This window comes from Klebsiella sp. Q2, assembly GCF_009900705.1.
In the GTDB taxonomy this organism is placed as follows: Bacteria; Pseudomonadota; Gammaproteobacteria; order Enterobacterales; family Enterobacteriaceae; genus Klebsiella; species Klebsiella quasipneumoniae.
The window spans coordinates 733,621-791,291 of the sequence record NZ_JAAABE010000001.1; the positions used below are offsets into that span (position 1 = coordinate 733,621).

The window sequence follows — 57,671 nt, forward strand, 5'->3', positions numbered from 1 at the left end:
GCCAGGAGAGCGGCAGCAGCAGGCGCCACAGCGGCGACTCACCGGACCAGATGCGCGCGATCATTCGCCGAATTGCATCTTATGCAGCTGGGCGTATACGCCTTTATGCTCCAGCAGGTCGTGGTGCGTTCCGCGCTCCACGATCCGCCCGTCTTCAACCACCACAATCTCATCAGCCTGCTCAATGGTTGACAAACGGTGGGCAATAACCAGCGAGGTGCGGTTTTTCTGCAGCTCATCCAGCGCCGCCTGAATCGCACGCTCGGACTCGGTATCCAGCGCCGAGGTGGCTTCATCGAGGATCAGGATCGGGCTGTTACGCAGTAGCGCACGGGCAATAGCAATACGCTGGCGCTGGCCGCCGGACAGCATCACGCCATTTTCGCCGATGATGGTATCCAGGCCATTGTCCATCTTGTTGATGAAGTCCATGGCGTAGGCCATTCGCGCAGCCTCTTCAATCTGCTCGCGGCTGTACTCTTCAGTACGGGCATAGGCGATGTTATTGGCGACGGTATCATTGAACAGGTGCACGTTCTGTGAAACCAGCGCTACCTGGTCGCGCAGCGAGCTCAGCTTGTACTCGCGCAAGTCATGGCCATCCAGCAGGATCTGCCCATCGTCGACATCGTAGAAGCGCGTGATCAGGCTGGCGATGGTCGATTTACCCGAACCGGAGCGTCCCACCAGCGCCACAGTTTTCCCTTCCGGGATATCGAGATTGATATTGCGCAGCGCGGCCACTTCGCGACCCGGATAGGTAAAGGTGACGTTCTCGAACTTGAGATTGCCTTTCGCCCGCTCAATGACGCGGGTACCTTCGTCTTTCTCCTGCTCGGAATCGAGGATCGCAAACAGCGTCTGGCATGCCGCCATCCCGCGCTGGAACTGGGCATTGACGTTGGTCAGAGACTTCAGCGGACGCATCAGCGCAATCATGGAGGAGAAGACCACGGTAATGGTCCCAGCGGTCAGGGTGTCCATCACGCTCGGGAAGCTGGCGGCATACAGGACAAAGGCCAGCGCCAGGGAGGCGATAAGCTGAATGATCGGGTCGGAGATAGACGAGGCGGAAACCATTTTCATCCCCTGCAGGCGCATTTTATTGCTGACCTTATCAAAACGTTTGGTTTCCACTTCCTGGCCGCCAAACATCAGCACCTCTTTGTGCCCTTTCAGCATCTGCTCAGCGCTGGTGGTGACCTGCCCCATCGTGTTCTGCATATTCTTACTGATATTGCGAAAACGCTTGGAGACCACGCGGATTGCTACCGACACGATCGGCGCCAGTACAATTAGGATCAACGACAGCTGCCAGCTGTAATAGAACATCATCACGAACAGGCCGATAATCGATGCCCCTTCGCGGACCACGGTGATCAGCGCGCTGGAAGAGGAGGAAGCGACCTGTTCAGAATCATAGGTGATACGTGACAGCAGCGTCCCGGTAGACTGCTTGTCAAAGAAAGCCACCGGCATGCCCATCATGTGGCCGAACAGGCGACGACGCATGGTCATTACCACTTTGCCGGAAACCCAGGAGATACAATAGCTCGAGATGTAGCTGGTGATCCCACGCAGCACCATCAGCCCGATAACCACCAGCGGCATCCATAGCAGCACTGAGCGATCCGTTTTACCAAAACCATCATCCAATAACGGTTTAAGAAGCGATAACATGAAGGTGTCACTGCCCGCGTTAAGCACTAACGCCACCGCCGCTACGATTAGCCCGGCTTTAAACGGTGCAATAATCGGCCAAAGTCGGCGGAAGGTCTGCCACGTGGAGAGATCTTTATCGTTCTGCATTCAATAAACCAGCTTGTGTTGAAATAGCCGCATATTCTACCCGTTATCGGCGGGCGCGCCAAACCACTGATGATACCAACGAGGTAAAACTTGATCCCGTAAGCTATGGATTTGCCACCCTTCTGCAGAAAAAACCACCGTTATCTGCCCCTGCTGCGGCGTGGCGAACCAGCGATACCCCCGCTGGCGATAGCGCTGAACGACCTTGTGCGAGGGCATCCGCCACGCATTGTAGCGCGAAGCGGAAACCAGCGCGGCCGCGCCATCCACCCGCCGGACCAGCAGTTCGCTGGAGGAGGTGTTGCTGCCGTGATGGGGAACCTGAATAAGTGTAGACGCCAGATGCTGCCAGTAGCGGCTGATCATCGCCTGCTCCGCCTGACGTTCGATATCGCCGGTCAGCAGGATGCTGGAGCGACCGTCATCGATTCGCACCACGCAGGAGTGATTGTTTCCCTTTGCCGCGCTGCCCGGCAGCGGCCACAGCGCCTGGAAAGTGAGTCCCTGCCACTGCCAGCGTTCGCCGCGATGGCACGGCAGATGACGCGCCCAGCCTAAAGGGCTGCGCACCCACGCCTGCGGCCAAGCCTGCAGCACAGATTCGAGGCCGCCGCGATGGTCAAGATGCTCGTGGCTCAGCATAATCCCCTGCAGCTGCAGATGGTGCCAGCGCAGCCAAGGGATAATCACCTGTCGACCGCTGTCGCCCTGCGGCCATGCCGGCCCGGTATCGTACAATAACGCCTTGCCGTGACGTTCGATCACCATCGCCAGCCCCTGCCCGACATCCAGCATCGTTACCCGCCATTGGTCCGCGGGCGGTTGCCGGCTGAATGGCCGCGCCAGCAAAAACAGCACACTCAGACACAGCGCTGGAGTATACCGCCAGCTCTGAAAACGCCAGCCCATCACCAGCAGCCACGGCAGGCTACTGATCCAGAGCCAACGGGCATCCAGCGTCAGCCAGCCGTCCGGTAAACGTCGTAACCCCCAGAACAACACCGCCAGCACGCGATCGGCTGCCAGCCAGATCAGCGACGCCACCACCTCCGGTCCAGTGAGATGCAGGAGCATTCCGGCGAGAATGAGCGGCACCGCCAGCAGGGTCACTAACGGTACCGCCAGCAAATTAGCGGCCATCGACGTCAGGCTTATGCCATGGAAGAGCAGCAGCTGCAGCGGCATCAGCAGCAGCGTCACGCCAGCCTGCAAATGCACGAGGGCGAACAGCGCTTTCCACGGCCAGCGCCAGCGACTGTCAGGCAGCGGTAACCACTGGAACCAGAAGATCAGCCCCGCCACCGCGAAGGCGGATAGCCACAGGCTTTGCGACAACACCGCCAGCGGATCGGCAACCAGAATCGCCCCCAGACAGCAGAGCCACATCTGCCACGCCGTCCAGCGTTGACCCGACAAACGTAAAGCACAACAGACTGCAAGCCCTACGCAAGTGCGCAGGGCCGGTGGCTGCATACCGGTCAGCCAGGCATAGCCGACTGCGCCCGCCAGCCCAGCCAGCAGCGGTAGCCGCCAGCCGATCCAGCGCCCCGGGAAAAGGGACTGTAAACCGCGCAGCAGGAGCACGATCAGGGAAGCCGCAAGAGCAATATGCAAACCGGAGATAGCCATCAGGTGGGAGGTGCCTGTGTTCTGCATCAGGACTTTGATCTCCGCCGGCAGCACCAGCCGCTCCCCCATCCCCAGGCCCAGCATCACCGGATGCCAGGGATAAGTCTGCAATCGCCGGGTCAGCGACGCCAGGTAGCGGGCGCGCAGACTGCAGCGGGTATCCAACGCGGAAGCGGCGACGATCCCCCCGCTCAGCGGCCGATGCTGGGCCAGCGCATAGCGCTGGCTGTCGAAGCCTCCGTCATTGAGCTGCCCATGCACCGGCCGCAGGCGCAGCGTCATCATCCAGCGCTGCCCCGCACAGACGGGGGCTGGTGCAAGTTCCCCGTATAACGTCACGCCAACCGGGGGGAACAGGAAGCGGTCCGCCAGGCGCACAATCTGTCCGCGGTGCAGAGTCTGGCCATCCGTCTCGTGGAGGAACACTTCCGCCTGCCGGGCGGCGCCGGTGAGGTGCTGCGTTGGCCACAGCGCCTGATATGCGCTCAATACTCCCCAGACCATCAGCAGAAGCGTCATCGCCACAACGGCGATGACCGTCCCGCGCAGACGGGTCAGCAACAGCGCCAGTACGCCGGCGAACGCCAGAATGCCCGGGCCCGGCAACGCGGGTAGCCAGAGTAGCGGCAGTATCGCGATGATGGCGCATCCGGCAAGCCATGGTAGACGCATAAACACCTCCCTGTGAGCGGGCAGTGTTACGCAAAGCGAAGCTGACGTCCTCGGGCAGAATTCAGGCGCGCGTGCAGCGTTCCAGACAATCGTCACGCTAGCAGTCAGGCGCTTTTTTTTTGCGAAGCGGGACGTAAATGGCGGGCACAAAAAAAGCACCCGAAGGTGCTTTTATCGTCAGGCCGGTTGCACGTCGTGCAACTCACCCTTCATAAATATTGGCGCGGTCACGTAATTCTTTCCCGGGCTTAAAGTGCGGAACGTACTTACCTTCCAGTTCGACTTTATCACCAGTTTTCGGGTTACGTCCGGTGCGAGGTGCACGATAGTGCAGAGAGAAGCTGCCGAAACCGCGGATTTCAATGCGCTCACCTTGAGCAAGCGTTGAGGCCATATGTTCCAGCATTTCTTTAACAGCATCTTCCACCGCTTTCGCCGGAATGTGAGATTGCTGGCTGGCAAGTCTTTCAATCAATTCTGACTTGGTCATTATTCCTCCGGTTTCCTTCAAGGCAAAAATTAGCTAACAGCTTAAACAAGGGCGGCCGTAGCCGCCCTTTGTGCTTGATTACAGGACGAATCCTGCAATCTGTCAAGTAAACTCGTCACTATTCAGGTTGTTATTACCTGAATGACAAAGATTACTCGCCTTTCGCTGCTTTGAACGCTTCAGCCATGGCGTTGTTGGAGAAGTTCGCGTCTTCCTGCTTGTTCACGGTAGCGATAGCGTCTTTTTCTTCCGCTTCGTCTTTCGCACGTACAGACAGGCTCACTACGCGGTTCTTACGATCCACGCCAGTGAATTTCGCTTCAACTTCGTCGCCAACGCTCAGAACCAGAGTTGCGTCTTCAACGCGGTCACGGGATGCTTCAGAAGCACGCAGGTAACCTTCTACGCCGTCAGCCAGTTCTACGGTTGCGCCTTTCGCGTCAACTGCAGTGACTTTACCAACAACGATAGCGCCTTTCTTGTTCAGAGCAACGTAGTTGTTGAACGGATCTTCCGCCAGCTGTTTAACGCCCAGGGAGATACGCTCACGCTCTGCGTCAACCTGCAGAACAACTGCTGCGATTTCGTCGCCTTTTTTGTATTCACGAACTGCTTCTTCGCCTGCAACGTTCCAGGAGATGTCAGACAGGTGAACCAGGCCGTCGATGCCGCCGTCCAGGCCGATGAAGATACCGAAGTCAGTGATAGACTTGATTTTACCTTCAACACGGTCGCCCTTGTTGTGGGTTTCCGCGAACTGCTGCCATGGGTTAGATTTGCACTGCTTCAGACCCAGGGAGATACGACGACGTTCTTCGTCGATATCCAGAACCATCACTTCCACTACGTCGCCAACGTTAACAACTTTGGACGGGTGGATGTTTTTGTTGGTCCAATCCATTTCGGAAACGTGAACCAGGCCTTCAACGCCTTCTTCGATTTCAACGAAGCAGCCGTAGTCGGTCAGGTTGGTCACGCGACCGGTCAGTTTGGTACCTTCCGGATAACGTTTAGCGATAGCTACCCACGGATCTTCGCCCAGCTGTTTCAGGCCCAGGGATACACGGGTACGCTCGCGGTCGAACTTCAGCACTTTAACAGTGATTTCGTCGCCAACGTTTACGATTTCGCTCGGATGCTTAACGCGTTTCCAGGCCATATCGGTGATGTGCAGCAGGCCGTCAACGCCGCCCAGATCAACGAATGCACCGTAGTCAGTGAGGTTCTTAACGATACCTTTGACTTCCATGCCTTCCTGCAGGTTTTCCAGCAGCTGATCGCGCTCTGCGCTGTTTTCGGATTCGATAACGGCACGACGAGAAACAACAACGTTGTTACGCTTCTGGTCCAGCTTGATGACTTTGAACTCAAGCTCTTTGCCTTCCAGGTGCAGCGTGTCGCGCACCGGACGAACGTCTACCAGGGAACCCGGCAGGAACGCACGAATACCGTTCAGCTCAACAGTGAAGCCACCTTTAACTTTGCCGTTGATAACACCGGTAACAGTTTCAGCGTCTTCGTAAGCTTTTTCCAGCGTGATCCAAGCTTCGTGACGTTTAGCTTTCTCACGGGACAGCAGAGTTTCACCGAAGCCGTCTTCTACTGCATCCAGAGCAACGTCAACTTCGTCACCAACCTGGATTTCCAGCTCGCCCTGGGCGTTTTTGAACTGCTCAGCCGGGATGGCGGACTCAGATTTCAGACCGGCGTCAACCAGTACTACGTCTTTGTCGATAGCAACAACAACACCACGAACGATGGAACCCGGGCGGGTTTCGATTTCTTTTAAGGATTCTTCAAACAGTTGAGCAAAAGATTCAGTCATGTTTAATCTTCAGGTTAATATTAACGTCCACCTGGCTCCGTGCCGGATGGGGTTGTTTCACATACCCGCTGACCATCCATTGCCGCGGGGTACTGCTATAATTCGGAGGCTTCGGCGCGTTACCGGTTAAGGCTTACGCAACGGCCAATTTTTCGCGCGCATATTGTAGCGCTTTTTCAATCACTTGCTCAATGTTTAGTTCGGTTGAATCGAGAACTAATGCATCGGCAGCCGGGACAAGCGGCGCCACGGCGCGATTTCTATCGCGATCGTCACGCTCTTTTATCTCGGACAAAAGACGTTCAAAGTTAACATCAAAGCCCTTTTCCTGCAACTGCCGCATGCGGCGATGCGCTCGCTCATCGGCCGAGGCATCGAGGAAAATTTTCACCGGCGCGTCCGGGAAAACCACCGTGCCCATATCGCGCCCGTCGGCGATAAGCCCCGGCAGTTCACGGAAGGCGCGCTGGCGGCGCAGCAGCGCTTCGCGAACGCGAGGGAAAGCCGCCACCTTCGAGGCGGCGTTCGCGACCTCCTGGGTGCGAATTTCGCCGCTGACATCTTCCCCTTCCAGCACCACTTCCAGGTTGCCGTCAGTAGAAATAAAGCGCACGTCAAGATGGGCAGCCAGGGGCACCAGCGCCTCTTCGGACTCCACGTCAACATGATGATGCAGCGCCGCCAGCGCCAGAACGCGGTAGATCGCGCCTGAATCTAACAGATGCCAGCCCAGCGCTTCCGCCATTGCCTTGCACAACGTACCTTTACCCGCACCGCCAGGCCCATCAATGGTGATTACCGGAATATTCGCCGTCATCTTTTTCTCCTTCAGCAAGGCGCATGGAATATAAACGCCGCGCATTATACGCATCAATACGCCGGAAAGTGAGCATTGCTTGTAAATTACGGACTACAGGAAATGAAAAGCAGAAGTTTTGCGCAATTATAGCGGGCTGACAGGACATCAGCCCGCGGGATGACAAAGTTTTACTCAGGCGAGGGTACTGATCCGCGCCAGTTGCTCAAAATAGTCGGGGAACGTTTTCGCCGTACATTTGGGATCAAGGATAGTCACCGGCGTATCAGACAGCGCCACCAGCGAGAAGCACATCGCCATCCGGTGGTCGTTATAGGTGCCGATTTCAGCAAACTTCAGCGCCGCCGGCGGGGTGATGCGAATATAATCTTCACCCTCTTCCACCTCGGCGCCTACTTTACGCAGTTCTGTCGCCATGGCGAACAGACGGTCCGTCTCCTTGACCCGCCAGTTGTAGATATTGCGCAGCGTGGTAGTGCCTTGCGCGAACAGCGCGGCGGTGGCGATGGTCATCGCGGCGTCCGGAATATGGTTCATATCCATATCGATAGCCTTGAGCTCGCCACGGGTGCAGGCGATGAAATCGTCGCCCCAGGTGACGGTGGCACCCATTTTTTCCAGTACGTCGGCGAAACGAATGTCGCCCTGTACGCTGCCGCGGCCGATACCGGTAACCTTCACCGTGCCGCCCTTAATGGCGCCAGCGGCGAGGAAATACGAGGCCGATGAAGCATCTCCTTCCACCAGGTAATCCCCCGGTGACTGATACTGTTGCTTGCCGCGCACCACAAAGCGCTGATAAGACTGGTTGTCCACCTCAACCCCGAAGGTTTTCATCAGGTGCAGGGTGATGTCGATATAGGGTTTCGACACCAGATCGCCCTTAATGGAGATAACGGTATCCTGCGGCGCCAGCGGCGCGGCCATCAGCAGTGCGGTCAGGAACTGGCTGGAGACGCTGCCGTCAACGTCGACGTTGCCCCCCTGGAACCCCCCGCGCAGGCGCAGCGGCGGATAATTTTCCTGCTCCAGATAGTCGATCTGAGCGCCGCCCTGACGCAGGGAATCCACCAGATGGCCAATCGGGCGCTCTTTCATTCGCGGCTCGCCGGTCAGCACGATATCGTTGCTGCCAAGGCACAGAGCTGCCGCCAGCGGGCGCATCGCGGTACCGGCGTTGCCGAGGAACAGCTCCAGCGCCGCTGCGGCATGCAGCGGGCCGCCGTTGCCGGTCACTTCACAGCGGGTACGGTCAGCAGACAGGGTGTATTGAACCCCCAGCGCACTCAGGGCATTCAGCATATGGCGCACATCGTCGCTGTCCAGCAGGTTGGTCAGCACCGTCGTGCCGCGAGCCAGGGCGGCCAGCAGCAGCGCGCGGTTGGAGACGCTTTTCGAACCAGGCAGGTTCACGGTGCCCTCTACGCGTGCGATGGGTTGTAACGTCAGGGATTCCATCAAACTTCACTCTCAAAAAAACAGAATAAAAACCCCGCAGACAGGCCGCGGGGAGGAAGAAAGAAACGGGCGATTAACCGTGGCGGCGTTCGAAGTCCAGCATAAAGTCGGTTAACGCCTTCACGCCGTCCAGCGGCATCGCGTTGTAGATGGAGGCACGCATGCCGCCCACCACCCGGTGGCCCTTCAGCGCGTGCAGCCCGGCGGCAAACGACTCTTCAAGGAACAGTTTATCCAGCGCGCTGTCCGCCAGCTGGAACGGCACGTTCATGCGGGAGCGGTTGGCTTGCGCCACATCGTTACGATAGAAGCCGCTGTTATCGATCACGCCATACAGCAGTTCGGCTTTCTGCTGGTTGATCTTGTCCATCGCGGCGACGCCGCCCTGCTGTTTCAGCCACTTAAACACCAGACCGGCCAGATACCAGGCGAACGTCGGCGGCGTGTTAAACATCGAGTCATTCTCGCTTAACACGGTGTAGTCGAGGATTGACGGGCAGGCCACGCTGGCTTTACCCAGCAGATCTTCACGCACGATAACCAGCGTCAACCCTGCCGGGCCGATATTCTTCTGCGCGCCAGCGTAGATCACGCCGTAGCGGTTGACGTCAATTTCGCGAGACAGAATAGTGGAGGAGAAATCGGCGGTCACGATGACGTCGTCGCCGAAGTTCGGCGTATCGTCAATCGCGATACCGTCAATGGTTTCGTTCGGGCAGTAGTGCAGATACGCCGCGCCCGGCGTCAGCTGCCACTCGCTCATTGGCTTGACCGCGCGCTTGCCGTCGACGGTGATTTTCGCGTCGATGACGTTAGGCGTGCAGTATTTCTTCGCCTCTTTGACCGCGCTGGCCGCCCAGTAGCCGGCGTCCACATAGTCAGCGACGTTTTTATCGCCGAGGATGTTCAGCGGGATCCCGGCGAACTGGCCGCGGCCGCCGCCATGGCAGAACAACACTTTATAGTTGGAAGGGATGTTCAGCAGAGAACGGAAGTCCTGTTCTGCCTCTTCTGCCACCTGGATGAATTCCTTACCACGGTGACTGATTTCCATGACCGACGTACCCAGACCGTGCCAGTCGCACAGTTCCTGCTGAGCCAGTTTGAGTACTTCCGCCGGCAGCATTGCCGGGCCCGAACTGAAGTTATAGACCTGAGCCATTTCCCCTCACCACGTTGCTATGTTGTTTTGCCCGCGAACCGCCGCGGGCATAAGTTATTCCTGTGGCTATCGGTTTTATCATTCAGTGACACGGTCCGCAATGGCTAAAACTCGCCGACGGCAAAACGCGGCAGCCGTCACACAACAGAATCTATCGGCTTGACGTAATAAAACCGACATATTTGCTGTCAGGTGAGCCGTTTCGCCCGGCTGGCCTTCGACCATTCTGCATTTGCGCAGCGGGGACATATTCGCTTTTCTCCCGCCTGCATCGCCATCACGATGCTGCAGCGTACGCAGGCGTAGATCCCTTCCTGAGGAATAGTGGTATAGCGCGTGGTGCAGTGCGTCGGGAGGATCGACAACCCGGCCCTCACCTCGTCATCGGGATAATAAAACACGCTGATCTGGCCGTTGGTTTCAAGGATCGCCAGCCGCACCTGGCCGAGCTGCTCGACGCTGTTGACCCGCAGCTCCATAAAAAATTCAAATTCGGTCATATTTTCCGCATGCAGTTTCTCCCAGGCCAGCTGCCCCTCCTCCACCACCACGATGGGCTTGCCCTCCAGCAGATCCTCCAGCTTTTCGCTATGTCCCATCAGCCACATGATGCCGCGATAAAGCAGCGCCAGCGTGACGAAGACCACCAGCACCGGCAACAGCGGGACATCGTCATAAAACGCCACGTCCCCCGCCGCCGAACCGAGGGTCAAAATAATCAGCACCTCAAACAGCGACATCTGCCGCACGCCGCGCCGTCCGGTAATTTTGAGGAAAATAAAGACCAGAACGAAGGTGTAGAGGCTGCGCAGCGCCACCTCGCCGAGAAATTCCACCGGCACTTTATCGAGCGCCATCCGCTGCCAGTCAAAGGCTTTCATTATCATCTCCCTGAGCATTAAAAGATGTCTCTAAGCATAGCCAGATGATGGAGATAGCACCTGTCAGATAAAAGCCGTATCATTGCGCGCTTTCCGTACGACAAAAGTGATCGCCATGACCCAAACGTTTATTCCCGGCAAAGATGCCGCCCTGGAAGATTCCATCGCTCGCTTCCAGCAAAAATTGCTCGACCTCGGATTTGATATCGAAGAGGCCTCGTGGCTGAACCCGGTGCCGCACGTGTGGTCCGTTCACATTCGCGATAAGGAATGCGCGCTGTGCTTTACTAATGGTAAAGGCGCCACCAAAAAGGCAGCCCTCGCCTCCGCGCTGGGCGAATATTTCGAGCGCCTGTCCACCAACTATTTTTTCGCTGACTTCTGGTTAGGCGACACTATCGCTAATGGCCCGTTCGTTCACTACCCGAACGAAAAGTGGTTCCCGCTGACCGAAGACGACGAGGTCCCGGAAGGCCTGCTGGATGCTCGTCTGCGCGCGTTCTACGATCCGGACGATCAGCTGACGGCCAGCATGCTGGTGGATCTGCAATCCGGTAATGATGAGCGCGGCGTGTGCGGCCTGCCCTTTACCCGCCAGTCCGACGGCGAAACGGTCTATATTCCTATGAATATCGTCGGCAACCTGTATGTCTCCAACGGCATGTCCGCCGGCAACACCCGTAATGAAGCTCGCGTGCAGGGCCTGTCCGAAGTCTTTGAGCGCCACATCAAAAATCGCATCATCGCCGAAAGCATCAGCCTGCCGGAGATCCCGGCGGAGGTCATGGCGCGCTATCCGGGCGTCGTGGAGTCGATCGCCAAACTGGAAGCCGAAGGTTTCCCGATCTTTGCCTATGATGGCTCGCTGGGCGGCAAGTATCCGGTTATCTGCGTCGTGCTGTTTAACCCGGCAAACGGCACCTGCTTCGCCTCTTTCGGCGCCCACCCGGACTTCGGCGTGGCGCTGGAGCGTACGGTCACCGAACTGCTGCAGGGCCGTAGCCTGAAAGATCTCGACGTCTTCACGCCGCCGACCTTCGACGATGAAGAGGTCGCCGAGCACGCTAACCTCGAAACCCACTTTATCGACTCCAGCGGCCTGATTTCCTGGGATATGTTCAAGCAGGATGCCGACTATCCGTTCGTGGACTGGAGCTTCTCCGGCACCACAGAAGAAGAGTTCGCCACCCTGATGGCCATCTTCAAGGCCGAAGATAAAGAAGTGTATATCGCCGACTACGAGCACCTGGGCGTTTACGCCTGCCGTATCATCGTCCCGGGGATGTCGGATATTTACCCAGCGGAAGATCTTTGGCTGGCGAACAACAGCATGGGCGCTCATCTGCGAGACACCATTCTGTCCCTGCCGGGCAGCGAGTGGGAAAAAGAAGATTACCTGGCGCTGATCGAGCAGATGGACGATGAGGGTCTGGATGATTTCACCCGCGTTCGCGAACTGCTGGGCCTCGCCACCGGCAAAGACAACGGCTGGTATACCCTGCGCGTCGGTGAGCTGAAAGCCATGCTGGCCCTGGCCGGCGGCGATCTGGAGCAGGCGCTGATCTGGACCGAGTGGACCATGGAATTCAACGCTTCGGTCTTCAGCGCCGAACGTGCTAACTACTATCGCTGCCTGCAGACCCTGCTGCTGCTGAGCCAGGAAGAGGAGCGTCAGCCGCTGCAATACCTGAACGCCTTCATCCGTATGTACGGCGCCGAGGCGGTCGAAGCCGCCAGCGCGGCGCTGAGCGGGGAAGCGCCGTTCTATGGCCTCCAGGCTGTCGACAGCGATCTGCAGGCCTTCCCGGCCCATCAGTCGCTACTGAAGGCTTATGAAAAACTGCAGCGGGCGAAGGCGGCGTTCTGGGCAAAATAAGCCCTAAGCGCGCCATCGTGGTTGCCAACAACGGAGCCCAATGTGGCTCCGTTGATTTCACCTGACGAGGTGGCCACTATAGTTTGTAGTTGTAAAGTTAATTAATAGTAAATAACGCGCTTATAACATTTACCATTCGTTAATTTTAAATAAAATACTCCATATTAATTAACTCAAGAAATGGCGTGAAAACGAAAAAATTCAACATAATTTATAAATTTTAAAATTTATTTTCCTCATAATATTCAATCAGTTAATTCAATAAATCACAAAAACCACACACTAAAAAGGCATATAGTTCCGGTGAGATATGATCTATATCAATTTCCCTTCTATAATGCTTTGTTAGTATCTCACCGCCAACTTATATAAAGAGAGAGTTAGTGTGAAAGCTGACAACCCTTTTGATCTTTTGCTCCCTGCCGCGATGGCGAAAGTCGCCGAAGAAGCAGGTGTCTATAAAGCAACGAAGCATCCGATGAAGACCTTTTATCTGGCGATCACCGCTGGCGTTTTCATCTCCATCGCTTTCGTATTCTATATCACCGCGACCACCGGCACTGCCGCGATGCCTTATGGGATTGCCAAGCTTATCGGTGGGGTCTGTTTTTCCCTGGGTCTGATTCTGTGCGTTATCTGCGGCGCTGACCTCTTTACCTCTACGGTATTGATCGTGGTGGCGAAAGCCAGCGGTCGAATTACCTGGGGGCAACTGGCAAAAAACTGGCTCAACGTCTATTTTGGTAACCTGGTGGGCGCACTGCTGTTTGTGCTGCTGATGTGGTTATCAGGCGAATATATGACTGCCAACGGCGGTTGGGGGCTCAATGTCCTGCAGACCGCTGACCACAAAATGCACCATACTTTTGTGGAGGCCGTGAGCCTGGGTATCCTCGCTAACCTGATGGTTTGTCTCGCCGTATGGATGAGCTATTCCGGTCGTAGCCTGATGGATAAAGCGATGATCATGGTCCTGCCGGTAGCGATGTTCGTTGCCAGCGGCTTTGAGCACAGCATCGCCAACATGTTTATGATCCCGATGGGTATCGTAATCCGCAACTTTGCAAGCCCGGAATTCTGGACCGCAATCGGTTCGACTCCGGAAAGTTTCTCTCACTTGACCGTTATGAACTTCATCACTGATAACCTGATTCCGGTAACTATCGGGAACATTATCGGCGGGGGTCTGCTGGTCGGGTTGACATACTGGGTCATTTACCTGCGTGGCAACGACCATCACTAAGGGTTGTTTCAGGCAGTAAATAAAAAATCCACTTAAGAAGGTAGGTGTTACATGTCCGAGCTTAATGAAAAGTTAGCCACAGCCTGGGAAGGTTTTGCGAAAGGTGACTGGCAGAATGAAGTCAACGTCCGTGACTTTATTCAGAAAAACTACACCCCATATGAAGGCGACGAATCCTTCCTGGCTGGCGCGACTGAAGCGACCACCAAGCTGTGGGACACCGTAATGGAAGGTGTAAAACAGGAAAACCGCACTCACGCGCCTGTTGATTTTGACACTGCCCTGGCTTCCACCATCACCTCTCACGACGCAGGCTATATCGAGAAAGGTCTGGAAAAAATCGTTGGTCTGCAGACCGAAGCGCCGCTGAAACGTGCGATCATCCCGTTTGGTGGTATTAAAATGGTTGAAGGTTCCTGCAAAGCGTACAATCGCGAACTGGACCCGATGCTGAAAAAAATCTTCACCGAGTACCGTAAAACTCACAACCAGGGCGTTTTCGACGTCTATACTCCGGACATCCTGCGCTGCCGTAAATCCGGCGTACTGACCGGTCTGCCGGATGCTTACGGCCGTGGTCGTATCATCGGTGACTACCGTCGCGTTGCGCTGTACGGTATCGACTTCCTGATGAAAGACAAATTCGCCCAGTTCAACTCTCTGCAAGCGAAACTGGAAAGCGGCGAAGATCTGGAAGCGACCATCCGTCTGCGTGAAGAAATTGCTGAACAGCACCGTGCGCTGGGCCAGATCAAAGAGATGGCGGCTAAATATGGCTACGACATCTCCGGTCCGGCAACCACCGCTCAGGAAGCTATCCAGTGGACCTACTTCGGTTACCTGGCTGCCGTGAAATCTCAGAACGGCGCGGCAATGTCCTTCGGTCGTACCTCCAGCTTCCTGGATATCTACATCGAACGTGACCTGCAGGCGGGTAAAATCACCGAGCAAGACGCGCAGGAAATGGTTGACCACCTGGTCATGAAACTGCGTATGGTTCGCTTCCTGCGTACGCCGGAATACGATGAACTGTTCTCCGGCGACCCGATTTGGGCAACGGAATCCATCGGCGGTATGGGCGTTGACGGCCGTACTCTGGTGACCAAAAACAGCTTCCGCTTCCTGAACACCCTGTACACCATGGGGCCGTCTCCGGAGCCGAACATCACTATCCTGTGGTCTGAAAAACTGCCGCTGAGCTTCAAGAAATTCGCGGCTAAAGTGTCCATCGATACCTCTTCTCTGCAGTATGAGAACGATGACCTGATGCGTCCGGACTTCAATAACGACGACTACGCTATCGCATGCTGCGTAAGCCCGATGGTTGTTGGTAAGCAAATGCAGTTCTTCGGTGCTCGCGCCAACCTCGCGAAAACCATGCTGTACGCTATCAACGGCGGCGTGGATGAAAAACTGAAAATGCAGGTGGGTCCGAAATCTGAACCGATCAAAGGCGACGTCCTGAACTTCGACGAAGTCATGGAGCGCATGGATCACTTCATGGACTGGCTGGCTAAACAGTACGTCACTGCGCTGAACATCATCCACTACATGCACGACAAGTACAGCTACGAAGCCTCTCTGATGGCGCTGCACGACCGTGACGTTATCCGCACCATGGCGTGTGGTATCGCGGGTCTGTCCGTTGCTGCTGACTCCCTGTCTGCTATCAAATATGCGAAAGTTAAACCGATTCGTGACGAAGACGGTCTGGCTGTTGACTTCGAAATCGAAGGCGAATATCCGCAGTTTGGTAACAACGATGCTCGCGTCGATGACATGGCCGTTGACCTGGTTGAACGTTTCATGAAGAAAATTCAGAAACTGCACACCTACCGCAACGCGATCCCGACTCAGTCTGTTCTGACCATCACCTCTAACGTGGTATATGGTAAGAAAACCGGTAACACCCCAGACGGTCGTCGCGCTGGCGCGCCGTTCGGACCAGGTGCTAACCCGATGCACGGTCGTGACCAGAAAGGCGCTGTTGCCTCTCTGACCTCCGTAGCGAAACTGCCGTTTGCTTACGCGAAAGATGGTATCTCTTACACCTTCTCTATCGTACCGAACGCACTGGGTAAAGATGACGAAGTTCGTAAGACCAACCTGGCGGGTCTGATGGATGGTTACTTCCACCACGAAGCGTCCATCGAAGGTGGTCAGCACCTGAACGTGAACGTGATGAACCGCGAAATGCTGCTCGACGCGATGGAAAACCCGGAAAAATATCCGCAGCTGACCATCCGCGTATCTGGCTACGCTGTACGTTTTAACTCCCTGACTAAAGAACAGCAGCAGGACGTTATTACCCGTACCTTCACTCAGACCATGTAATTCCCTGTCTGACTGAAAAAGCGTACAATAAAGGCCCCACATCAGTGGGGCCTTTTTAACAAGCAATCCCCGCCCTAGCCTGCTTTGCCAGTTATCTATACTTTGGGTATCTGTCAAAACAGACTCGACACAGCCGCTGAGCTGTGCACCAACACGGCCCCGGATGGGCCACATCTGGAGAAAACACCGCAATGTCAGTTATTGGTCGCATTCACTCCTTTGAATCCTGTGGCACCGTTGATGGCCCGGGCATCCGCTTTATTACCTTTTTCCAGGGCTGCCTGATGCGTTGCCTGTACTGCCATAACCGTGATACATGGGATACCCACGGCGGCAAAGAAATCACCGTTGAAGAGCTCATGAAAGAGGTGGTGACCTATCGTCACTTTATGAATGCTTCCGGCGGCGGCGTCACCGCATCGGGCGGTGAGGCGATCCTGCAGGCGGAGTTTGTTCGCGACTGGTTCCGCGCCTGTAAGAAAGAAGGTATTCATACCTGTCTCGATACCAACGGCTTTGTCCGTCGCTACGATCCGGTTATCGACGAACTGCTGGAGGTAACAGACCTGGTGATGCTGGATCTCAAGCAGATGAATGATGAGATTCACCAGAACCTGGTCGGCGTCTCTAACCATCGTACGCTGGAATTCGCCCAGTATCTGGCGAAGAAGAATATCAATGTCTGGATCCGCTACGTGGTGGTTCCGGGCTGGTCAGACGATGATGACTCCGCGCACCGCCTGGGTGAATTTACCCGCGATATGGGCAATGTCGAAAAAATCGAGCTGCTGCCATACCATGAGCTGGGCAAACACAAATGGGTAGCGATGGGCGAAGAATACAAGCTGGACGGCGTCCATCCGCCGAAGAAAGAGACCATGGAGCGGGTAAAAGGCATCCTTGAGCAGTATGGTCATAAAGTGATGTACTAATCCCACCCGGGCCGGTGAAGCACCTATGCCGGCCTGCAACGGCGTGGGAAGCCGTGTCCGTCCAGCCGTTTCTCATGCAAAGCGGCAGGTTGGCTGTGCAGCAGCAAGCTTAGGTAATTGAAGCGGATGACGCGCAGCATGCGCTGCGCGTTACAGGATCAGGCGTGCGCCACCGGCGTTGGATGATGCCCGGCTTTGCGCAGCAGGGTCAGCAGATAGATAAACGACACGCTGGCGATCATGATAAACAGCAGGTTATCCGAGAAGTTCTGCATCAGCATCGCCGTCAGCGTCGGGCCCAGCAGGCTGCCGATGGTATAGCTCATCAGCAGCGCCTGGTTCATCGCCACCAGCTGATGGTGCTCCACTTTCTCACAGGCCCAGGCCATCGCCACCGGATACAGCGTGAAACCGGATGCCCCAAGCACAAACAGCGCCGGCGCCATTGCCGCCTGGCTGAGCATCGCCAGACATCCCAGAATCACCACAAAAACCTGCACCCGCAGCACCAGCAGGCGACCGTAGCGGTCTGCCAGCCGCCCTACCGGCCATTGGCCGAGGATCCCCGCGCTCACCATCACCGCCATCCAGAAGCCAATGCCGGCGTCGCTGACGCCCTGATGGTTCAGCCACAACGGCATCAGGCCATACAGCGAACCGAGGACAATCCCCGAGATAATACAGCCATTGACCCCGTGGCGCGCCTGGCGCAGCTTAAGCATCGGCCAGATCCGTACCGTTTCATGCGGCTCTTCGGCCTGCCCCATAATGCGGGTAAACAGCAGCGGCAGGATCGCCGCCAGCGCCAGGCCCGTCACCCACGGCAGGACGCTCATTAAATCAGTGGGTAGTTTACTGACCATCAGTTGGCCGAGTACGGTACCAACGTAATAAACCATCATGTACGCCGCCAGCAGACGACCGCGGCTGCGAGAAGTGCCGCTGCAGACCAGCGCGCTTTCCACTACCACCCAAATCATCGCGCAGCCTACGCCGGCGATAAACCGCCAGCTCAGCCACGTCCAGAAGCCCACGGTGATCCCCAGCCCTACGCAGCCGACGGCAAAGATTAACGACGCGAGATAATAGCTGCGGTTAAACCCCAGGCGCTTGATCACCCAGCCGGCAAGCAACGTACCGGCCAGGTTGCCGGTAAAATAAGATGACCCCACCATGCCGACCTGCCAGGTTGGCATATTTTCATGGGCGAGCCACAGCGGGACGAGCGTATTCAGCACCGCTATCGCCAGGGTCAGTAAAAGCAGGCCACAGAGCAGCATTTGCACTGGCCGGGTGTAGATGGTCATGGGTAAAAACCGTGAGGAATGTTCAGATCGCGAGCGCATCATGCCACCGCTAAAAACATTGTCAATCCACCTGAAATCAGGCCTGACGCGGTTTTGCAGGGCACGATAGAAGTTTTTTATCCACAGAAGGGGGAAAGGTGAGGCAACAAATAATACGCTATTGTTTTTCTTAATTTATTAATAAATCCCGGCGTTAATTTCAGTCGAAAAATTTCATCTATCAACAGCACGTTTTCATCATGCCGGCACGCCTGCGCCGGCATGATGACGCTGATTAACTGGCGATAGCCATCCCGACGGTCATATGCAGACCATAGAATACGCCGCGGCCAATCATCTCTCCCGCCAGCACCAGAACAAACGCCAGGCCGAGCAGCGAGAGCGCCGGCTTGCGGCCGCGAATCTGCGGCACGCACCAGCAGGCCAGGGCCAGCGCCAGCAGCACCACGCGCCAGGCCATAAGCAGCCCATAATCCGGCACCAGGGCGGAGGCCTGCTGAATTGAGCTGCGGATAGTGGCGAGTTCACTCCCCTGCATCAGGACCACCACAATACTCGCCAGCAGCGCCAGCAAAGTGACCACCGGCAGCAGGCGCATCGCCCAACCGTCGACGCCTGCGACGCGCAGCAGCAGATAGCCCAGCAGCGGGCCGCCGATAAACAGCGTCAGGAAGAAGCTCAGCGGCGTCCAGACGGTATACCAGGTCGGCACCGTGTCGATGGTGTTATAGACCCGCACCATCATCCAGACGAAGATCACCCCCAGCGCCATGGTCACTACCAGCCACAGGCTACGCAGTCCGGCAGGCAGCTTTTTGCACACGGCCAGCAGCCAGCCAATCCCGCCAATGGCGAAGAAGATCGCCCCGCTGGCTATCTCATTACTCAGCGACGAGGCCCCCACGCGATTGAGCGAATTAAAGGCCCGCAGCGGCGAACCGAGGTGCATTGTCGAGGCGATAAACCCGACCCCCATCAATACCCACAGGCCGAACATGCTACCTACCACGCGCTGCTCCTGCTCACGGGGAAGCTTACCCGTCATCAGCGTCAGCGCCAGGACGATGAAGCCGCCCGCGACGCACTGGCCGAAGACCGTAAAGATCATCAGCGGCCATTCATGCCATCCGTTTCCCATCTCACACCTCCTTCGGGTTCGCCTGGTAACCGGTGGTATCGCCACACGGCCGGGCATTGGCGTTAGGTTTGATCACGATGCTCGGCCGGGTAAAGTGCGCCGAAGGCAGCGGCGCCACCGCCGCCAGCTGGCCGTGCTTAGCGCGCAGTTCGGCAATCGGCCCGAAATCCAGCGCCCGCAGCGGGCAGGACTCGACGCAGATCGGCTTTTTCCCTTCGGCGACGCGCTCGTGGCAGCCGTCGCACTTAGTCATATGGCCTTTATCGGCGTTATACTGCGGCGCGCCGTACGGACAGGCCATATGGCAGTAACGGCAGCCAATGCAGACCTCTTCGTTGACCACCACAAAACCGTCTTCGCGCTTGTGCATCGCACCGCTCGGGCAGACCTTGGTGCAGGCCGGATCTTCGCAGTGGTTACAGGCGATGGAGAGGTAATAGGCGAACACGTTCTGATTCCAGACGCCGTTATCCTCCTGCCAGTCGCCGCCGGCATATTCATAGATGCGGCGGAAGCTGACCTCCGGGGTCAGATTTTTGTAGTCCTTACAGGCCAGTTCGCAGGTCTTGCAACCGGTGCAACGGGCGGAATCAATAAAAAATCCATACTGAGTTGTCATCGGTTACTCCTTACAGCTTCTCAACCTGGACGAGGTTGGTATGCGACGGGTTTCCCTTCGCCAGTGGCGAGGGGCGCTGGGTGGTCAGCACGTTGATGCTGCCCGCCTGATCCACACGCGAGGCGTCCGGGTTATACCATGCCCCTTCCCCCAGCGCGACCACGCCGGGCATCATGCGTGGGGTCACCTTCGCTTCGATATGCACTTCCCCACGGTCGTTGAAGATGCGAATGCGATCGCCGTTGGCAATGCCGCGCTGGCGGGCATCGATCGGGTTAATCCACATCTCCTGCCGACAGGCGGCTTTCAGTACATCAACGTTGCCGTAGGTTGAGTGAACGCGTGATTTATAGTGAAAACCGGTCAGTTGTAGCGGGTATTTTGCCGTCAGCGGATCGTTGTAGTTTTCGAAGCCCGGGGTGTATATCGGCAGCGGATCGATAACATCCCCTTCCGGCAGCTCCCAGGTGGCGGCGATTTTCGCCAGATCCTGCGAGTAAATTTCGATCTTGCCCGAAGGCGTGGTCAGCGGATTAGCCTGCGGATCCTCACGGAGGGCTTTGTAGGCCACATGATGACCTTGCGGATCGCGCTGCTTATAGATGCCCTGCTGACGGAAGGTGTCGAAATCCGGCAGGTCGGGAATCGCTTTGCGCGACTGCTCATACAGATAGCGCATCCAGCCTTCCTGGGTACGGCCTTCGGTAAATTTCTCCTCGACGCCAAGGCGCTTCGCCAGCTCGCTGGTCATCTCATAGATGGTTTTACATTCGAAACGCGGCTTAATGGCCTGGTCGGCAAAGATGACGTAGGACATGTTGCCGCAGGAGGCATCCAGCGCGAAATCCATCTGCTCAGAGGCGGTGCAGTCCGGCAGCAGAATATCGGCGTATTTCGCTGACGAGGTCATATGACAGTCGATGACCACAATCATCTCGCACTTCTTATCGTCCTGCAGGATTTCGTGGGTGCGGTTGATCTCAGAGTGCTGGTTGATCAGGCAGTTGCCCGCATAATTCCAGATCATTTTGATCGGCACATCGAGCTTATCTTTGCCACGCACCCCATCGCGCAGGGCGGTCATTTCAGGGCCGCGCTCAATCGCATCGGTCCACATAAACATCGAGATGCTGGTCTGAACCGGATTCTCCAGCGTCGGCATACGTTCAAACGGCAGGCTGTAGGAGCCCTCGCGCGCACCGCTATTGCCGCCGTTGATCCCGACGTTACCGGTCAGAATGGCGAGCATCGCGATAGCCCGGGTGGCGATTTCGCCGTTGGCATGACGCTGCGGTCCCCAGCCCTGGCTGATATAGGCCGGTTTAGCGGTGGCAATTTCCCGCGCCAGTTTAACAATGCGTTCGCGCGGAATACCGGTAATGGTCGAGGCCCACTCCGGCGTTTTGGCGATACCGTCAGTGCCCTCGCCAAGAATGTAAGCTTTGTAATGACCATTGGCTGGCGCACCGGCGGGCAGCGTTTTCTCGTCGTATCCCACGCAGTATTTATCGAGGAACGGCTGATCGACCAGATTCTCGGTGATCATCACCCACGCCAGACCCGATACCAGCGCCGCATCGGTGCCTGGGCGAATAGGGATCCATTCATCTTCGCGTCCGGCGCCGGTGTCGGTATAGCGCGGATCGATAATGATCATCCTGGCATTGGATTTCTGGCGCGCCTGCTCAAGATAGTAGGTCACCCCGCCGCCGCTCATCCGCGTTTCCCCGGGGTTGTTGCCGAACAGCACTACCAGCTGGCTGTTTTCAATATCCGACGGGCTGTTGCCATCTGCCCAACCGCCGTAGGTGTAATTCAACCCGGCAGCAATCTGCGCGGATGAATAGTCGCCGTAATGATTGAGATACCCGCCGCAGCAGTTCATCAGACGGGCAATCAGGGTTTTCCCCGGCGGCCAGGAGCGGGTCAGCGTGCCACCCAGCGTGCCGGTGCCGTAGTTCAGATAGATGGACTCATTGCCGTAATCTTTAATCAGCCGCTGCGTCGTGCTGGCGATGATATCGAATGCCTCTTCCCAGCTGATTTGCTCGAATTTACCCTCACCGCGTTTACCTACGCGCTTCATGGGGTATTTCAGCCGATCGGGGTTATAAACCCGGCGGCGCATAGAACGTCCGCGCAGGCAGGCGCGCACCTGATGCAGGCCGTCATAGTTATCGTCACCGGTATTATCGGTTTCAACGTATTTAATCGCGCCATCCACCACGTGCATGCGCAGCGGGCAGCGGCTACCGCAGTTGACGGTGCATGCGCTCCAGACCACCTTCTCACTGGCCGGGGCTGGCGTGTCGGCGGCATGGGCCATACGGGAAAAGGGTAACGTTAGTGCGTTGCTGGCCAGCGCCAGGCCGCCTATTGCCGTGGTTTTCATCAGACCACGGCGGCTTACCTCAGCAGCCAGTAAAGCATCGGGGGCTTTAATTTTCATGGATACTCGCTTTGGTTGCTCACAATAAACTGATAAGCACTATATAGTCATATATATAATGCTTTGAAATATTATTGGTTTTTTATGCTGATTTAATCCAAAGGGAGTATCACTGCATTCGCGGAAGGGATTATTGCCCGGTATCAATAAGGGTGTAAAAAAAGCGCCCGCAGGCGCTTTTAAGGGAGATGGTAAAAATTAACCGATATATTCGAGGCCGCGCATATACGGGCGCAGGATTTCCGGGATCTCGATACGGCCATCGGCCTGCTGATAGTTTTCCATCAGCGCCACCAGCGTACGACCAACCGCCAGGCCAGAACCATTCAGGGTATGAACGAGACGGGTCTTCTTGTCGGACTTGCTACGGCAGCGAGCCTGCATACGACGCGCCTGGAAATCCCAGACGTTAGAGCAGGAAGAGATCTCACGGTAGGTGTTCTGCGCCGGGACCCACACTTCGAGGTCATAGGTTTTGCAGGCGCTGAAGCCCATATCGCCGGTGCACAGCGCGACCTTACGGTACGGCAGGCCCAGCAGCTGCAGCACTTTCTCGGCGTGGCCGGTCATCTCTTCCAGCGCCGCCATGGAGTCTTCCGGACGGACAATCTGCACCATCTCAACTTTATCGAACTGGTGCATACGGATCAGACCGCGGGTGTCGCGACCATAAGAACCCGCTTCGGAACGGAAGCACGGCGTATGGGCGGTCATTTTGATCGGCAGATCGTCTTCATCGATAATTTCATCACGCACCAGGTTGGTCAGCGGCACTTCCGCCGTCGGGATCAGCGCGTAGTTGCTGCTGTCAGCCTCTTCTTCCAGCGGACGAGTATGGAACAGGTCGCCGGCGAATTTCGGCAGCTGGCCGGTGCCATACAGGGTGTCCTGGTTTACCAGGTACGGGACATAGTTTTCGCTATAGCCATGCTGTTCAGTGTGCAGATCCAGCATGAACTGCGCCAGGGCGCGGTGCAGACGGGCCAGCTGGCCTTTCATCACCACGAAGCGCGAACCGGTGAGCTTAACGGCGGCGGCAAAATCCAGCCCGCCGTGCATTTCACCCAGCGTCACGTGATCGCGCACGTCAAAATCGAACTGGCGCGGCGTGCCCCAGCGGCTGACTTCAACGTTGTCGTTTTCGTCACGGCCAACCGGCACGTCATCGTGAGGAATATTCGGGATCGCCAGCGCGATATCGCGGATTTCCGCCAGCAGCGCTTCAAGCTCGGATTTTGCGGCATCCAGCTGTTCGCCGAGTTTGTTCACTTCCAGGCGTAATGGCTCGATGTCTTCCCCGCGCGCTTTCGCCTGGCCAATGGATTTCGATCGGGAGTTGCGCTCCGCCTGCAGGTTTTCCGTTTGCACCTGCAGAACTTTACGACGCTCTTCAAGCGCGCGAAGTTTATCTACATCCAGCTTAAAGCCCCGGCGTGCCAGTTTTTCTGCGACTGCGTCTGGCTCGGTACGCAGCAGATTGGGATCGAGCATGCTTATCCTGTGCTTATCGAATTAAAAAAAGAAAAGTGGCCGCAGGCTACGGCCACGGAAATAGTGTAATAACCTTACCGCAACGCCTCAATTAGCGGTAGCGTTTTATCGGGCTATTTTGATCCTGTTCAGCAAGCCAGGCGAGCTTTTCGCCAATTTTACCCTCAAGCCCCCGGTTTGTCGGGTGATAATAGCGCGTTTGCGCCATTTCCTGCGGGAAGTACTGCTCGCCGGCGGCGTAGGCGTTAGGTTCGTCATGAGCGTAGCGATACTCCTGTCCGTAGCCCATCTCTTTCATCAGCTTCGTCGGCGCATTGCGCAGATGCACCGGAACGTCATAGTCCGGACGGTCTCGCGCATCGGCCAGCGCCGCTTTAAAGGCGGTGTAGACCGCATTGCTCTTCGGCGCGCAGGCCAGATAGACAATAGCCTGGGCTATCGCCCGTTCGCCTTCCGCCGGCCCGACGCGGGTGAAGCAGTCCCACGCCGATATGGCCACCTGCATCGCCCGCGGGTCGGCGTTGCCGACGTCTTCCGAGGCAATCGCCAGACAACGGCGGGCAACATACAGCGGATCGCCCCCGGCGGTGATGATCCGCGCGTACCAGTAAAGCGCCGCGTCCGGCGCGCTACCGCGCACCGACTTATGCAGGGCGGAAATCAAATCGTAGAAACGGTCGCCTTTATTATCAAAGCGCGCGCTGCGCTCGCCGGCGATCTCGGTCAGCAGTTCCGCCTTCAGCACCCGCTTGCCCGCATCATCGCTCTCGGCCATATCGGCCATCATTTCCAGGGTATTCAGCGCCCGCCGCGCGTCGCCGTTTACCAGTTCGGCGATGGCCCTGCGGGTCTCATCCGGCAAAACGATATCCTGGCCGCCGTAGCCGCGGGTTTTATCGTTCATCGCCTGGTCAAGCACCCGCTCGATATCGTCGGTAGTGAGCGATTTCAGTAAATAGACGCGGGCGCGGGAGAGCAGCGCTGAGTTAAGCTCAAAGGAAGGGTTTTCGGTGGTCGCGCCAATAAAAGTGATAGTGCCATCTTCAATATGCGGCAGAAAGGCATCCTGCTGGCTTTTATTGAAGCGATGCACTTCGTCAACAAACAGAATCGTTCGTCGGCCGGCGTTGCGATTCTGCCGCGCGCGCTCAATGGCCTCGCGGATCTCTTTCACCCCGGAGGTCACCGCCGAGATCCTTTCGACATCGGCGCTGGCATAACGGGCGATAACTTCCGCCAGGGTAGTCTTGCCGGTACCCGGCGGCCCCCAGAGGATCATCGAATGCAGGTGCCCGGCTTCGATCGCCCGCGGCAGGGGTTTGCCCGGCGCCAGCAGGTGCTGCTGGCCAATATACTGCGCTAAATTTTCTGGCCGCATGCGAGCGGCCAGAGGTTGAAACGCGTTGTCGGAAAAATCGAGCGACAGATTGCTCACTTTCGCCTCTACTTACGTTGATCGTCTACCGTCACCCCTTTCGGCGGCGTAAAGGTGAACTTAGATGCGTCGACGGCGCCGTTCTGCTGCGATTTCAGCTGATAGCTGCTGCGCTGATCGTCCTGCTCGACGGCGCTGAACTGATGGATGGTGCCGTCCCGACCAACGTTGATCGTGAACTGCTTCAGGTTGCCGCTGCCGCTTTTCGGCGTCAGCACAAAATCATCGCCGTTTTGTTTGATATTGTACTGCTGCCAGTCGCTGGACTGGTTGCGGGCAATCAGCATAAACGGCGTGTTGCTGGTGGCGTCTTTCAGCCAGGTCGCCGTGGCCTGCTCGACGAACGGGTTATAGAACCACAGGGTTTTACCATCCGAAACGAGGACGCTCTCATCCGGCTGGGTCATATGCCAGTTAAACAGATTCGGGCGTTTTACCCACAGGTCGCCCTGTCCGTCCTGCACGGCGTTGCCGCTGCCGTCGGTGACTTTTTGCGTGAAGCTGGCATGGAAGCTGCTCACTTTATCAAGACGGCTTTTTAAGTCACTGGCCGCATCTGCCCAGACCTGGCTGACGACCATACCAGACAGTAATGCACAGGTGATTGCGAGTTTTTTCATTGTTCTTCCTTAATGTGCGTCACTCCCGACGCGGGAGCCTCTTCTGCCCCTAATGTAGGACCGCCGACGGCGGCGGGACAGAAGAATTGGCTGATTTTGCGCTTATTTACCCAACTTTGCACTCATTCAAAGGGCGGCGGCGCCAGTACTTCGCGGTTACCGTTATGGCCCTGCTCGCTGACAATGCCCTGCGCTTCCATCTGTTCGATGATACGCGCGGCACGGTTATAGCCAATGCGGAACTGGCGCTGCACCCCGGAAATCGACGCTTTACGCTTCTCGGTCACAAAGCTGACCGCCTGATCGAACAGTGGATCCAGCTCTTCACCGCCGTCGAAACCGCCGCCGCCGCCTTCGCTTTCGCTGTCGGAGGTAATGCCGTCAACATACTGCGGACGACCGCGGGCTTTCCAGTCCTGAACCACAGCGTGGACTTCCTGGTCGCGAACAAACGCCCCATGGACGCGCACCGGCGTGGTGGAGTTCGGCCCGGAGTAGAGCATATCCCCCATCCCCAGCAGCGATTCCGCACCGCCCTGATCGAGAATGGTACGCGAGTCAATTTTACTCGACACGGTAAAGGCGATACGCGTCGGAATGTTGGCCTTAATCAGACCGGTAATGACATCCACCGACGGACGCTGCGTCGCCAGCACCAGGTGGATCCCCGCCGCACGCGCTTTCTGCGCCAGGCGAGCGATCAGCTCTTCCACCTTCTTACCGACGGTCATCATCAGGTCGGCGAATTCGTCCACCAGCACCACTATGTACGGTAGCTTTTCCAGTACCGGGTGCACGGCGTCCATACTGTCGCCTGGCTTCCAGTATGGATCCGGGATCGGACGGCCCATGCGTGCCGCTTCAGCAATCTTCTCGTTATAGCCCGCCAGATTACGTACGCCCAGCGCCGACATTAGCTTGTAGCGACGCTCCATCTCGTTGACGCTCCAGCGCAGCGCATTGGCGGCGTCTTTCATGTCGGTGACCACTTCCGTCAGCAGATGCGGAATACCTTCGTAGACCGACAGCTCGAGCATTTTCGGGTCGATCATAATGAAACGCACATCTTCCGGCTGCGCTTTGTAGAGCATGCTGAGGATCATGGCGTTGACGCCGACTGACTTACCGGAACCGGTGGTACCGGCCACCAGCAGGTGCGGCATTTTCGCCAGATCGGCCACCACCGGATCGCCGGCGATGTCTTTACCCAGCACCACGGTCAGCGGCGACGGGTTATCACGGAACTTGCTGTTGTCGAGCACTTCACGCAGGTAGACGGTCTGGCGCTTTTTATTCGGCAGCTCAAGCCCGACATACGGTTTACCCGGGATCACTTCCACCACGCGCACGGCGACCGTGGACAGCGAACGCGCCAGATCCCGTGACAGGTTAGAGATTCGCGCCGCTTTGACGCCAGGCGCCAGATTCAGTTCGAAGCGGGTGATCACCGGCCCCGGCGAGTAGTTCACCACATCCGCTTTAATGCGGAAATCGGCGAGTCGCGCTTCCACCAGTCGTGCCATCTGCTCAAGAGCAAAGGTATCGACCGGCTCGACTTCACTGGGCGGCGGCGTGAGCAGATCCAGCGACGGCAGCGGCGTTGTCGGCTTTTGCAGCGGTCGACTATCGCCATTGCGCATCAGCAGCGGGTGGATCAGGCTCTCCTGCGGCGCAGGCGCGGCAGGCTGGTGCCCCTGTGGGGCAACCGGCTGTTGCTGCTGCACGGGCTGCGGCGCAGTCTGGTAAGGCTGCTGCGGCACTGGCCGAGGGTGTACCGGCTGGTGCTGCGCAGGTTGATAACCCTGCTGCGGAGCGGCGGCCGGTTGTTGATAGTGCTGGGCTGGCTGCTGCGGCTGTACTTCCGGTGTCGGCGTAAACAGCGGCTCGCTCGGACCCTCATTGACCAGCGTTTTCATCGGCGAGAATTCATAATCCGCCGGCGAGAACGGATTAGCGCCCGGCGGCTGCTCGGAGGCGTAGCGCTGCTGCTGGGTGGCGGCAAACTGGCGCGCCAGCTCCGCTTCCGCCGCGGCATCGGCGTCATCGTCATCAGTCGCGTTATCGTCTTCCCAGCGATGGCCATAGCGCTGCTGTTGAGTGGCGGCGAACTGGCGAGCCAGCTCATCCTGCTCCATAGCATCCGCTTCCTCATCCGAGAGCAGCTCATCATCATAATGGGGGTCGCGCTCGGCCTGCCGCGCGCGCTGTTCAGCTTCCCGCTGCGACGGTAGCTTGATGCCGTAGGAGGCCAGTTCCCGACGCGTCGGGACGCGAACGCGATTTGGCCGCGGTAGTTTTGGACCAATGCCCTCTTTCACCTGGACCCGCGGTCCGCTGGAGGCCGGGCTGAACAATGGCGCTGTCGCTGCGGCCGCGGCGGTCGCCGTCTTCGCAGCGGCTGCGCCGCCGCTGGCAGCCGTTGCCTGATGCACTCCTGCCGCCACCGCAGAAACTACGGTTGACTCCACGGGCGGTTTGGACGGCGAGGCGGGCGGCGTCAGCGGTTTGGTGGCGATCGGACTTTCCGGCTCCGGAATAGGCTGATACCAGGAAGCCAGCAGCTCGCGTTCGCGCGCCCGCTTCTCTTCCACTTCCTCGAAATAATAGAGCGGCGGACGTTTCACTTCTTCCTGCACGACCTCAGGCTCTGGCTGCGCGGCAGGTACCGGCGCGGGCTCAGGCTGATACGCCTGCGGCGCAGGCTGACCGGCATGCGGATCGTAAGCCGGCTGCTGATAGGGTGCAGGCTCGGGTTGATAGCCCTGCGGCGCAGGCTGAGCAACATGTGGATCGTAAACCGGCTGCTGATACGGCGCCGGCTCTGGCTGATACCCCTGCGGCGCAGGCTGAGCAACATGTGGATCGTAAACCGGCTGCTGATACGGCGCCGGCTCTGGCTGATACCCCTGCGGCGCAGGCTGGACGGCATGCGGATCGTAAACCGGCTGCTGATACTGCACTGGCTCAGGCTGATACGCCTGCGGTGCCGGCTGACCGGCATGCGGATCGTAAACCGGCTGCTGATACGGCACAGGCTCGGGTTGATACCCCTGCGGCGCAGGCTGACCGGCATACGGATCGTAAACCGGCTGCTGATACGGCGCAGGCTGGCCGGCATACGGATCGTAAACCGGCTGCTGATACTGCACTGGCTCAGGCTGATACGCCTGCGGTGCCGGCTGACCGGCATGAGGAGCATAAGCAGGCTGCTGATACGGTGCCGGCTCTGGCTGGTAGGGCTGCGGCGGGTAACCAGCTTCCGGCTGATAAACCGGCGCAGCGCCCTGATGACCAGCCGGTGATTCGGCCCACGGCTGCGGCGCGGCAGTGGCCGCCGCCGCTGCGCCCACCGGCTCAGCGATACTCTGGCCGTTCAGCAACGGATCGTAAGGGTCGTAATCGCCCGGGCGCGCGGCGCTGGCGCCGGAGAACAACACATCATTCTCGGCGGGACGCGCGGCGCTGGCGCCGGAAAACAGTACATCGTCGGCGGCAACAGGCGCACCGCTGGCGCTGTACTGCACTGCCTCTTCCCCGTCATCCATCCGTTTGCCGGAGAAAAGCGCCGCGTCGGTTTTACGCCCCATGGGGTTGGTAAACTTCTCAGCGAGACGTTTACGCCGCGCCAGTGCGCTGCGCAAGATACGGGCGCGACGCGACTCCTGGGGGGTTGCCGCCTCTTCGTCGTCGTACTCTTCATCGTCGTCTTCGTATTCGCCTTCATCGACCCAGGTATCATCCCGACGGGTACGATTGCTGGCAAAGGTGAGTACGGACAGGATGCCGCCGCCCAGTTTTTCCGCAATGCTGACCCACGACCAGCCGGTAAACAGCGTCAGGCCGGCCGCCCAGATGCACAACAGCGCGATGGTGCCGCCGCTGCTGTGCAGCAGCGGTTGCAGGGTGGTGCTGAGCAGGCTGCCAATCACCCCGCCAGAGGCGAAGTACCAGATATCATCGGCGTTAATCGCCGCCAGACCGCAGGAGGTCAGGATCAGGGCTAGCGCACCGATGAGGCGCAGCGAAACGGCGAAATAATCAATATATTCGTCATTTTCCTGATGCCGCCAGGCAAACCAGCATCCGCCGATGATGATCACCGGGATGGTGTAGGCCATGACGCCAAAAATGAAAAAGAGGGTATCGGCAAGCCACGCGCCGGGGGCGCCGCCTAAATTATGGATAGGCTCATGCCATGCCGTTTGCGACCAGCTTGGGTCCGAGGGGTTAAAGCTCAGTAATGCCGCCATCAGCCAGATGGCGAAGAGGGAGCAAAGGATGAGCATCGCCTCGAGGAGTCGGCGCCCGCTGCTGAGTTTGGTAAGTTTGACTTCTTTGTCTTCGGTGTATTCCTGGCTCAAGAAAGGCTCTCCAGGTATCAGGCTGTTTCCTGCCTGCTGCTAAAACGGACAACAGCGCCGGGTCTCCCCGGCACTGTTGCTGTATGGATTAACAGGAGTGTAATCAAACTACGTCGAGTTTGCACCTGTTCCGTGTTAGCGCGTCTTAATAACCAGACGATTACTTTGCTTGACTTCTTCCATTACCACATAGGTACGGGTGTCGTTAACGCCCGGCAGGCGCAGCAAGGTCTCGCCCAGTAATTTACGATACGCTGACATATCCGGTACGCGGGTTTTCAACAGATAGTCGAAATCACCGGAAACCAGATGACACTCTTGAATTTCTTCAAGTTTTTGCACTGCGGCGTTAAATTGCTCAAACACATCCGGTGCGCCACGATTCAGAGTAATCTCAACAAATACCAGAAGTGATGCATCCAGATAATGCGGGTTGAGCAGCGCCGTATAGCCCTGAATAAAACCCTGTCTTTCAAGACGACGCACACGCTCAAGGCAAGGCGTCGGAGAAAGTCCCACCCGTTTAGAAAGCTCGACGTTAGAAATTCGCCCATCTTTTTGCAATTCATTCAGGATGTTACGATCAATGCGGTCGAGATCTTTGCCAGGGCGCTTCTTGCTATCTACCATTATTATTGTCTCTCTGTATTCCTTCCCTACTCCTGTTCCGGCTCTGTGCCTTCACTGCCAGAGCCCATCCTGTTATTACCCGTACGACATTGGGTAACCCAGGGGTACGTGAGAAGCCCGTTGCCTGACGGCAGTCACCGACATCACGCATGGCGTCTGTCCACACCATGCGTAGATTTCGTTAACCCGGATAAAAATGGCATTTGCGTGCATGAAAATTCGCCGCACGCCAAATACTGCTTTTCTTCTTCCTTGAATGTTTTCGCAAAAGCACAGGGGATTGTCAAAGCAAAACATCGATTTTTAGTACAAGATGCCAGATATTCATCATCTACCCTGGTTGATTCTCATTTTTTCGTCTTATAATTGTCCCGCCAACAGTAGAAATAGTTATATTCCTTGCCGGGAAAATCGCCAATTCATCGGCCGCTTCTATTGCACACATCGTTAACAAAATCGCTGCGCTCTTTTTTTACGACAACAAATTCCCTACAATCCCAGCCCAATGTATGCCAATTATTATGGGGATCTCATGGGCACAGCCAAACACAGTAAACTGCTTATCCTTGGTTCTGGACCTGCGGGATACACCGCGGCGGTCTATGCCGCACGCGCCAACCTGCAGCCGGTGCTGATCACCGGGATGGAAAAAGGCGGTCAGCTGACCACCACGACGGAAGTGGAAAACTGGCCAGGCGATCCGAACGATTTGACCGGTCCGCTGCTGATGGAGCGCATGCACGAGCATGCCACGAAATTTGAAACCGAGATTATTTTCGACCATATCAGCCGCGTCGATCTGCAAAACCGGCCGTTCCGTCTGACCGGCGACAGCGGCGAATACACCTGTGACGCGTTGATTATCGCCACCGGCGCTTCCGCCCGTTACCTGGGCCTGCCTTCCGAAGAAGCCTTCAAGGGCCGCGGCGTTTCCGCCTGCGCCACCTGTGACGGATTCTTCTATCGCAACCAGAAAGTGGCGGTGATCGGCGGCGGCAACACCGCGGTTGAAGAGGCTCTGTATCTGTCAAACATCGCCTCTGAGGTACACCTTATCCACCGTCGCGATTCCTTCCGTGCGGAAAAAATCCTCATCAAACGCCTGATGGACAAAGTGGAAAGCGGCAACATCGTGCTGCATACCGATCGCACCCTCGAAGAGGTGACCGGCGACCAGATGGGCGTCAGCGGCCTGCGTCTGCGCGATACCAAAAACAGCGACAACGTCGAGTCCCTGGAAGTAGCCGGTCTGTTTGTCGCCATCGGCCACAGCCCGAACACCGCCATCTTTGAAGGTCAGCTGGAGCTGGAGAACGGCTACATCAAAGTGCAGTCCGGTATCCATGGCAATGCGACCCAGACCAGCATCCCGGGCGTGTTCGCCGCCGGCGATGTGATGGACCATATTTATCGTCAGGCAATCACCTCCGCCGGCACCGGCTGCATGGCGGCGCTGGACGCTGAACGTTACCTCGACGGTCTGGCTGACGCCTGCAAATAATCTTTACAAGTCAGTAACAAAGGTAAAGAAGGCGACGAAAAGTCGCCTTTATTTTTGCCGCGATGTAACATTGCCGTGCCCAATATTCCGATAACGACACCTGCAAAGCGCGCAATGAATAAAACCCGTCAACAAGAGTTAACCCGCTGGTTAAAACAGCAAAGCATTATCTCCCGTCGCTGGTTGATGATTTCCCGCCTCCTTGGCGTGGCGAGCGGTCTGCTGATCGTGGCGCAGGCCTGGTTCCTGGCGCGGATCCTGCATCGGATGGTGATGGAGAATATTCCTGCGACCGCCCTGCTGCTGCCGCTAACCCTGCTGGTGCTGACCTTTGTGCTGCGCGCCTGGGTGGTCTGGCTGCGTGAACGGGTCGGCTTTCAGGCCGGGCAGCATATTCGCTATGAAATTCGCCGCCAGGTGCTCGACCGCCTCCAGCAGGCGGGCCCGGCGTGGATCCAGGGCAAACCGGCTGGCAGCTGGGCTACGCTTATCCTCGAGCAGATCGACGATATGCATGACTATTATGCCCGCTACCTGCCGCAAATGACGCTGGCGGCCTGCGTGCCGCTGCTGATCGTCATCACTATTTTCCCGATAAACTGGGCCGCCGCGCTGATCCTCCTCGGCACTGCGCCGCTGATCCCCTTGTTCATGGCCCTGGTTGGGATGGGCGCCGCCGATGCCAACCGGCGTAATTTCCAGGCGCTGGCCCGCCTCAGCGGCCACTTCCTCGACCGCCTGCGCGGCATGGAAACCTTGCGTATTTTTCACCGCGGTCAGGCCGAAACGGATAATATTCGCGACGCCTCGCAGGATTTTCGCCAACGCACCATGGAAGTCCTGCGCCTGGCGTTCCTCTCCTCCGGGGTACTGGAATTTTTCACCTCGCTCTCCATTGCGCTGGTAGCGGTTTATTTCGGCTTCTCATACCTTGGCGAGCTTAACTTCGGCCACTATGGCGCGGGCGTCACGCTGATGGCGGGCTTCCTGACGCTGATCCTCGCCCCGGAGTTTTTCCAGCCATTACGTGACCTGGGCACCTTCTACCATGCCAAAGCCCAGGCCGTCGGCGCTGCGGACAGTCTGAAAACGTTTATGGAAACCCCATTGACCCAGCTGGAGCGTGGCGAAAAAACCTTAAATGACAACGATCTGATTGGCGTGGAAGCGCGCGATCTGCTGATCAAATCTCCCGAAGGGAAAGTCCTCGCCGGGCCGCTGACCTTTTCACTGCCTGCAGGCGCGCGGGTGGTGCTGGTGGGGCAGAGCGGCTCAGGGAAAAGTTCACTGCTGAACACCCTGCTCGGCTTTTTGCCCTATGAGGGTTCGCTGAAGGTCAATGGCATGGAGCTGCGAGAGCTGGACGCCGATCGCTGGCGTCGCCTGTTAAGCTGGGTGGGGCAGAATCCCCAGCTTCCTGCCGCCACGCTGCGGGAAAATGTGCTGCTGGCGTGGCCGGAAGCCAGCGATGCCCAGCTTCGACTGGCGCTGGACAAGGCCTGGGTGAGCGAGTTTATCGCTCTGCTGCCGGATGGGATCCATACCGCCGTGGGCGATCAGGCGGGCCGTCTGTCGGTCGGCCAGGCGCAGCGTATCGCGGTCGCCCGCGCGCTGTTGGTGCCGTGCCGCCTGCTGCTGCTGGATGAACCCGCCGCCAGCCTCGACGCCCATAGCGAACAACGGGTCATGCAGGCATTGACCCACGCCTCGACCCAGCAAACCACGCTGCTGGTTACCCATCAGCTTGAGGGACTGGCGGACTGGGATGCCGTCTGGGTGATGCAGGACGGACAGATTATCGAACAAGGCGACTACGCCACGCTGGCCCGCGCCGGCGGAGTCTTCTCGGCGCTGCTGGCCCATCGTCAGGAGGAGATTTAAATGCGCGCGCTCTTACCCTATCTGGCACTGTACAAACGCCACAAATGGATGCTGCTGCTCGGCATCGTACTGGCTATTGTGACCCTGCTGGCCAGTATCGGCCTGCTGACGCTCTCCGGCTGGTTTCTCTCCGCCTCTGCGGTGGTGGGCGTCGCCGGGATCTACAGTTTTAACTATATGCTGCCCGCCGCGGGCGTCCGCGGCGCAGCGATTATCCGGACCGCCGGACGCTACTTCGAGCGTCTGGTCAGCCACGACGCCACCTTCCGCGTGCTACAGCACCTGCGCGTCTTCACCTTCAGCAAACTACTCCCCCTCTCTCCGGCGGGGCTGGCGCGCTTTCGCCAGGGTGAACTGCTCAACCGCGTGGTAGCCGACGTCGACACCCTGGATCATCTCTACCTGCGGGTCATTTCGCCGCTGGTCGGCGCGCTGGTGGTGATTGTGGTGGTGACCTGCGGATTAAGCCTGCTCGATGTCACCCTCGCGCTAACGCTCGGCGGTATCATGCTGGTGACCCTGCTGGTTATGCCGCCGCTGTTCTATCGCGCCGGTAAACCGGCCGGAGAGAGTATGACCCAGCTGCGCGGCCAGTATCGGCAACAGCTTACCGCCTGGCTGCAGGGCCAGGCGGAGCTGATGGTGTTTAACGCCAGCGACCGCTATCGCGCGCAAATGGAAAAGACCGAGCTCAGTTGGCAGGAGGCGCAGCGTCGCCAGGCCGAGCTGACCGCGCTTTCGCAGGCGCTGATGCTGTTGATCGGCGGTATCGCCGTGGTGGCCATGCTCTGGCTGGCCTCAGATGGCGTCGGCGGCAACAGTCAGCCCGGGGCGCTGATCGCCCTGTTCGTCTTCTGCGCCCTGGCGGCTTTCGAAGCCCTGGCGCCCGTCACCGGCGCTTTCCAGCATTTAGGTCAGGTGATCGCCTCCGCGCTGCGGATCTCGCAGATCACTGACCAGCAGCCGGAAGTCTCCTTCGTCGAGGGCGAGGCCTGCAAGCCTGCGCAGGTGGCCTTAGATTTCAGGCAGGTCACCTTCCGCTACCCGCAGCAGCCCTCCCCCGCTCTGGAGAACATCTCCCTGCAGATTGCCGCCGGGGAACATATTGCTATTCTTGGCCGAACCGGCTGCGGAAAGTCGACGCTGTTGCAGTTACTCACCCGCGCATGGGATCCGACACAGGGTGAAATATTGCTCAACGATCAGCCGCTGTCCGGGCTCAGCGAAGCCACCCTGCGGCAGTCAATGAGCGTGGTACCGCAGCGCGTGCACCTGTTCAGCGCCACCCTGCGCGACAACCTGCTGCTGGCGGCGCCTGAGGCTGATGACACTCTGCTCTGCGCCACCCTTGAGAAGGTAGGCCTGGAAAAACTGCTGGAAGATGGCGGACTCAACGGCTGGCTGGGCGAAGGCGGACGCCAGCTTTCCGGCGGCGAACTGCGCCGGCTGGCCATTGCCCGCGCGCTGCTCCACGATGCGCCGCTGATGCTGCTGGACGAACCGACAGAAGGTCTGGATGCGGCCACCGAAAGCCAGATCCTGCATCTGCTGGCGGAAGTCTTACGCGAGAAAACCGTGCTGATGGTCACCCACCGCCTGCGAGGCCTGGCGCGTTTTAATCAGATAATAGTCATGGACAACGGCCAGATAATTGAGCAAGGTAGTCACGCGGAGCTGCTCGCTAAACAGGGCCGGTACTTCCAGTTTAAACAGCGTCTGTAGGCTATTATCTAATTTTTGCTGATGCGTATTGAGGTTAAAATGCGTCTGGTTCAGCTCTCCCGGCATTCTATCGCCTTCCCTTCTCCGGAAGGCGCCCTGCGTGAACCTAACGGCCTGCTGGCGCTCGGCGGCGATCTGAGCCCCGCGCGCCTGCTGATGGCCTATCAGCGTGGTATTTTTCCCTGGTTTTCCCCCGGCGACCCGATCCTCTGGTGGTCGCCCGATCCCCGCGCGGTGCTCTGGCCGGAACAGTTCCATCTCAGCCGCAGCATGAAGCGCTTTCATCAGCGTTCGCCCTACCGCGTCACGCTCAATCACGCCTTTGGCGAGGTGATAGAGGGCTGCGCCAGCGATCGTGACGAAGGCACCTGGATAACCAGCAGCATCGTTCGCGCCTACCACCAGCTGCATGAGCTGGGGCATGCCCACTCCATTGAAGTCTGGCAGGAGAATACTCTGGTGGGGGGAATGTACGGCGTGGCACAGGGGGCGCTGTTTTGCGGCGAGTCGATGTTCAGCCGGGCGGAAAATGCCTCCAAAACCGCGCTGCTGGTATTTTGCCAGGACTTTGCGCAGAGCGGCGGTAAATTAATTGACTGTCAGGTGCTGAACAACCATACCGCATCATTAGGCGCGGTGGATATTCCCCGCCGCGATTATCTGGACTATCTGTCAGTATTACGCGGCTACCGTCTGCCCGAGCGATTTTGGGTACCGCGGGTGCTATTTCCGGGCGGACAATAAAATGTTTTCAGCACATTTTGCGTCAGGATGGTATAATTGCGCGGTAGAGTAGCTTCTGCCTGTTGCCCCGCCGCCGTTTGGGAATAATAAGAGTCAGATAACGCCCATCGTTCTGTCACTCCCCTTTACGTTTGCGCCTGTCACGCGGCATGGCCGTGTGTGTCCCGGGCAATGCGCCAAAACTACTTCGGCGATTCATACCCGTCATATTTCCATTGCCGGCGTGCTGACTGCGCGCCTTGCGGCAAGGTGAATGATTCAGGGTAGACACGTAAAACTTTACTTACATGATGAACTTCGGCATTATCTTGCCGGTTCAAAACTACGGTAGTGATACCCCAGAGGACTAGATGGCCAAAGAAGACAATATTGAAATGCAGGGCACCGTACTTGAAACGTTGCCTAACACTATGTTCCGCGTAGAACTGGAAAACGGTCACGTGGTAACCGCGCATATCTCCGGTAAAATGCGTAAAAACTACATCCGCATTCTGACGGGCGACAAAGTGACTGTTGAGCTGACCCCGTACGACCTGAGCAAAGGCCGCATTGTCTTCCGTAGTCGCTGATTGTTTTCGCCCTTAAGGCGTCAGATGCTGAAGGCCGGGATAATTCCCGGTCTTTTCATTTCTACCGCCAGCAGGCAAAAAAAAACCGGCCCCTGGCCGGTTTTTTACATTGAAGATATCGCCTTAATGGGCGGCTTCCGGTTTGTGCTTCGGCGCGCTCTGGAAGTCGTAGGTCAGCGTATTTTTCGCGCTGTCCAGAGAGACCGTCACCTGCCCGCCGTCGACCAGCGAGCCAAACAGCAGCTCGTTCGCCAGCGGTTTTTTCAGGTTGTCCTGAATGACGCGTCCCATTGGACGTGCCCCCATTGCCCGGTCGTAGCCTTTTTCCGCCAGCCAGTCGCGCGCTTCCTGGCTGACTTCCAGGGAGACGCCTTTCTGATCCAGCTGAACCTGCAGCTCGACGATAAACTTGTCGACAACCTGATGGATCACCGTGGTGGAGAGGTGATCGAACCAGATGATGTTGTCGAGACGGTTACGGAACTCCGGCGTAAAGATCTTCTTGATCTCATCCATTGCGTCCGGACTGTTGTCCTGCTGGATAAGGCCAATCGATTTACGCTCGGTTTCCCGCACCCCGGCGTTGGTAGTCATCACCAGCACCACGTTGCGGAAGTCCGCTTTACGTCCGTTGTTATCGGTCAGCGTGCCGTTGTCCATCACCTGCAGCAGCAGGTTGAACACGTCCGGATGCGCTTTTTCGATCTCATCGAGCAGCAGCACCGCATGCGGATGTTTAATCACCGCATCGGTCAGCAGCCCGCCCTGGTCGAAGCCGACGTAGCCCGGAGGCGCCCCGATTAAACGACTGACGGTATGACGTTCCATATATTCGGACATATCAAAACGCAGCAGCTCAATACCCAGCGCCTTCGCCAGCTGCACGGTCACTTCGGTTTTCCCCACCCCGGTCGGCCCGGCGAACAGGAATGAACCCACCGGCTTGTGCTCATGGCCCAGCCCGGCGCGCGCCATCTTGATGGCTTCCGTCAGCGCCTCGATGGCCTTATCCTGACCAAAGACCAACATTTTCAGTCGATCGCCAAGGTTTTTCAGCGTATCGCGATCGCTGCGGGAGACGCTCTTCTCAGGGATCCGCGCAATGCGCGCCACCACGGACTCGATATCCGCCACATTGACCGTTTTCTTACGCTTGCTGACCGGCATTAAGCGCGCCCGCGCCCCCGCCTCGTCAATTACGTCAATCGCCTTATCCGGCAGATGGCGATCGTTAATGTATTTCACCGCCAGCTCAACCGCCGCACGCACCGCCTTGGCGGTATAACGCACATCGTGGTGCGCTTCGTACTTCGGCTTCAGGCCGTTGATAATCTGGACGGTCTCTTCCACCGACGGTTCGGTAATATCGATTTTCTGGAAACGGCGGGCCAGCGCACGATCTTTTTCAAAGATGTTGCTGAACTCCTGGTAAGTGGTGGAGCCAATCACCCGGATCTTGCCGCTGGAAAGCAGCGGTTTGATCAGGTTAGCCGCATCGACCTGGCCGCCAGACGCCGCTCCCGCACCGATGATGGTGTGGATCTCATCAATGAACAGGATGCTGTTGGTATCCTGCTCCAGCTGTTTCAGCAACGCTTTAAAGCGTTTTTCAAAATCGCCACGGTATTTCGTCCCGGCCAGCAGAGAACCAATATCAAGCGAGTAGATGGTGCAGTCAGCCATGACTTCCGGCACATCGCCCTGCACAATACGCCAGGCAAGGCCTTCGGCGATGGCGGTTTTACCGACGCCGGATTCCCCCACCAGCAGCGGGTTATTTTTACGCCGACGGCACAGGACCTGAATGGCGCGCTCCAGCTCTTTTTCACGGCCGATCAGGGGATCGATGCCGCCAACGCGAGCAAGCTGATTGAGGTTGGTGGTGAAGTTTTCCATACGTTCCTCCCCGCCGGCTTGCTCTTCATTGCCAGGCTGGCTTCCGCTGTTATCGGAAGACTGGCTCGGCTCATCTTTGCGTGTACCATGAGAAATGAAGTTCACCACATCGAGTCGGCTCACTTCATGTTTACGCAGCAGGTAGGCGGCCTGCGACTCCTGCTCGCTGAAAATGGCCACCAGCACGTTGGCGCCGGTCACTTCGCTGCGGCCAGAAGATTGCACGTGGAAAACGGCGCGCTGCAGCACACGCTGGAAGCTCAGCGTCGGCTGGGTGTCGCGCTCTTCTTCCGTGGCTGGCAGGACGGGTGTGGTTTGTTCGATGAAGGCTTCAAGTTCCTGACGCAATGCCACCAGGTCCACTGAACACGCTTCCAGGGCCTCACGGGCCGAGGGATTGCTTAGCAGAGCCAGCAGCAAGTGCTCGACGGTCATAAACTCATGACGGTGCTCGCGCGCTCTGGCGAAAGCCATATTTAAACTGAGTTCCAGTTCTTGATTGAGCATAGGCACCTCCCCCAATTTTCATGCCTGAATTCAGGCTTTTTCCAGCGTACACAGCAATGGATGCTCGTTCTCCCTCGCGTACTGATTCACCATAGCGACTTTGGTCTCCGCTACTTCCGCGGTAAACACGCCACAAATCGCCTTACCTTCATAGTGAACCGTGAGCATCAGTTGCGTTGCACGTTCAACATCATAAGAAAAGAATTTTTGTAACACGTCAATAACAAACTCCATTGGAGTGTAGTCATCATTGACCAATATCACTTTATACATAGATGGCGGTTTAATCGCATCACGAACTTCGTCGTCAACCAGGTGCTCGAAGTCCAGCCAATCTCTCTTACTCATCGTCAGTGTTCATCATCGGTTGCTGTTGCCAACAGGCGGAGGCCTGTCGATGACCAGAGGTTATGCTCATCACAAATCTACAACAGATCATAGATAACTATCATCTATCGCTTCTATCCGCGACGGCTGTCACATTCCCCGGCAATAGCGTTAACTGCTTCAAATTTTGACGCATTTTTCGCCGTTCCCCCTCCTCAATCGCTTGACGCGTTTTCGTATTTCTCTAAATTGTAGTGGCGAGAGTTGGCGAGCAATTGAACAACTCGTCACTCCACCACCGGTTCATTCCATCTTACTAATAAAGATTTACGAAGGATGTCGAAGTATGGAAATGGGTACTGTTAAGTGGTTCAACAATGCCAAAGGGTTCGGTTTTATCTGCCCTGAGGGCGGCGGCGAAGACATTTTCGCCCATTACTCCACCATCCAGATGGATGGTTACAGAACGCTAAAAGCCGGACAAGCCGTTCGGTTTGATGTTCACCAGGGGCCAAAAGGCAACCACGCCAGCGTGATCGTCCCTGTGGAAGCGGAAACGGCTGCATAACTCTTTTGCTTCATTGTGTACATCCTGCTAATAAAATGCCAGTCCTTCTGACTGGCATTTTTATTTCTCATCCCGACTACTCCCGCGCCAGGGCATCCACCGGATCGAGCCGCGCCGCATTGCGCGCCGGCAGCCAGCCAAACAGCACCCCGGTTAACGTCGAACAGAGAAACGCCGTCACCAGCGCCAGCGGCGAAAAACCGATCTCCCAGCCCGGGAGAAACAGCTGCAGAATAAACGCGATCATCAGCGACAACGTCACCCCCAGCGCGCCGCCGACCAGGCAAACCAGCACCGCCTCGATGAGAAACTGCTGCAGCACATCGCTGGCCCGCGCGCCAACCGCCATGCGGATGCCGATCTCCCGCGTCCGTTCGGTCACCGACACCAGCATAATATTCATTACGCCAATCCCGCCGACCACCAGGGCAATCACCGCCACCAATGTCAGGAACAGCTGTAAGGTATGTGTGGTCCTTTCGGCGGTTTTCAAGACGCTGTCCATATTCCAGGTGAAGACATCTTTTTTACCATGCCGCAGCTCCAGCAGACGCAGCAGCTGTTTTTCAGCAGTGTCACTGTCGTAGCCTTCATGAACGCGCACAGTGATGGAGTTCAGCCACGACTGGCCCATCACTCTTCCCGCCATGGTGGTGTAAGGCAACCAGACGCGGAGAATTTTACTGCTGCCGAACATCGACTGCTTTTCATCCGCAACGCCAATCACCGTGGCCGGCATATTGCCCACCAGGATCACCTCGCCCACCACTTTCGCTTTATTGGGAAACAGCTGGCGACGGGTATTGCTGTCGAGCACCACCACCTGAGCCCGGCTGTTGAGCTGCAGTTCATTAAAGGTATTGCCCTCGCTGAAGGTCATGCCGTAGACATTAAAATACTGTGGACCGACCCCCTCCGCACTGGCGGCAACGTCAATATTGTTGGCGCGCAGGCGCAGGCTTTTTGAAACCGCCGGCGTGGCGGAGCGCACCCACGGCTGCTTCTGGATCGCCAGCAAATCGTCATACTTCAGCGCCTGCTGATAGCGCGGGTCGTCGTCGCCAAAATCCTTACCAGGATACACATCAATGGTATTGGTGCCGATGGCGCGAATATCTGCCAGCACCATCTGCTTGGCGGCATCGCCCACTACAACGATCGACACCACCGAGGCAATCCCAATAATAATGCCGAGCATGGTCAGCAGGGTGCGCATTTTATTCGCCGCCATCGCCCGCCAGGCCATGACCAGCGCCTCGCGAAAGCCGCTGGTGAACTGACGCCACGCCGAGGGCTCCTCCTGCTGACGGGCGCGCAGCCCACCGCCCTGGCGGCTGACGGGCGGGTTGCGGACGATTTCGCCATCGCGGATCTCGACGATCCGCTCCGCCTGAGCGGCGACCTGCGGATCGTGAGTCACAATGATGACCGTGTGCCCCTGCGCTTTCAGCTGGTGCAGGATCGCCATCACCTCTTCGCCGGAATGGCTGTCCAGCGCGCCGGTGGGCTCATCGGCGAGGATCACTTCCCCACCGTTCATCAGGGCGCGGGCGATACTGACCCGCTGCTGTTGGCCGCCGGACAGCTGCGACGGCTGATAGTCGGCGCGATCGCCAAGCCCCAGGCGCGCCAGCAGCTCATGCGCGCGCGCCAGGCGTGCCCGCCGTTCACTACCGGCATACACCGCCGGTACTTCGACGTTCTGCGCGGCGGTCAGATGCGACAGCAGGTGATAGCGTTGAAAGATAAAACCAAAGTGCTCCCGCCGCAGACGGGCCAGCGCATCGCCATCCAGCTGCGCAATATCGGTTCCCGCCACCCGATAGGTGCCGCTGGTGGGTTTATCGAGGCAGCCAAGGATGTTCATCAGCGTTGATTTACCCGAGCCGGAGGCCCCGACGATCGCCACCATCTCCCCGGCATGGATACTGAGGGTGATCCCCTTGAGGACCTCAACGCTGCCGTCGCCGGAAGGATAGCTGCGACGAATATCACGCAGCTCGAGCAGGGCCGTCATTTTGCCGCCCCGCTCGCGCTCTCGCCGACGATCACCTCATCCCCCTCTTCAAGTCCCTGCACCACCGCGACGTCGGTATCATTGCGCGCGCCAATGACAATCTCACGCTCTTTGACCTCGCCGGTACGCAACAGCCGGACGTGGTAGCGGTTATCACCGACCGCATCACCCAGGGCGCTCAGCGGGATGGTGATCACGTTCTTCACCTCGGCCAGTTGGATATGCACCTGCGCGGTCATGTCGAGGCGCAGAATTCCCTGCGGGTTCGGGACCTCGAAGCGGGCATAATAGAAGATGGCGTCGTTGACTTTTTCCGGCGTCGGCAGAATGTCCTTCAGCTTGCCTTCATAGCGAGTTAGCGGGTCGCCCAGCACGGTAAACCACGCCTTTTGTCCCGGTCTGAGGTGGATGACATCCGCTTCGGAGACCTGCGCTTTCACCAGCATGGTGCTGAGGTCCGCCAGGGTCAGAATGTTCGGCGCCTGCTGGGCAGCGATCACCGTCTGTCCCTGCAGGGTAGTAATTTGCGTCACTTCACCAGCCATCGGCGCCAGGATCCGCGTGTAGTCGAGGTTGGTCTTCGCCGTGTCGAGCGTTGCCTGGTTGCGCTTAATTTGCGCTTCAATGGTGCCGATTTGCGCCTGTTTCACCGCCAGGTCGGTGGCCGCGGTATCGAGGTCTTGTCGCGAGACCAGCTGGCGCTGCGCCAGCTGCTGCTGACGGGCCAGGGTCACCTGCGCCAGCTTACTCTCCGCGCGCGCCTGATTGAGCTGGGCGCGCAGCTCCATCAACGTCGCCTCCACCTCTTTGATCTGGTTTTGCGCCTGCTCAGGATCGATAACCCCCAGCAGTTGGTCCTTTTTGACCTTATCGCCGATATTCACGTGCAGCGTCTTCAGCTGTCCGCTGACCTGGGCGCCGACGTCAACTTTTCGCAGGGCATCCAGCTTGCCGGTGGCCAGCACGCTCTGCTGGAGATCGCCTTTGCGCACCACCAGCGTCTGGTAGTGCGGTAGCGGCGCATTGAGAATCCGCCATCCCCAGACAGCCAGACCCAGCACAACGATCGCCAACAGCCACCAGACGGTCCTGCGTTTTCCCTTCACTTTCATATTCCGATTCCTGCTGTTTCCCTGCCGCTCCAGGCGGTGATTCTATCGAAACCCGTCGGCAACAGGACACCCATTTTTCGCGCCAATGATGTTTTGTTTAGCTGCCGGAGAGCTTTGCGCCGCCGAAATTCCCGACGGCGAAGAGATTAATCAGCGCGACCGCGGGCCAGCCACAGTACCCGCGAGAACATTTTTTTCAGCAGTGTCGGCACAGCGTCCACCCCACGGCGGCCGGCTTCCATTGCCACCTCAATCGCCAGGTCCGGCTTGGACGAGCGATGGATGGCCTTGGTGATCACCCGCCGCATATTCATGGGCACATTATCCGGGATCTGCGCCACCCGGTGGTAAACGTCATCAAATCCCTGACGATACATAAAGTGTTCCATATCCAGCGCCGGCAGAGCGGTCAGATGGTCGCGCTCCAGCTCGCGATCGTTATTCAGCAGACCGCGTACGGTCGCGGCATATTTTTTCCCTGCCTCATCGCCATCCACCAGCACGTGCCACTGGATCCCCATCCGGCGGGCGAATTTGATCAATGGCTTCAGGCCCGACTGGGCGAATTCAATCACTTTCACCCCTTCAGCATCAAAATGATGGCCGCACTGGCGGGCCAGCTCGTTGATAACCCAGGTTTCCGTCTCCCCCTCCACCAGCAGCCAACAGCGGGCGAAGAGCGATGAGGCGCGATTGAAGCGGATGTGAAAGGCAATGCGTCGACTCTCTTCGGCATTCATTCCGCCCGGCCCCAGCCGCCATGCCGACACCCGCGACGATTCACGCACCAGCCGACAAACCTGCTCCACCGGCGTCAGGGACAGCAGCTCTCCGGAGTTGGTGGTGGTCATACGCTGCAACGGCAGCAAATTCAGCAGATGCCAGGCGACGGAGAGCATGATCGGGTGCAGGCGGGTCTCGGGATCCTCAATCAACAGCAGCGGCCGCGCGTCACGATCGAGGCGCACCGTCCCTTTCGCCTGCAGCAGGGTAGCAAATAGCCCCAGCAGGATCACCCGATGGCTGCGCCCGCCGGGCTTGTCGATCATGCGGTTGATAATATCCAGGTAACGCCAGCTACGCTGCTCATCATGGGAACGTCGACGCATCAGGCGATGTCGCGTCTGGGCGCTGCTTTGCTCGGCAAAGTAATGCTCCAGCAGCTGCACCATGGCCGACAACCCCTGACGGATCTGTCCGTCGGATAAATTTTGCGGGTGGCTGACCAGTTCGCGGGACAGAAAATCCAGCTGGCGGGCGGTGATCTCAATCTGCGGCGAGTGCGGTACCGTTCCGTTATGAATGCGCCGCATAAAGCGCGCGTCGCGCAGGCGCAGCACCGGCATCAAACGCACCAGGTGTCTGGCCAGCTCATCGATATCCTCCAGCACCAGCGCTTCGCCTTCGCCATCGATAAAACTGCGCAGGGTCATCACGCTGTCGTCATCGGCGAGTTCGCCTTCCAGGCGGTAGAACACCCGGTGATAGCCATCATCACAGGGCACCCAACAGCGCTGAAGCGGACGGAAACGCCGCACCCGATGGCGCCCCGGCTCGGTTTCACGAAAGGTCAGAATAATATGCAAATGGTGCTCGCGCCCCTGGATGTCGCCCGCGGGGAACCAGAAGTCATCGCGGACAAAGTGATAAAGATCGAACTCTGGCGACAAAAGCAGGGTCAGCGCATCAAGCAGACTGGACTTCCCCCACGCGTTCTCCCCGATCAGGACGTTATTTTGCTCCAGCATCAACGACAGACGATTGATACCGCGAAAACCGACGATTTCTACGCGCTCAAGAAGCATATCCCCTCCGCTACACCACCACTCTCCTTCAGTAATCAACAGTATAGCGAGGGCGGCGGCAAGATGACACTCCGCTTAATCACCTCTGCGCATCCTATTCTGGAGATTAAATATATTCATAAAATTACGCACTTATCGTCTATTAACGGCTATTGATTATTCATCAAACAAAATAGTTTTATTTCAGACGTTATGTTCTACACTATTGATAATCTTGGATGGATATAGGAAGAGTTAAACTGGCAAACGCAATCCCTTCACCTTGCCCTAAATCAAATAATATCAATATATTTAACTGGCTCTGGGATGGCGATTATCTCTAGAATAACGCCGCTTTATTTTTATCGTCGTCCCTTATCACGATAAATAAAGACCGGCACGGTCCGCTCGTGCGCGTATACATTTAAATTGAGGTGGTTATGTTCAGAAAATTAGCAGCCGAATGCTTCGGCACCTTCTGGCTTGTATTTGGCGGCTGCGGTAGCGCCGTACTTGCCGCAGCATTTCCCGAGTTGGGTATCGGTTTTGCCGGCGTGGCGCTGGCATTTGGTTTAACCGTATTAACCATGGCGTATGCGGTTGGCCATATTTCCGGCGGTCATTTCAACCCGGCGGTAACCTTAGGCCTGTGGGCCGGTGGTCGTTTCCCGGCGAAAGAGGTCATTGGCTATATTATCGCCCAGGTGGTCGGCGGAATTATTGCCGCCGCGGTGCTGTACGTGGTGGCCAGCGGTAAAGCCGGCTTTGATGCCGCCGCCAGCGGCTTTGCCTCAAACGGCTATGGCGAACACTCCCCGGGCGGCTTCTCTATGCTGTCGGCTATCGTTATTGAAATCGTACTGACCTGCGGCTTCCTGCTGGTTATCCATGGCGCGACCGACAAACACGCGCCGGCGGGCTTCGCGCCGATCGCTATCGGCCTGGCGCTGACTCTCATCCATTTAATCAGCATTCCGGTCACCAACACTTCCGTCAACCCGGCGCGCAGCACCGCGGTGGCGATTTTCCAGGGCGGTTGGGCGCTGCAGCAGCTGTGGCTGTTCTGGGTCATGCCGATCGTCGGCGGGATCCTTGGCGGCGTGCTGTACCGCACTCTGCTGGAAAAACGCGATTAATCCTTTCTAAGCCCGGGTCTCCGGGCTTTTTCTTTCTGGCGACAGCTTTACTCGGCCCGGCTATTTGGGTAGTGTCATGAGCGCTATTCTCATCATGCAAGGGCTGCATCGTTCATGTTCTCGGGACTGTTCATCATTCTGTTGCCGCTGGTCGTCGGCTATTTACTGCCTCTTCGTCACTCCTCTGCGCTAAAACTGATTCACCGGATGCTGAGCTGGATTGTCTATGTGATCCTCTTTTTTATGGGTATCAGCCTGGCGTTTCTCGACAATCTGGCCAGCAATCTGCTGGCGATATTGCATTACGCCGCGGTGAGCGTGGTCATCATTTTACTGTGTAATATTACCGCTCTGCTGTGGCTGGAAAGAAAAATGCCCTGGCGCAGTCTGCATCGTCAGGAGAAATTACCCTCGCGCCTGGCCATGGCCCTGGAATCACTCCAGCTGTGCGGGGTGGTGGTCCTCGGTTTTTTGCTTGGCCTGACCGGCCTGCCTTTTTTACAACACGCCACCGAAGCCAGCGAATATACGCTGATCTTTCTCCTGTTCCTCGTCGGTATTCAATTACGCAATAATGGAATGAGTCTGCGACAAATAGTCCTTAACCGCCGGGGAATGATCGTCGCCGTGGTGGTCACGATCAGTTCATTACTCGGCGGCATCCTCAACGCCTTTATTCTGGATTTGCCGCTAAAGACCGGTCTGGCGATGGCCAGCGGCTTCGGCTGGTATTCACTCTCCGGTATTTTACTGACCGAATCCTTTGGCCCGGTAATCGGCAGCGCGGCGTTCTTTAACGACCTGTGCCGCGAGCTGCTGGCCATCATGTTAATTCCGGGCCTGATTCGCCGAAGCCGCTCCACGGCGCTGGGTCTGTGCGGCGCCACCTCCATGGACTTCACCTTACCGGTGCTGCAGCGTTCCGGCGGCGTGGAGATCGTCCCTGCCGCCATCGTACACGGTTTTCTGCTGAGCCTGCTGGTCCCGATCCTGATCGCCTTTTTTGCCGCCTGAGTAGGCGCTGGCGGCAGACTTCCTGCCGCCAATTTTGCGCTAAATCAATCTCCCTTTAAGTTGTATCAGAAATACCTTTTCTCCTCACGCGCTCGGGCATAACCTTAAACATGTATATCAAATATAACTTTAAAGGTGTGACCATGTTTTGTGTGCAATGTGAACAAACCATTCGTACCCCGGCCGGCAACGGCTGCTCTTACGCGCAGGGGATGTGCGGTAAAACAGCGGAAACCTCCGATCTACAGGATCTGCTGATTGCGTCACTGCAAGGCCTCTCCGCCTGGGCGCTTAAGGCCCGCGAATATGGCATTATCGATCATGAGGTCGACAGCTTCGCCCCCCGCGCCTTCTTCTCTACGCTAACTAACGTCAATTTCGATTCTCCGCGCATCGTCGGCTATGCCCGTCAGGCGATTGCCCTGCGTGAGGCGCTGAAAGCGCAGTGCCTGGACCTTGATGCCAGCGCCAAAGTTGACAGCCCGGTGGCCGACCTGCAGCTGGTCGGCGACGATCTGGGTGACCTGCAGCGTCAGGCGGCAGACTATGCCCCGAATAAAGATAAAGCCGCTATCGGCGAGAATATCCTCGGCCTGCGCCTGCTGTGCCTGTACGGCCTGAAAGGCGCGGCAGCTTATATGGAACACGCGCACGTGCTCGGCCAGTACGACAACGCCATTTATGCCCAGTACCACAAGATCATGGCGTGGCTGGGCACCTGGCCTGCGGATATGAATGCGCTGCTCGAATGTTCGATGGAAATCGGCCAGATGAACTTCAAAGTGATGAGCATCCTTGACGCCGGCGAAACCACCAAATATGGCCACCCAACGCCGACTCAGGTCAACGTAAAAGCCACCGCAGGTAAATGTATCCTGATCTCTGGCCACGACCTGAAAGATCTCTATAACCTGCTGGAGCAGACGGAAGGCACCGGCGTCAATGTCTATACCCACGGCGAAATGCTGCCGGCGCACGGCTATCCGGAGCTGCGTAAATTCAAACATCTGATCGGCAACTACGGCAGCGGCTGGCAGAACCAGCAGGTGGAATTCGCCCGCTTCCCAGGCCCCATCGTGATGACCTCTAACTGCATCATCGATCCCACCGTCGGCGCTTACGACGATCGCATCTGGACCCGCAGCATCGTCGGCTGGCCGGGCGTGAACCACCTGGAAGGCGAAGACTTCTCCCCGGTCATTGCCCAGGCGCAGCAGATGGCGGGCTTCCCGTACAGCGAAATCCCGCATCTGATTACCGTCGGCTTTGGCCGTCAGACCCTGCTCGGCGCGGCGGATACGCTGATCGATCTGGTCAGCCGTGAAAAACTGCGCCATATCTTCCTCGTCGGCGGCTGCGACGGCGCGCGCGGGGAACGTAACTATTTCACCGATTTTGCCACCAGCGTGCCGGACGACTGCCTGATCCTGACGCTGGCCTGCGGTAAATACCGCTTTAACAAGCTGGATTTCGGCGATATCGAAGGCCTGCCGCGTCTGGTCGACGCTGGTCAGTGTAATGATGCCTATTCGGCGATTATTCTGGCGGTCACGCTGGCGGAAAAACTGGGCTGCGGCGTCAACGATCTGCCGCTGTCGCTGGTGCTCTCCTGGTTCGAACAGAAAGCGATTGTCATCCTGCTGACGCTGCTGTCTCTCGGCGTGAAAAATATCGTCACCGGCCCGACGGCGCCAGGCTTCTTCACTCCGGATCTGCTGGCTGTCCTCAATGAGAAGTTTGGTCTGCGTTCCGTGACCACCGTGGAACAAGATATGCAGCAGCTGCTGAGCGCGTAAGGAGTCCCTGATGACCATGCCAACTTCGCAATGCCCGTGGCGGATGCAGGTTCACCACATTCACCAGGAAACCCCGGACGTGTGGACCCTTTCGCTGCTGTGCCACGATTACTATCCGTATCGCGCCGGACAGTACGCCCTGGTCAGCGTGCGTGATTCCGCGGAAACGCTGCGCGCCTACACCCTCTCCTCCACGCCGGGGGTCAGCGAGTATATTACGCTGACCGTTCGCCGCATTAACGAGGGCGCGGGTTCACAATGGTTAACCCACGAGGTCAAACGCGGCGATTATCTTTGGCTGTCCGATGCGATGGGCGAGTTTATCTGCGACGATAAAGCAGAAGATAAATTCCTGCTGCTGGCCGCCGGCTGCGGGGTGACGCCGATAATGTCGATGCGCCGCTGGCTGGCGAAGTACCGCCCGCTGGCAGACGTGCAAGTGATCTATAGCGTTCGTTCGCCGGAGGATGTGATCTTTGCCGAGGAGTGGCGCAACTATCCGGTTACCCTGGTGGCGGAGCACAACGCAACGCACGGTTTTGTCGCCGGCCGTCTGACCCTGGAGCTACTGCAGAGCGTGCCGGATATCGCCAGCCGCACCGTGATGACCTGCGGGCCAGCGCCGTATATGGAGAAGGTTGAGCAGGACGTGGCCGCCCTGGGTGTCACCCGCTTCTTTAAGGAGAAGTTCTTCACACCGGTGGCAGAGGCCGCCACCAGCGGGCTGAAATTCACCAAACTGCAGCCGGCGAGAGAGTTTTACGCGCCGGTGGGCACCACCCTGCTCGAGGCGCTGGAGAGCAATCAGGTGCCGGTGACCGTCGCCTGCCGCGCCGGCGTCTGCGGCTGCTGCAAAACCAGAGTCGTTTCCGGGGAGTATAGCGTCACCAGCACCATGACGCTGACCGAAGATGAAATCGCCGACGGCTATGTGCTGGCCTGCTCCTGTCGCCCGCAGAGCGATCTGGTTCTCGCCTGAGGTCAAAATCCCCGGTGGCGCTACCGCTTACCGGGGCTACAGCGCTGTGCGATTTGGTAGCCCGGAGAAGGCGCAATGCGCCGCCTCCGGGAAAACCCCTGGCGACAATAAACTCTCAGGCGACATGAGATAAACGCTTTCCCGGACTGAAAAGCGGCAAACCGACAACAGTATCGACTTTACGCCCCAGGACGAATGAGGCATTTTTACCGCCAGACCGACTGACCGGCCAGCGAGTAACGCCCGGCGCCCAAAAGCGCAATCGCCAGCGCGCCAACAAAGAAATAGACCAGATTCTCGATCGCCCACGCCCCCACCGCATCAAGCGCAAATGTCTTGCCGAGACCGACCATCAGCCACGCCACCACCATGGTGAAAGCCAACACCAGCGCCGCAGGGCGCGTCAGGATGCCGACAATCAACAAACAGGGGGCGACCACTTCCCCCGCCAGCACACCGTAGGCGATAAACCCCGGCAACCCCTTCGCCGCCAGCATCCCGCTAATGCCATCCACGCCATCCAGCAGCTTGTGCAAACCGTGAAACAGCATTAACCCGCCGACGGCGAGTCGTAACAAGAGTTTACCGGCGTCTTCATGCGACAGCGTTCTGTTTACTGCGTTTAACAATCCCTTAACCATTTGATGTGCTTCCTGTTTTACACCCTGTGAGATCCCAGAGTATGCCCAATGCTTCAGCAATAAAACCAGCAAAAAATTGAGGGCAATCGGCAACGTAAGCTGCAGTTTCATCTAAGCTTGAAGGCGTTATCAAAAAAAGGAGATGGAGATCATGAAACAAACCGTGGCCGCATACATTGCCAAAATGCTGGAACAGGCCGGCGTGAAACGTATCTGGGGCGTCACCGGCGATTCCCTCAATGGATTGAGCGATAGCCTGAACCGCATGGGCACCATCGACTGGATGGCCACCCGGCACGAAGAGGTTGCCGCTTTCGCCGCCGGCGCGGAGGCGCAACTGACCGGCGAACTGGCGGTCTGCGCTGGTTCCTGCGGACCGGGTAACCTGCATCTGATCAACGGTCTGTTTGACTGTCACCGCAACCATGTCCCGGTGCTGGCGATTGCCGCCCACATCCCATCCAGCGAGATTGGCAGCGGCTATTTCCAGGAGACCCATCCCCAGGAGCTGTTCCGCGAATGCAGCCACTACTGCGAGCTGGTCTCCACCCCGGAGCAGATCCCGCAGGTGCTGGCGGTGGCGATGCGCAAGGCGGTGATCAACCGCGGCGTTTCGGTGGTGGTGCTGCCCGGCGACGTGGCGCTGAAGGCGGCCCCGGAGAGCGCCAGCAGCCAGTGGTATCATGCGCCGTTGCCGACGGTCACCCCGGCGGAAGAAGAGCTGCGCAAGCTGGCCCAGCTTATCCGCTACTCCAGCAATATCGCGCTCATGTGCGGCAGCGGTTGCGCCGGCGCCCACCAGGAGCTGGTGGAGTTCGCGGCGAAAATTAAAGCTCCCATCGTCCATGCGTTGCGCGGTAAAGAGCATGTGGAGTATGACAACCCGTATGATGTGGGCATGACCGGGCTGATTGGCTTCTCTTCTGGCTTCCACACCATGATGAATGCCGACACCCTGATCCTGCTCGGCACCCAGTTCCCCTATCGCGCCTTCTATCCGACCGACGCCAAAATTATTCAGATCGACATTAACCCCGGCAGCATCGGCGCGCACAGTAAGGTCGATATGGCGCTGGTGGGCGACATTAAATCAACGCTGAAGGCGCTGCTGCCGCTGCTGGAAGAGAAAACCGATCGCCGCTTCCTCGATAAGGCGCTGGAGCACTATCGCGACGCGCGAAAAGGACTCGACGATCTGGCGAAGCCCAGCGAGAAGGCGATCCACCCGCAATATCTGGCGCAGCAGATCAGCCATTTTGCCGATGAAGACGCCATTTTCACCTGCGATGTCGGCACCCCGACCGTCTGGGCGGCACGCTATCTCAAGATGAACGGCAAACGCCGCCTGCTGGGTTCATTCAACCACGGCTCCATGGCCAACGCCATGCCGCAGGCCATTGGCGCCAAGGCCACCGCGCCGGAGCGTCAGGTGGTGGCCATGTGCGGCGACGGCGGGTTTAGCATGCTGATGGGAGATTTTCTGTCGCTGGCGCAGATGAAGCTGCCGGTGAAAATTATCATCTTTAACAACAGCGTGCTGGGTTTCGTGGCGATGGAGATGAAGGCCGGGGGCTATCTCACCGACGGCACAGAGCTGCACGACACCAACTTCGCCCGCATCGCCGAAGCCTGCGGGATTAAAGGTATTCGCGTTGAGAAAGCCGCCGAGGTGGATGAAGCGCTGCAGACCGCCTTCCGCACCGATGGTCCGGTGCTGGTCGACGTCGTGGTCGCCAAAGAGGAGCTGGCGATCCCGCCGCAGATCAAGCTGGAGCAGGCGAAAGGCTTTAGCCTGTATATGCTGCGGGCGATCATCAGCGGGCGCGGCGATGAAGTCATCGAACTGGCGAAAACCAACTGGCTCAGGTAAAACAGAAGCAATACTCTGAACCAGAACAAGGAATAGCCGTGATCGATCTGCGCAGTGATACCGTTACCCGCCCCGGGCGCGCCATGCTGGAAGCCATGATGGCCGCCCCGGTCGGGGACGATGTGTATGGCGACGACCCTACCGTCAATGAACTTCAGCGCTACGCCGCCGACCTGGCCGGCAAAGAGGCGGCGCTGTTTCTGCCCACCGGCACCCAGGCCAACCTCGTCGGCCTGCTCAGCCATTGCCAGCGCGGCGAAGAGTATATCGTCGGCCAGGGGGCGCATAACTATCTGTACGAAGCCGGCGGGGCGGCGGTTCTCGGCAGTATTCAGCCGCAGCCGATTGACGCCGCGGCGGACGGTTCGCTGCCGCTGGATAAAGTCGCAGCAAAAATCAAACCTGACGATATCCATTTTGCCCCGACCCGCCTGCTGAGTCTGGAAAACACCCATAACGGTAAGGTGCTGCCTCGCGACTATCTGCAGGAAGCCTGGGCGTTTACCCGCCAGCGCAATCTGGCGCTGCACGTCGACGGCGCGCGCATCTTTAACGCCGTGGTGGCCTACGGCTGCGAGTTACGCGATATCGCCCAATACTGCGACTCCTTCACCATCTGTCTGTCAAAGGGGCTTGGCGCCCCGGTAGGCTCGCTGCTGGTCGGTAGTGAGGCGTACATTCGTCGCGCCGTTCGCTGGCGGAAAATGGTCGGCGGCGGGATGCGCCAGGCGGGCATTCTGGCCGCCGCCGGGCTGTACGCACTGAAAAATAATGTCCAGCGCCTGCAGGAGGATCATGATAACGCCGCGTGGATGGCGGATCAGCTGCGCGCCATCGGCGCCGACGTTACTCGTCACGATACCAACATGCTGTTCGTTCGCGTCGGTGATGAGCAGGCCCGGGCGCTCGGCGAGTTTATGCAGGCGCGCGGCGTGCTGATCAACGCTTCGCCAGTCGTCCGTCTGGTCACTCACCTGGATGTCGACCGTCAGCAGTTGAGCGAGGTGGTCGCCCACTGGCAGGCTTTTTTACAACGCTAAGGAGTCAGGCGTGTCGCAATCTGTTCTGGTGCTCGGCGCCAGCGGCTATATCGGTCAGCATTTAGTCCGCGAGTTAAGCGCGCGGGGATATCCGGTGCTGGCGGCGGCGCGCCATACCGACCGACTGCAAAAACTCGCTTTGCCCGGCGTCACCTGCCGGTCCGTCGATCTCAATCAGCCGCAGGCTCTGCCTGCGCTGCTCACCGGTATCGATACGCTTTACTATCTGGTACATGGCATGGGCGAAGGCGGCGATTTTATCGCCCATGAGCGTCGGGTGGCGACGCATGTTCGCGATGCCCTGCGCCAGATGCCGGTACGTCAGATTATCTTTCTCAGCTCGCTGCAGGCACCAGCGCAAGAGCAGTCCGACCATCTGCGCGCTCGTCAGGTCACCGGCGATCTCCTGCGCGAGTCGGGTGTGCCGGTAACCGAGCTGCGGGCCGGAATTATCGTCGGCGCCGGCTCCGCCGCCTTCGAGGTGATGCGCGACATGGTCTATAACCTGCCGGTGCTGACTCCTCCGCGCTGGGTGCGTTCGCGTACCACCCCTGTCGCGCTGGAAAACCTGCTCGTTGACCTCGTTGAGCTGCTGAATCATCCTTCCGACGCGCACCGCGTCTTCGAAGCCGCCGGTCCGGAGGTGTTAAGCTACCAGCAGCAGTTCATTCGCTTTATGGCCGTCAGCGGCAAACACCGCCCGCTTATTCCGATTCCCCTGCCGACGCGCTGGATCTCGGTGTGGTTCCTCAATGTCATCACCTCGGTGCCGCCGACCATCGCCAAAGCGCTGATTCAGGGGTTGAAGCACGATCTGATCGCCGATGACCGGACGCTGCGGGCGCTGATCCCGCAAACGCTGATCCCCTTCGATCAGGCGGTTCGCCGCACCCTGAAAGAAGAAGAGCAGCTGGTAAACTCCAGCGACTGGGGCTACGACGCCCAGGCTTTCGCCCGCTGGCGACCGGAGTATGGCTACTATCCGAAACAGGCAGGCTGCACCGTCGCCACTCCGGCGAGCCGCAAAGCCCTGTGGCAGGTTGTTAACCAAATCGGCGGTAAAGAGGGATATTTTTTCGGCAATCTGCTGTGGAAAACCCGCGGCGCGATGGATCTGCTGGTCGGCCACCGGTTGGCCAAAGGGCGACCGCAGCGCGACTATCTGCAGACCGGCGATACGGTCGACAGCTGGAAGGTGATTATTGTGGAGGAAGAAAAACAGCTCACTCTGCTGTTCGGCATGAAAGCGCCGGGGCTGGGCCGGTTAAGCTTTACCATTAACGATAAAGGCGATCGTCGTGAACTGGACGTCCGCGCCTGGTGGCACCCGCACGGTATGCCGGGCCTGGTCTACTGGCTGCTGATGATCCCGGCGCACCTGTTTATTTTCCGCGGTATGGCGCAACGCATCGCCCGGTTGGCCGAACAAATCTCAGGCAGAGTCGAAGGATAAGCATTATTCTTTCATGATTCTCATTGCATAGTCGGGAGAATCACGGAAAAATGCGCACGAAATTCTTTTCTGGGACAGTAGAGTGATATGAAGGTACTGGTTACCGGTGCGACCAGCGGATTAGGCCGCAACGCAGTGGAATATCTGCGCAACAAGGGCATCAGCGTGCGAGCGACCGGGCGCAACGAAGCGATGGGTAAGCTTCTGAGCAAAATGGGGGCGGAATTCATCCCGGCGGATTTAACCGAGCTGGTCTCTTCGCAGGCTAAAGTGATGCTCGCCGGTATCGATACCCTGTGGCACTGCTCAAGCTTTACCTCGCCCTGGGGCACGCAGCAGGCTTTCGATCTCGCTAACGTCCGCGCCACCCGTCGCCTCGGCGAGTGGTCTGTAGCATGGGGCGTACGCAATTTCGTTCATATCTCTTCGCCCTCGCTCTATTTTGATTATCACCACCATCGCGATATTCAGGAAGATTTCCGCCCGCACCGCTTCGCCAACGAGTTTGCCCGCAGCAAGGCAGCCAGCGAAGAGGTGATCAACCTGCTGGCGCAGGCCAACCCGCACACCCGTTTTACCATTTTGCGCCCGCAGAGTTTGTTCGGGCCGCACGATAAAGTCTTTATTCCCCGGCTGGCGCAAATGATGCAACACTATGGCAGCGTCCTGTTGCCACGGGGCGGCAGCGCGCTGGTCGATATGACCTATTATGAAAACGCCGTCCACGCGATGTGGCTGGCGAGCCAGCCGGCGTGCGATCATCTTCCCTCCGCCCGCGCGTGGAATATCAGCAACGGCGAACCGCGCACCCTGCGCAGTATCGTGCAGAAACTGATCGACGAGCTGAGCATCAAATGCCGGATCCGCTCAGTCCCCTACCCGATGCTGGATATTATCGCCCGCAGCATGGAGCGTTTTGGCGATAAAACGGCCAAAGAGCCGGCCTTTACCCACTACGGCGTCTCGAAACTGAATTTTGATTTTACGCTCGATATCACTCGCGCGCAGGATGAGCTGGGTTATCAGCCGGTGGTGACGCTGGACGACGGGATTGTGCGTACCGCCGCCTGGCTGCGCGACCACGGTAAACTTCACCGCTAACCCTGACCATACTTTTCTAACAGCGCCTCGGCTATCGCTTCGGTTTGCGCATCTGCTACGCCATCCCAGCGCTGGGGGCGGAAGTGCATCTGGAAGGCGGTAATCACTCGTTTTTTCTGCGCGGGAGTCATCTCCGGCGTGACCTGATAGCCGTAGCGCGCCAGCAAATCCAGTACTACCTCAGGGTCCACTGGCTCACTGGCCGGGCGCCCGTTCAGATAGAAAGCCACCCGCTGCTCGTCCGGCCAGGCGCCAATCCCCTGCTGCGCCAGCTGTTGCCAGGGGAACAACGGTCCCGGATCGTCTTTGCGCTGCGGGGCGATATCGGCATGGGCTACCACGTTCTGCGGCGCGATGTGGTAGCGGGTGATAATATCGCGCGCCAGCGGGATCAGGGCCGCGATCTGCTCCGGGTGAAAGGGGGTAAAGCTTTTACCCCCCGCAGTCTTCTGCCAGCCGCGGTTTTCCAGTTCAATACCAATGGAAGTATCGTTGATGCGCGTGCTGCCGCGCCAGTAGCTCACCCCGGCGTGCCAGGCCAGATCCTCTTCCGGCACCAGCTGCCAGATCCGCGGTTTATGATGGTGGCGCGGCGGCTGTTCAGGAATTAAATAGTGGGAGCTGACCTCTTTATCAGTCAGGGTTGCCAGTGAGACATCAAAATTATCTGCGGTATAGTGGATAACCAGCACTTTTATGCGCGGATAGGCCGCCTGCGCCGGATGGCGAGTGTCCAGCTGATATCCGTCGCGATCGATGATGCCTTTTTCCCCCGCGCAGCCGGCCAGCAGTAGCGCCAACAGGAGTACATAGGCAATCCGTTTCATCCCTTCTC

The 57,671-nt window shown here is 57.9% G+C and carries 43 protein-coding genes (1 of these 43 running past the window's edge); 18 read left to right on the plus strand and 25 right to left on the minus strand.

Features of this window, described 5'->3' with window-relative positions; translation table 11 throughout:
* From lpxK to GT756_RS03765, 9 genes are all read right to left on the minus strand, one after another.
* On the minus strand, nt 1-64 hold the 5' end (the start) of the coding sequence (gene lpxK, locus GT756_RS03725) for a tetraacyldisaccharide 4'-kinase (RefSeq protein WP_114508002.1). It extends 917 nt beyond the left edge of the window; the window shows 64 of its 981 coding nt (coding positions 1-64); the start codon lies at nt 62-64; its stop codon lies off the left edge, out of view.
* Complete coding sequence (gene msbA / locus GT756_RS03730) at nt 61-1,809, minus strand: lipid A ABC transporter ATP-binding protein/permease MsbA (protein ID WP_004201387.1); 1,749 nt, start codon at nt 1,807-1,809, stop codon at nt 61-63. Before msbA ends, lpxK begins: the two co-directional genes overlap by 4 nt.
* 36 nt (nt 1,810-1,845) lie before the next feature.
* Complete coding sequence (locus GT756_RS03735) at nt 1,846-4,110, minus strand: ComEC family protein (protein ID WP_080841185.1); 2,265 nt, start codon at nt 4,108-4,110, stop codon at nt 1,846-1,848.
* A gap of 202 nt (nt 4,111-4,312) precedes the next feature.
* On the minus strand, nt 4,313-4,600 hold the full coding sequence (gene ihfB / locus GT756_RS03740) for an integration host factor subunit beta (protein WP_002898165.1): 288 nt from the start codon (nt 4,598-4,600) through the stop codon (nt 4,313-4,315).
* A gap of 151 nt (nt 4,601-4,751) precedes the next feature.
* Nucleotides 4,752-6,425 carry a 30S ribosomal protein S1 gene (gene rpsA, locus GT756_RS03745; protein ID WP_002898162.1) on the minus strand — a complete coding sequence of 558 codons (1,674 nt, stop codon included), beginning with the start codon at nt 6,423-6,425 and terminating at the stop codon, nt 4,752-4,754.
* 133 nt (nt 6,426-6,558) lie between these two features.
* Nucleotides 6,559-7,242, minus strand: a complete 684-nt coding sequence (gene cmk, locus GT756_RS03750; protein ID WP_004201385.1) for a (d)CMP kinase — start codon at nt 7,240-7,242, stop codon at nt 6,559-6,561.
* A 174-nt stretch (nt 7,243-7,416) separates the two neighbouring features.
* Complete coding sequence (gene aroA / locus GT756_RS03755; protein ID WP_049093756.1) at nt 7,417-8,700, minus strand: 3-phosphoshikimate 1-carboxyvinyltransferase; 1,284 nt, start codon at nt 8,698-8,700, stop codon at nt 7,417-7,419.
* Between the two features lie 73 nt (nt 8,701-8,773).
* Complete coding sequence (serC, locus tag GT756_RS03760; protein WP_004201383.1) at nt 8,774-9,862, minus strand: 3-phosphoserine/phosphohydroxythreonine transaminase; 1,089 nt, start codon at nt 9,860-9,862, stop codon at nt 8,774-8,776.
* A gap of 188 nt (nt 9,863-10,050) precedes the next feature.
* On the minus strand, nt 10,051-10,743 hold the full coding sequence (locus tag GT756_RS03765) for a DUF421 domain-containing protein (RefSeq protein ID WP_004201382.1): 693 nt from the start codon (nt 10,741-10,743) through the stop codon (nt 10,051-10,053).
* Nucleotides 10,744-10,858: 115 nt separating this feature from the next.
* Here GT756_RS03765 and ycaO point away from each other — a divergent pair, with 115 nt between their 5' ends.
* The 4 genes from ycaO to pflA all read left to right on the plus strand — a co-directional run bounded on the left by ycaO (nt 10,859) and on the right by pflA (nt 17,128).
* Nucleotides 10,859-12,619: a 30S ribosomal protein S12 methylthiotransferase accessory factor YcaO gene (gene ycaO, locus GT756_RS03770; RefSeq protein WP_023320066.1), complete on the plus strand. Its 1,761-nt coding sequence runs from the start codon at nt 10,859-10,861 to the stop codon at nt 12,617-12,619.
* A 385-nt stretch (nt 12,620-13,004) separates the two neighbouring features.
* Nucleotides 13,005-13,862 carry a formate transporter FocA gene (gene focA, locus GT756_RS03775; protein ID WP_004201380.1) on the plus strand — a complete coding sequence of 286 codons (858 nt, stop codon included), beginning with the start codon at nt 13,005-13,007 and terminating at the stop codon, nt 13,860-13,862.
* A gap of 51 nt (nt 13,863-13,913) precedes the next feature.
* The gene (gene pflB, locus GT756_RS03780; protein ID WP_004201379.1) at nt 13,914-16,196 is read left to right on the plus strand and encodes a formate C-acetyltransferase; all 2,283 of its coding nucleotides are present in this window, start codon (nt 13,914-13,916) and stop codon (nt 16,194-16,196) included.
* 191 nt (nt 16,197-16,387) lie between these two features.
* The gene (gene pflA / locus GT756_RS03785; protein WP_002898145.1) at nt 16,388-17,128 is read left to right on the plus strand and encodes a pyruvate formate lyase 1-activating protein; all 741 of its coding nucleotides are present in this window, start codon (nt 16,388-16,390) and stop codon (nt 17,126-17,128) included.
* Between the two features lie 158 nt (nt 17,129-17,286).
* On the opposite strand, the gene GT756_RS03790 is transcribed toward pflA, so the two are convergent.
* From GT756_RS03790 to lrp, 9 genes are all read right to left on the minus strand, one after another.
* Nucleotides 17,287-18,435, minus strand: coding sequence for an MFS transporter (locus GT756_RS03790; protein WP_004201378.1), 1,149 nt, complete (start codon nt 18,433-18,435; stop codon nt 17,287-17,289).
* A gap of 274 nt (nt 18,436-18,709) precedes the next feature.
* Nucleotides 18,710-19,573 (minus strand): dimethyl sulfoxide reductase anchor subunit family protein, encoded by an 864-nt coding sequence (locus tag GT756_RS03795; protein ID WP_160124558.1) that lies wholly within the window; start codon nt 19,571-19,573, stop codon nt 18,710-18,712.
* A 1-nt stretch (nt 19,574) separates the two neighbouring features.
* Nucleotides 19,575-20,192: a DMSO/selenate family reductase complex B subunit gene (locus GT756_RS03800; protein ID WP_160124559.1), complete on the minus strand. Its 618-nt coding sequence runs from the start codon at nt 20,190-20,192 to the stop codon at nt 19,575-19,577.
* Nucleotides 20,193-20,202: 10 nt separating this feature from the next.
* Nucleotides 20,203-22,641 carry a dimethylsulfoxide reductase subunit A gene (dmsA, locus tag GT756_RS03805; RefSeq protein WP_160124560.1) on the minus strand — a complete coding sequence of 813 codons (2,439 nt, stop codon included), beginning with the start codon at nt 22,639-22,641 and terminating at the stop codon, nt 20,203-20,205.
* Nucleotides 22,642-22,839: 198 nt separating this feature from the next.
* Nucleotides 22,840-24,132 (minus strand): serine--tRNA ligase, encoded by a 1,293-nt coding sequence (gene serS / locus GT756_RS03810; RefSeq protein WP_004201371.1) that lies wholly within the window; start codon nt 24,130-24,132, stop codon nt 22,840-22,842.
* A gap of 91 nt (nt 24,133-24,223) precedes the next feature.
* Nucleotides 24,224-25,567: a replication-associated recombination protein RarA gene (gene rarA, locus GT756_RS03815; RefSeq protein WP_004201370.1), complete on the minus strand. Its 1,344-nt coding sequence runs from the start codon at nt 25,565-25,567 to the stop codon at nt 24,224-24,226.
* Between the two features lie 8 nt (nt 25,568-25,575).
* On the minus strand, nt 25,576-26,187 hold the full coding sequence (gene lolA / locus GT756_RS03820) for an outer membrane lipoprotein chaperone LolA (RefSeq protein WP_004201368.1): 612 nt from the start codon (nt 26,185-26,187) through the stop codon (nt 25,576-25,578).
* Between the two features lie 122 nt (nt 26,188-26,309).
* Entirely contained in the window at nt 26,310-30,548 is a 4,239-nt protein-coding gene (gene ftsK / locus GT756_RS03825; protein WP_160124561.1) for a DNA translocase FtsK, read from the minus strand.
* Nucleotides 30,549-30,683: 135 nt separating this feature from the next.
* Nucleotides 30,684-31,178 (minus strand): leucine-responsive transcriptional regulator Lrp, encoded by a 495-nt coding sequence (gene lrp, locus GT756_RS03830; protein WP_000228469.1) that lies wholly within the window; start codon nt 31,176-31,178, stop codon nt 30,684-30,686.
* 532 nt (nt 31,179-31,710) lie between these two features.
* Here lrp and trxB point away from each other — a divergent pair.
* The 5 genes from trxB (at nt 31,711) to infA (ending at nt 37,595) form a co-directional block, all read left to right on the plus strand.
* On the plus strand, nt 31,711-32,679 hold the full coding sequence (trxB, locus tag GT756_RS03835) for a thioredoxin-disulfide reductase (protein WP_004201366.1): 969 nt from the start codon (nt 31,711-31,713) through the stop codon (nt 32,677-32,679).
* 114 nt (nt 32,680-32,793) lie between these two features.
* Nucleotides 32,794-34,560 (plus strand): cysteine/glutathione ABC transporter permease/ATP-binding protein CydD, encoded by a 1,767-nt coding sequence (gene cydD / locus GT756_RS03840; RefSeq protein WP_160124562.1) that lies wholly within the window; start codon nt 32,794-32,796, stop codon nt 34,558-34,560.
* A complete protein-coding gene (gene cydC / locus GT756_RS03845) occupies nt 34,561-36,282 on the plus strand; it encodes a cysteine/glutathione ABC transporter ATP-binding protein/permease CydC (RefSeq protein ID WP_017899436.1) in 1,722 nt (573 codons plus the stop codon).
* 39 nt (nt 36,283-36,321) lie between these two features.
* Nucleotides 36,322-37,026: a leucyl/phenylalanyl-tRNA--protein transferase gene (gene aat / locus GT756_RS03850; RefSeq protein ID WP_017899435.1), complete on the plus strand. Its 705-nt coding sequence runs from the start codon at nt 36,322-36,324 to the stop codon at nt 37,024-37,026.
* A 350-nt stretch (nt 37,027-37,376) separates the two neighbouring features.
* Nucleotides 37,377-37,595, plus strand: coding sequence for a translation initiation factor IF-1 (gene infA, locus GT756_RS03855; RefSeq protein WP_001040187.1), 219 nt, complete (start codon nt 37,377-37,379; stop codon nt 37,593-37,595).
* Nucleotides 37,596-37,718: 123 nt separating this feature from the next.
* Here the strand turns inward: infA and clpA are convergent, their stop codons facing one another.
* Together clpA and clpS are read right to left on the minus strand one after the other, a co-directional pair.
* Complete coding sequence (clpA, locus tag GT756_RS03860) at nt 37,719-39,998, minus strand: ATP-dependent Clp protease ATP-binding subunit ClpA (protein ID WP_004201360.1); 2,280 nt, start codon at nt 39,996-39,998, stop codon at nt 37,719-37,721.
* Nucleotides 39,999-40,028: 30 nt separating this feature from the next.
* The gene (clpS, locus tag GT756_RS03865) at nt 40,029-40,346 is read right to left on the minus strand and encodes an ATP-dependent Clp protease adapter ClpS (RefSeq protein WP_002896520.1); all 318 of its coding nucleotides are present in this window, start codon (nt 40,344-40,346) and stop codon (nt 40,029-40,031) included.
* A 325-nt stretch (nt 40,347-40,671) separates the two neighbouring features.
* Here clpS and cspD point away from each other — a divergent pair, with 325 nt between their 5' ends.
* Nucleotides 40,672-40,893, plus strand: a complete 222-nt coding sequence (gene cspD / locus GT756_RS03870; RefSeq protein WP_002896516.1) for a cold shock-like protein CspD — start codon at nt 40,672-40,674, stop codon at nt 40,891-40,893.
* Between the two features lie 76 nt (nt 40,894-40,969).
* On the opposite strand, the gene macB is transcribed toward cspD, so the two are convergent.
* From macB to GT756_RS03885, 3 genes are all read right to left on the minus strand, one after another.
* A complete protein-coding gene (macB, locus tag GT756_RS03875; RefSeq protein WP_053810605.1) occupies nt 40,970-42,910 on the minus strand; it encodes a macrolide ABC transporter ATP-binding protein/permease MacB in 1,941 nt (646 codons plus the stop codon).
* The gene (macA, locus tag GT756_RS03880) at nt 42,907-44,022 is read right to left on the minus strand and encodes a macrolide transporter subunit MacA (RefSeq protein WP_004201357.1); all 1,116 of its coding nucleotides are present in this window, start codon (nt 44,020-44,022) and stop codon (nt 42,907-42,909) included. Before macA ends, macB begins: the two co-directional genes overlap by 4 nt.
* Before the next feature lie 146 nt (nt 44,023-44,168).
* Nucleotides 44,169-45,827, minus strand: coding sequence for an ATP-dependent endonuclease (locus GT756_RS03885; protein ID WP_017899432.1), 1,659 nt, complete (start codon nt 45,825-45,827; stop codon nt 44,169-44,171).
* A gap of 419 nt (nt 45,828-46,246) precedes the next feature.
* Between GT756_RS03885 and aqpZ the strand changes: the two genes are divergently transcribed.
* From aqpZ to hcr, 4 genes are all read left to right on the plus strand, one after another.
* Nucleotides 46,247-46,942 (plus strand): aquaporin Z, encoded by a 696-nt coding sequence (gene aqpZ, locus GT756_RS03890; RefSeq protein WP_004201355.1) that lies wholly within the window; start codon nt 46,247-46,249, stop codon nt 46,940-46,942.
* Between the two features lie 114 nt (nt 46,943-47,056).
* Entirely contained in the window at nt 47,057-47,956 is a 900-nt protein-coding gene (locus GT756_RS03895) for a lysine exporter LysO family protein (protein ID WP_004201354.1), read from the plus strand.
* A gap of 143 nt (nt 47,957-48,099) precedes the next feature.
* A complete protein-coding gene (gene hcp, locus GT756_RS03900) occupies nt 48,100-49,752 on the plus strand; it encodes a hydroxylamine reductase (protein ID WP_053810941.1) in 1,653 nt (550 codons plus the stop codon).
* A 10-nt stretch (nt 49,753-49,762) separates the two neighbouring features.
* Nucleotides 49,763-50,731, plus strand: coding sequence for an NADH oxidoreductase (hcr, locus tag GT756_RS03905; protein ID WP_064178110.1), 969 nt, complete (start codon nt 49,763-49,765; stop codon nt 50,729-50,731).
* Between the two features lie 206 nt (nt 50,732-50,937).
* Here the strand turns inward: hcr and GT756_RS03910 are convergent, their stop codons facing one another.
* Nucleotides 50,938-51,372, minus strand: a complete 435-nt coding sequence (locus GT756_RS03910) for a DoxX family protein (RefSeq protein ID WP_064150404.1) — start codon at nt 51,370-51,372, stop codon at nt 50,938-50,940.
* Between the two features lie 151 nt (nt 51,373-51,523).
* Here GT756_RS03910 and poxB point away from each other — a divergent pair, with 151 nt between their 5' ends.
* The 4 genes from poxB (at nt 51,524) to GT756_RS03930 (ending at nt 56,836) form a co-directional block, all read left to right on the plus strand.
* Nucleotides 51,524-53,242, plus strand: a complete 1,719-nt coding sequence (gene poxB / locus GT756_RS03915; RefSeq protein WP_043522179.1) for a ubiquinone-dependent pyruvate dehydrogenase — start codon at nt 51,524-51,526, stop codon at nt 53,240-53,242.
* 38 nt (nt 53,243-53,280) lie between these two features.
* The gene (gene ltaE / locus GT756_RS03920) at nt 53,281-54,282 is read left to right on the plus strand and encodes a low-specificity L-threonine aldolase (protein ID WP_004201348.1); all 1,002 of its coding nucleotides are present in this window, start codon (nt 53,281-53,283) and stop codon (nt 54,280-54,282) included.
* Nucleotides 54,283-54,292: 10 nt separating this feature from the next.
* Complete coding sequence (locus tag GT756_RS03925; protein WP_048294439.1) at nt 54,293-55,735, plus strand: SDR family oxidoreductase; 1,443 nt, start codon at nt 54,293-54,295, stop codon at nt 55,733-55,735.
* Between the two features lie 87 nt (nt 55,736-55,822).
* A complete protein-coding gene (locus tag GT756_RS03930) occupies nt 55,823-56,836 on the plus strand; it encodes an NAD(P)-dependent oxidoreductase (protein WP_032455772.1) in 1,014 nt (337 codons plus the stop codon).
* Here GT756_RS03930 and GT756_RS03935 read toward each other — a convergent pair.
* Nucleotides 56,833-57,663, minus strand: a complete 831-nt coding sequence (locus GT756_RS03935) for an N-acetylmuramoyl-L-alanine amidase (RefSeq protein WP_004201345.1) — start codon at nt 57,661-57,663, stop codon at nt 56,833-56,835. The genes GT756_RS03930 and GT756_RS03935 overlap by 4 nt on opposite strands.
* Nucleotides 57,664-57,671 lie beyond the last annotated feature (8 nt).

Bases quoted from the DNA above. Each gene is read 5' to 3' on its own strand.
- msbA (WP_004201387.1), bottom strand. From the start codon at position 1,809: ATGCAGAACGATAAAGATCTCTCCACGTGGCAGACCTTCCGCCGACTT.
- GT756_RS03735 (WP_080841185.1), bottom strand. From the start codon at position 4,110: ATGCGTCTACCATGGCTTGCCGGATGCGCCATCATCGCGATACTGCCG.
- ihfB (WP_002898165.1), bottom strand. From the start codon at position 4,600: ATGACCAAGTCAGAATTGATTGAAAGACTTGCCAGCCAGCAATCTCAC.
- rpsA (WP_002898162.1), bottom strand. From the start codon at position 6,425: ATGACTGAATCTTTTGCTCAACTGTTTGAAGAATCCTTAAAAGAAATC.
- cmk (WP_004201385.1), bottom strand. From the start codon at position 7,242: ATGACGGCGAATATTCCGGTAATCACCATTGATGGGCCTGGCGGTGCG.
- aroA (WP_049093756.1), bottom strand. From the start codon at position 8,700: ATGGAATCCCTGACGTTACAACCCATCGCACGCGTAGAGGGCACCGTG.
- serC (WP_004201383.1), bottom strand. From the start codon at position 9,862: ATGGCTCAGGTCTATAACTTCAGTTCGGGCCCGGCAATGCTGCCGGCG.
- GT756_RS03765 (WP_004201382.1), bottom strand. From the start codon at position 10,743: ATGAAAGCCTTTGACTGGCAGCGGATGGCGCTCGATAAAGTGCCGGTG.
- ycaO (WP_023320066.1), top strand. From the start codon at position 10,859: ATGACCCAAACGTTTATTCCCGGCAAAGATGCCGCCCTGGAAGATTCC.
- pflB (WP_004201379.1), top strand. From the start codon at position 13,914: ATGTCCGAGCTTAATGAAAAGTTAGCCACAGCCTGGGAAGGTTTTGCG.
- pflA (WP_002898145.1), top strand. From the start codon at position 16,388: ATGTCAGTTATTGGTCGCATTCACTCCTTTGAATCCTGTGGCACCGTT.
- GT756_RS03790 (WP_004201378.1), bottom strand. From the start codon at position 18,435: ATGACCATCTACACCCGGCCAGTGCAAATGCTGCTCTGTGGCCTGCTT.
- GT756_RS03795 (WP_160124558.1), bottom strand. From the start codon at position 19,573: ATGGGAAACGGATGGCATGAATGGCCGCTGATGATCTTTACGGTCTTC.
- GT756_RS03800 (WP_160124559.1), bottom strand. From the start codon at position 20,192: ATGACAACTCAGTATGGATTTTTTATTGATTCCGCCCGTTGCACCGGT.
- dmsA (WP_160124560.1), bottom strand. From the start codon at position 22,641: ATGAAAATTAAAGCCCCCGATGCTTTACTGGCTGCTGAGGTAAGCCGC.
- serS (WP_004201371.1), bottom strand. From the start codon at position 24,132: ATGCTCGATCCCAATCTGCTGCGTACCGAGCCAGACGCAGTCGCAGAA.
- lolA (WP_004201368.1), bottom strand. From the start codon at position 26,187: ATGAAAAAACTCGCAATCACCTGTGCATTACTGTCTGGTATGGTCGTC.
- lrp (WP_000228469.1), bottom strand. From the start codon at position 31,178: ATGGTAGATAGCAAGAAGCGCCCTGGCAAAGATCTCGACCGCATTGAT.
- trxB (WP_004201366.1), top strand. From the start codon at position 31,711: ATGGGCACAGCCAAACACAGTAAACTGCTTATCCTTGGTTCTGGACCT.
- cydD (WP_160124562.1), top strand. From the start codon at position 32,794: ATGAATAAAACCCGTCAACAAGAGTTAACCCGCTGGTTAAAACAGCAA.
- cydC (WP_017899436.1), top strand. From the start codon at position 34,561: ATGCGCGCGCTCTTACCCTATCTGGCACTGTACAAACGCCACAAATGG.
- aat (WP_017899435.1), top strand. From the start codon at position 36,322: ATGCGTCTGGTTCAGCTCTCCCGGCATTCTATCGCCTTCCCTTCTCCG.
- infA (WP_001040187.1), top strand. From the start codon at position 37,377: ATGGCCAAAGAAGACAATATTGAAATGCAGGGCACCGTACTTGAAACG.
- clpA (WP_004201360.1), bottom strand. From the start codon at position 39,998: ATGCTCAATCAAGAACTGGAACTCAGTTTAAATATGGCTTTCGCCAGA.
- clpS (WP_002896520.1), bottom strand. From the start codon at position 40,346: ATGAGTAAGAGAGATTGGCTGGACTTCGAGCACCTGGTTGACGACGAA.
- cspD (WP_002896516.1), top strand. From the start codon at position 40,672: ATGGAAATGGGTACTGTTAAGTGGTTCAACAATGCCAAAGGGTTCGGT.
- macB (WP_053810605.1), bottom strand. From the start codon at position 42,910: ATGACGGCCCTGCTCGAGCTGCGTGATATTCGTCGCAGCTATCCTTCC.
- macA (WP_004201357.1), bottom strand. From the start codon at position 44,022: ATGAAAGTGAAGGGAAAACGCAGGACCGTCTGGTGGCTGTTGGCGATC.
- GT756_RS03885 (WP_017899432.1), bottom strand. From the start codon at position 45,827: ATGCTTCTTGAGCGCGTAGAAATCGTCGGTTTTCGCGGTATCAATCGT.
- aqpZ (WP_004201355.1), top strand. From the start codon at position 46,247: ATGTTCAGAAAATTAGCAGCCGAATGCTTCGGCACCTTCTGGCTTGTA.
- GT756_RS03895 (WP_004201354.1), top strand. From the start codon at position 47,057: ATGTTCTCGGGACTGTTCATCATTCTGTTGCCGCTGGTCGTCGGCTAT.
- hcp (WP_053810941.1), top strand. From the start codon at position 48,100: ATGTTTTGTGTGCAATGTGAACAAACCATTCGTACCCCGGCCGGCAAC.
- hcr (WP_064178110.1), top strand. From the start codon at position 49,763: ATGACCATGCCAACTTCGCAATGCCCGTGGCGGATGCAGGTTCACCAC.
- GT756_RS03910 (WP_064150404.1), bottom strand. From the start codon at position 51,372: ATGGTTAAGGGATTGTTAAACGCAGTAAACAGAACGCTGTCGCATGAA.
- poxB (WP_043522179.1), top strand. From the start codon at position 51,524: ATGAAACAAACCGTGGCCGCATACATTGCCAAAATGCTGGAACAGGCC.
- GT756_RS03930 (WP_032455772.1), top strand. From the start codon at position 55,823: ATGAAGGTACTGGTTACCGGTGCGACCAGCGGATTAGGCCGCAACGCA.
- GT756_RS03935 (WP_004201345.1), bottom strand. From the start codon at position 57,663: ATGAAACGGATTGCCTATGTACTCCTGTTGGCGCTACTGCTGGCCGGC.